The following is a 57,671-nucleotide window of genomic DNA, read 5'->3' as shown; positions in this document are numbered from 1 at the left end:
AATAAAATAAATAAGATGATACTGCTTGAACTATTAATACAGTACATAGTAAGTTTTCTGAAACACTGTCCAAACATAGGAATGAAATGGCCAATATAAAATTAGTCGAAAATCCAAAGAAAAAATCCGATTTCTTTTTATAATAAAAAGTCAGGAATAAATATCCTACACATAAAAAGATTAAAATCATTGTTCTAGTCTGATCTTCAAATGCACTAAAGATCCAACCGATTGTTAAAATAAAACTGGTGTGAAGAATTATTACTTGCTTTTTAATAGCAAAATTAGATTTTAACAATATAGCTAGCAAACTAATATGTTGAACGAGAATACTTAGTGCGAAATATTCAATTCCATTCGTATTAAAATTAACTAAAGCAACAATTAAATAAGATAAATGCAATAATATTACAGACGAAAGATAGATGAATTTATAGTTCTTAAACGTTGCATAAAACATAAAGCATAAATAAATCACTGTTTCATAGATAGAGAAAAATAAATAGTTTGGCGAATCACTTTTAACTAGGAATGGTACAAAAACGGCTCCTATTATACTTATTAATCCAATTACTTCTGATTTGTATCTATTCATAGAATAAAAACCAATACATACCCAAATAATTAAAAGGGCAAATGCAATCGTTGATCCAACCATGTGATATAAATGATGCATGGCAAATGTAGTTAAAAATAGTACTGGTAACACGCCACCAATTAATGATTGGCCAAGTGTTGAACGATTAGCTTTCATTTGACGATTTCCGTACCAGAATAAAGCAGTGGCTATAACAAATCCAATTCCTACTTTTGCATACTTGTTTAATACCCCATAATCTGATGCCGCTTTAAATCCCCACATTACTCCAAGTATGAAAATAAATATAAAAAATCTAGGTAACCACTTTTGGAAAATAAGCGCTTCATAGTCAACCTTTTCATTTTCAACTGTTACTTTAACCTGTCTACTAACTGTTTTTTGTGGTTTAGGATTATTTACTTTAGTTTGGCTTATTTGTTTAATCTCGTTTGAAGTTTCCTTCGTAATTAAGAGAAATTCAATTTGTTTCTTCATTTCTCTGACTTCTTCTTCAAGCTTTTCTACCTTTTTTTGAAGATCTTGATTCTGATTATCCAACTGCATCACCTCTTAACATAACTATGTATTTTATTAAAACTAAATAACAAAAAAGACATACTTCATATAAGTTCGATATTTTTGAGATTTATCCTATAAAAAGATTTTTTATGAAGTATGTTTTTGCAAATTTCGTCATATTTCCCAGAAAATAAAGACAATCAGTTTACTGGAAAACAATTATTTTTAATTATATCGGTCAAATAAAAAAATCCTCTATTATAAAAATAGAGGATTTTTAAAATTAAAATAGAACTTTTTCTAATTTTTGTTGTTTGACCATTTCTAAGAAGCTCTCGAATGGTTGAGTACCGATGTCACCTTCGCCACGTTTACGAATAGCTACAGTATTATTTTCAACCTCTTGATCACCAACTACTAACATAAAAGGTAATTTTTGAAGTTGTGCTTCACGGATTTTATAACCAATTTTTTCGCCACGTAAATCAGCTTCAACACGGATTCCTGCAGCTTTTAATTGATCAGCAAGTATTTGTGCATATTCATTGTGAACACTTGAAATTGGTAATACTGCTACTTGAACTGGTGCTAACCATAATGGGAATGCTCCAGCAAAATGTTCAGTTAAGATTCCTAAGAAACGGTCAATTGAACCATATATTGCACGGTGGATAACAACTGGACGTTCTTTTTGGTTATCTTCATTAACATAAGTTAAATCAAATTTCTCAGGCATTTGGAAATCTAATTGAATTGTAGCACATTGCCAGCTACGTTTTAATGCATCTTGAATATGGAAATCGATTTTCGGACCATAGAATGCACCATCGCCTGGGTTTAATTTAAAGTCTAAGTTCTCAGATTTTAGAACATTTTCTAACGCCTGCTCTGCTGTGTTCCATAACTCTTCTGAACCCATTGAATCTTCTGGACGAGTTGATAATTCTACTTTGTAAGTGAATCCGAATACGCCGTAAATTTCTTTTATTAAGTTAATAACTTCAATAATTTCGCCTTCAATTTGGTCAGGACGACAGAAGATATGTGCATCATCTTGAGTAAAAGTACGAACACGCATCATACCATTTAAAGCACCAGAGTATTCATGACGGTGAACTTGACCATTTTCACACATACGAACCGGTAGATCACGATATGAATGCAATTTATTTTTATAAATTAACATATGACCTGGGCAGTTCATCGGTTTTAATGCGAATTTTGTTTCATCAACTTCAGTAAAGTACATGTTTTCATGGTAGTGATGCCAGTGACCTGATTGCTCCCATAATCTTTGATTCATAATGAATGGTGTACGAACTTCTTTATAATCTTTTGAAGTTTGTAATCCGCGCTCATATTGTTCTAATTCATTACGGATAATAGTACCTTTTGGTAAGAAGAATGGCATACCAGGTGCTTCTTCAGAGAACATGAATAATTCAAGCTCTTTACCTAATTTACGGTGATCACGTTTTTTAGCTTCTTCTAATAAGTGTAAATGCTCTTCTAATTCCTTTTTACTTGGGAAAGCAGTACCATAAACACGTTGAAGCATTTTATTATTCGCATCGCCTCTCCAATATGCACCAGCAACTGATAATAATTTAATCGCTTTTACACGGCCAGTTGTAGGAACATGTGGTCCACGGCAAAGGTCTACGAATTCACCTTGAGTATACATTGAAATAACTGCATCTTCTGGTAAATCACGGATTAATTCTAGTTTAAACTCATCGTCTAATTCAGTGAAGAATTTAATTGCGTCTTCACGACTAACCTCTGAACGAGTAATCGGTAAGTTTTCTTTAATAATTTTTTCCATTTCTTTTTCAATTTTCGGTAGGTCTTCTACTTTAATTGAAACTGGAAGATCAATATCATAATAGAATCCGTCTGCAGTTACTGGTCCAACTCCAAATGCAGCTTTTTCGCCTTTATATAGACGTTTTACTGCTTGAGCTAAAATATGCGCTGAACTATGACGCATCATTTCTAAGCCATCTTGATCATCTTGAGTAATTATTTGAACTTCACAATCTTCAGTAATAAGTGTATTTAAATCCACTAATTTCCCATTAATTTTTCCACCAAGCGCTTTTTTCTTTAAGCTAATGGAGATTGAACCCGCGAAATCTTCAACTGTTGTATTTTGTTCCACCTCGCGAATTGATCCATCTGGTAATTTAATTGAAATCATTTAAGTTCACTCCTTTTTCAAATTAATTTTGACAATAAAAAAAGAGCACACTCGTAGGGACGAATGTGCTCGTGGTTCCACCCTAATTTAATGTACACAAAAATAAGTATACAAAATCTCAACGTTTTAACGGTCTACACCGATAGTAGTTACTTGTAAAAAAATTACGTTCCCCACTATAGCTACAAGGTGGTAAGTCATTCAACGTATAGAGAATTCTCGCACCAAATGAATTCCTCTCTTACTATCGTCTTGAACGCTCGTGTCCTTGATCTTTGCTTTTCCTTATTCGTATAAAAGTATTATATAGAATGTCATTGAATTCTTCAAGTACTCATCTTAAGATAAATTTAATTGTTTGATCATTCTATTCGATCTTTATCCAGTATGTGACAATATTACTTGTTTTAAACACTAACTACTGTATTCTTTATTTCTTTTAATAATTTTTCTTTCCATTCACTTTTCCATTGTTCACTACGTCCTGTATGCCGATTTATATTTACTAAAGAATTTCGTCCGGTAAAGCAAATTTCACTTTGAGGATTAATCCCCATATAGTGTAAATCAATCGATGAATTTCCAACTTTAGCAATTTTTACGTACACATCAATTATTTCATTAAAAAATACTTGTCGTAGGTAATCACATTGTAAATCAGCGACAACTGGAATAAATTCACTATGATTTGCCGTCCATTCTTGCATAAGCCCTAAATATTTTAAATACTCAATACGTGCTTCTTCAAAATAAACGAATGGAACTGTATTATTCATATGTCCAAACATGTCTGTTTCATTAAATCGAACTTTAATTGTAATCTTAAATGAAAACTCAGATTGCCACTCCTGTAAATTAGATACATAATTCATTTTTCCCATCGAATTTGCCCCCTTACTATCTTTATTATATCATTAATCCCTTTAAAGAATGAATATTCATTCAGTTTTCAAGGAGGCAGGATGAAGGAAATAAGGGTCTTATAAGATAGTAAAAGCGTCATTAAGAGAATTGGTTAATATCTTCTCTACTAGTCTTTTCTATCTTCTGCTCTCCCTTTCTTTACCCTAACCCTGTTAAGTCATTAAAAACAATATTTAACATTCAATAATTTTGATGAATATAATTTCCATGTTTGAACGTGATTCTTTTGAAATGATTATTTCGCATCCAAGCATCTACACGTTTTTCAAAAAGCTCACCTCCATATAATGGGTATCTTTCTGATATAGGATTTTTTTCATTATATATTTTATTTTTAAAATCATTTGTCCTGATTAAATAACATTGATCTGAAAATCCATAACCAATATAAAAGTTTTCGTCTTCATCCAATGATTCTTGTTTTGCCTCAAAAACATTTCCATTCCATACTGGATTTGCTACTTTGATTCTTTCATCATCTTGAAGTTTTAATAATGATAATTCAATCCAATTAAAAGGCTTTTCTAAAATAGAATCGCTTGAAAAATGAAGTAAATACTCTGTATTGCAAAGATAAATACTAACAAGCTCTGAGATGGAATAGTAATAACCACCTTTGAAGCTTTCCTTTGTAACCTCAAAATAATTAAGGGCTTCTTTTGAATAATCATCAACTATTACATATGATGATAAAACATCTCTAGAGATAAGTTTGTCTGCATGACGACTGACTTCCCTTACATCTTGTACGTTATTAATATATAAAATTTTTTCTTTAAATTGAAATTGATTATATTCAATCATTTTTTCTAAACGATCTGTCTTTAAAAGTATTTCCCAATCTTTTTCATAGCATTTCGTCTCAAATGTTACTTCAAACTGTTGCATTCAAGTCAACCTCCGTTCAAAACAGTGAGTGTGGTAAGACACTTCACTTTGCTGCCTTTACTATTGATATGATTTGAAATGCGAGTTTATTAGAAGATATTTATTTAAAAATGCAAAATAAAAGCATGTCCCAAAGGAACATGCTTTTATTTTTATTAAATTTCGTCGCTTCCAAAGAAGTCTTTGAAAGATTGGATTGTAGTTGCACGGTTTAATGCTGCAATTGAAGTTGTTAAAGGAATACCTTTTGGACAAGATTGTACACAGTTTTGTGAGTTACCACAGTTTGATAGTCCACCGTCTCCCATAATTGCGTGTAGACGTTCTTCCTTATTCATTTCACCAGTAGGATGAGCATTAAATAAACGTACTTGTGAAAGTGGTGCTGGCCCAATAAAGTTAGATTTACTATTAACGTTTGGACAAGCTTCTAAACATACACCACAAGTCATACATTTTGATAATTCATAAGCCCATTGACGTTTTCTTTCAGGCATTCTTGGTCCAGGACCTAAGTCATGCGTTCCATCAATTGGAATCCATGCTTTAACGCGTTTTAAAGAATCGAACATACGGCTACGATCAACTTGTAAGTCACGTACTACAGGGAATGTGCTCATAGGCTCAAGACGGATTGGTTGTTCCAATTTGTCAATAAGCGCTGAACATGATTGTCTTGGTTTACCATTGATAACCATAGAACATGCTCCACAAACTTCTTCAAGACAGTTCATGTCCCAAGAAATTGCAGTCGTTTCTTTTCCATTTGAATTAACTGGATTTTTACGAATTTCCATTAACGCCGAGATTACGTTCATATTCGGACGATAAGGGACAGTAAATGTTTCTTCATATGGCGCAGTATTTGGTGAATCTTGACGTTTAACAATTACAGTAATTGTCTTTTCAGCAGTCATTGTTCCATTATGCATTTGCTTTGTCCTCCTTCTTCTTAGAATAGTCACGTTTTCTAGGTTGAATTAATGATGTATCAACATCTACGTAATGGAATAATGGTGAATTTGATTTCTCATCAAATTTAGCCATTGTAGTTTTTAAGAATTCCTCGTCATTACGGTCTGGGAATTCAGGTTTATAGTGAGCTCCACGGCTTTCATTACGGTTATATGCACCTAATGTGATAACACGTGATAAGTGAAGCATGTTTTCAAGTTGACGAGTAAATGAAGCACCTTGGTTACTCCATTTAGCTGTATCATTAATATTAATGTTTTGATAGCGCTCATAAAGCTCTTGAATTTTTTCATCAGTTTTTAATAAGCGATCATTGAATCGAACTACAGTAACGTTGTCTGTCATCCACTCTCCAAGCTCTTTATGAAGAAGGTATGCATTTTCTTTACCGTCCATTTTATAAATACGATTCATTTTTTCTTTTTCTTCATTAGCATTTGATTCATACACAGTAGACGCTACATCATCAGAAGATTTAGCTAAACCACTTACGTATCTTACAGCATTTGGTCCAGCAACCATCCCACCATAAATAGCAGAAAGTAATGAGTTAGCTCCTAAACGGTTAGCTCCGTGCATTGAGTAATCACACTCACCAGCAGCAAATAAACCAGGAATTGTAGTCATTTGGTTATAGTCAACCCATAATCCACCCATTGAGTAGTGAACTGCTGGGAAGATCTTCATTGGAACTTTTTTCGGATCATCACCTGTGAATTTTTCATAAATCTCAATGATTCCACCAAGTTTTACATCAAGTTCATGTGGATCTTTATGTGAAAGATCTAAATAAACCATGTTTTCACCATTGATCCCAAGTTTGTGGTCAACACACACAGAGAAAATCTCACGTGTAGCAATATCCCTTGGTACAAGGTTTCCATATGCAGGATATTTCTCTTCTAAGAAATACCATGGTTTACCATCTTTATACGTCCAAACTCGTCCACCTTCACCACGAGCACTTTCACTCATTAAACGGTTTTTATCATCTCCAGGAATTGCAGTTGGATGGATTTGAATAAATTCACCATTTGAATAAACAGCACCTTGACGATATACAGCTGCAGCAGCTGAACCAGTATTGATAATTGAATTTGTAGTTTTACCAAAGATAATACCAGGGCCACCAGATGCCATAATTACAGCATCCGCAGGGAAGCTTACGATTTCCATTGATGTTAAGTTTTGTCCAACAATACCACGACATACACCTTCATCATCAGTAACAACTCTTAAAAATTCCCAACCTTCATACTTTTGAACAAGACCTTCAGATTCGTAACGACGAACTTGCTCATCTAATGCATATAATAATTGTTGTCCAGTCGTAGCACCAGCAAATGCTGTACGGTGATGTTGTGTTCCACCGAAACGACGGAAGTCTAATAATCCTTCAGGCGTACGGTTGAACATTACACCCATACGATCCATCATATGAATGATGCCAGGTGCTGCTTCTGCCATTGCCTTTACTGGTGGTTGGTTTGCTAAGAAATCTCCACCATAAATTGTATCATCAAAGTGCTCCCAAGGAGAGTCACCTTCACCTTTTGTATTAACCGCACCATTAATTCCACCTTGAGCACATACTGAATGTGATCGTTTTACGGGAACTAATGAAAATAAATCTACTTTTGTGCCAGCTTCAGCGGCTTTAATTGTTGCCATAAGACCAGCTAATCCGCCACCGACGATAATTATTTTCCCACTCATGACTCTCTCTCCTTACAAATTCGCTAGTTGTGGATCAATGAATGCAAAGATAGCAGTTAATCCAACGAATGATAATACAACGAAAATACCTAATGTAACATATGTTGAAATGCGTTGTGATCTAGGTGTGACAGTAATTCCCCAAGATACGAAGAATGACCATAATCCATTAGCAAAGTGGAATATTGTTGAAATAACACCTACTATATAGAAAACTAACATAAATTTTGAATGAAAAATATCAGCCATCATATTATAATCAACCGTTGCTCCTAGTTGAGCAGCGATACGTGTTTGCCATACGTGCCAAGTAATAAAAATTAAAGTAACTACACCAGAAATACGTTGGAATAAATATAACCAGTTACGTAAGTATCCATAATTTTTAACATTGCTAGTTCCTGTGAACGCAATGTATAGTCCGTAAATTGCATGGTATAAAATTGGTAAGAAAATAACAAAAATTTCTAAAAAATAGCGGAATGGTAAATTCGCCATAAATTCAGCAGCTTTGTTGAACGATGTTGCTCCATTTGTCGCAAAATGATTGACAACTAAGTGCTGTGTTAAAAAGATCCCAACCGGAATAACTCCTAGCAATGAATGAAGTTTTCTAAAGAAAAACTCCCTTCCATTCTTGTTGCTCATGTAAACCCCTGCCCCCTTTAGTTTGTGCACATGAAAATTTAATTCCTCTATTATTCTAAAAAAATAGAATAAATAAGCAATACGCATAAAAAGTCGAAATTTTTATGACATTTATCTACAATCCATTCTACTCCTGATAATATAGCAGGTCAAGAAAACGCGTACATTTTTCTTTACTGAAAAAACTTCTCATTTAAATTGGTAAACCTTGTAATCTACAAGTGTCGAATTATTGTTTTTACTATTAAATATTGTATATAATAAAAACATGTTTTTTAGGAAAGGGAGAGTTATCCGACCATGACGAACGGCATTGAAAATTTAAATATTCCGGGAAATATTTCTGGTTTTGGCTATGAGCTAATACGTAACGATCTATTGAATGATTTATTAGGAAAAGAGCAAAATGATATTTTATATTGGGCGGGTAAAATGATTGCCAGAAAATATCCTTTAGCAACCTTTGAAGAAATTATAGAATTTTTTGATCAAGCTGGTTGGGGTACTCTTACTGTTGAAGAAGAAAAGAAGCAAGAAGTTCATTTAACACTTTCTTCTGAATTAATTACATACAGAAATCAACAAAAAAAGAACGTATCTTACCAATTAGAAGCTGGATTTCTAGCGATGCAAATTCAACAACAAATAGATGTTATAGCTGAAACGTATGAAGAGCAAAGCAAAAGAGGCGACAAAGTAAAGTTCCAAGTAAAATGGGATTTAAAGGATCCTATTACAAGAAGATAAAATGAAAAACACCACAAGGTTTAAGTCCCTTGTGGTGTTTTCATTTGAATAATTTTTTCTTGAAATATTAAAATATAAGTTCAAATACAGATACAACTAGTTTTTGTACTGAGTATTTACAAATAAAACATCAAGTGCGATTTTTGCTTTAATTTAAGAAAAAGATCAGTAAAGGAGATTATATTATTTTTAATTTCCTACCCCTTCTCTTTCCTTTCCTTACTTTGATCCTGCCTTCTAATTCCATCAAAATTCTTGTTTCTTTTAACCCCTTTAATAATAGAATTTAACAAGAATAAACAAATAGAAACAAAAAACAAAATGGCGAGTATTAATAGAACGAACTGTAGCACAATTTCTCCATATCCGTACACAAGTAAACTATGCCTCATTATTAATACCTCCTTCTTTGAATTACCATTTAGCCGTTCGCCTTACTCATTTTAAATTTACAGAATCTTTATATAATTTATTCGCTTAACGAATAAAAAACCCTTTTAAGCTCCATCTCTATACTATACGGCTCAGCAACTCTGAACGTGATGAATATTGATAAAATCAATATTTCAAAGCCTATATATATATATAAGAATTTGTACGCCTAAAAGGGTTTATTTACTATTTAGTTTTCTACTACTACTTCTTCATTAATACGATCTAATTCATATCCTTTATGAAGAGCATGAACTGCTTCTTGTAATTTTGATTTTGGTACCACTGTTGATACTTTAATTTCAGAAGTGCTTACCATTTTTACAGGAATTTCACTTTCAGCTAAAAATTTAAACATTTTTGCTGCAACTCCTGGATTTGAAACCATTCCACTACCTACAATTGAAACTTTAGCAAGTTCACTTTCAAAATCAAATGAGCGGTAACCTAAAAATTCTTTCTTCGATTCTAGAACCGTAATTGCTTCCATCATATTTTCAGATTTGATCGAGAATGAAAGATTTACTAAATTATCTGATGTTACACTTTGAATAATAATATCAACATCAATACCTTCACTTGCTAGTAAAGTAAAGATTTTAGGTAATAAATCAACATGGTTATTTAAACCATTTAAAGTCATCCTTGTTACATTAGATTCGAATGCGATTCCTCTTACGACTGATTGTTGTTCCATTTGTGTTTCCTCCCCAATAAATGTACCGATTTCATCATGTTGACTTGAACGAACTTGAATAATTAAATTATAATTTTTTGCGAATTCTACTGCTCTTGGATGCAAAACTGCTGCTCCTAAAGCTGCAAGCTCTAGCATTTCATCATAAGAGATATGGCTTAATTTAGATGCACTTGGTTCAACTCTTGGATCCGTAGTATATACCCCTAATACGTCCGTATAAATATCACATCGTTCTGCATGTAAGCTCGCAGCTAATGCTACTGCTGTTGTATCTGAACCACCACGACCTAATGTCGTAATTTCATTGTTGTCACTTAAACCTTGGAAACCAGCAACAATTACGATATATCCTTCATCAAGTAATTGTTGAATTCGATCCGTACGAATTGTTTCTATACGCGCATTTCCATGAACAGATTCAGTTTGAATTCCAGCTTGCCAGCCAGTTAGTGAAATAGCTTTAAAACCTTTTGCTTGGATTGCCATTGCTAGTAAGGAAATCGAAACTTGTTCCCCTGTAGTAAGTAACATATCTAATTCACGTTTACTGTTTTGTGGACTAATTTGAGCTGCTAAACTAACTAGTTCGTCTGTATGATGTCCCATCGCAGATACAACTGTAACTACTTGGTTTCCTTCTTTATATGATTTGGTTACTGTTTCAGCAACATGCTGAATTCGTTCAATTGAGCCTACTGAAGTACCACCGAATTTCTGAACAATAATTCCCATTTTTCTCATCCTCACTTTTTACTTAAAAAAGAATACAAAAAAGCGCGTGAAGCAATGTTCACGCGCCTAATTTACAAGTAAATAAAATAGACAAATCATCAACATCTCTTCAATAGCTCCCCGCATAATTATTATGCGACAGTACTACATTTCTTAAATGCAGTCCCAACAAAATGAATTGTGGATTCATTTTGTTTCGGCAAAACTTCCTTTCAACTGTCCATCACAACGCCACACGTCTATGACAGCATACTCTTAAGTTTTGCACCTCTATTACGAGAGAAAATCATTTAATTTTAACTAAAATATAAATTATTTTGAAAATAGTGTCAAGATAAAAATTTTGGTAACTTTGTCACTCTTTATGGAAATGCTGAAAAATTTCTTCTGCAATATTTTTTGGCATTTTAGCTGCTATTAACTCATCGATTGATGCCTCTTTTATTTTTTTGACTGATCCAAAATGTTTAAGAAGGGCTTTCTTTCTTGTTCCACCAACACCTGCTATGCCATCTAAAGCAGATTGAACCATTGATTTACTATGAAGCTGACGATAAAATTCAATTGCAAATCTGTGTACCTCGTCTTGAATTCTTTGTAATAAAAAGAATTCTTGGCTTTGTCTACCAAGTTGGACAATTTGAGGTGGTTGTCCTATTAATAACTCTGAAGTGCGGTGTTTCTCATCTTTAACAAGTCCAGCTGTTGGGATGAATAAACCTAACTCATTTTGAAGTACATCTTCAACTGCAGCTAGATGTCCTTTCCCACCATCCACAATTATTAAGTTTGGTAAAGGTAAATTCTCTTTTAATGCTCTTGAATATCTTCTACGTACTACCTCACGCATTGAATCATAATCATCGGGTCCTACAACAGTTTTGATTTTATATTTGCGGTAATCTTTTTTTGAAGGTTTTCCGTCTATCAAAACAACCATAGCTGAAACAGGATTTGTTCCTTGAATATTTGAATTATCAAATGCTTCAATTCGATACGGAGTTTCAATATTTAAAATATCCCCTAGTTTTTCTATAGCTTTAACTGTTCTTTCTTCATCTCGCTCGATTAATTTAAATTTCTCTCCGAGTCCAATTTTGGCATTTTTATTTGCTAATACAACAAGTTCCTTTTTTTGACCTCTTTTTGGTTGGAATACAGGGATTTTTAGTAAAGCTTTTAAAATTTCAGTATCAACTTTATCTGGTACAAAAATTTCTTTTGGTTTTATATTATGTGGTTTTTCATAAAATTGTCCAATAAATGATAGGAACTCTTCCTCTGGTTCATCGTAAATTGGAAAATATGATACATCTCGCTCAATTAATTTTCCTCTTCGAACAAAGAATACTTGAACACACATCCATCCCTTGTCAACCGCATATCCAAATACATCACGATCAACTAAATCACTACTCATCATTTTCTGCTTTTCCATAGTCGCTTCAATTGAAACAATTTGGTCTCGATACTCTTTCGCACGCTCGAAATCTAATTGTTCAGATGCAGCAAGCATTTTTGCCTCTAACTCTTTTCGTATTTGGTCTTCCCCACCGTTTAGAAAACGGGCAATTTCATTAACTATTTCTTGATTTTGATGATCAGTTACTTCTTTAACACAAGGCGCAAGACACTGACCAATATGATAATATAAACAAACTTTATCTGGTAATGATGAACATTTTCGTAATGGATATAGACGATCTAATAATTTTTTTGTTTCATTAGCGGCAGTAGCATTAGGGAATGGTCCAAAATATTTTCCTTTATCTTTTTTTACATTTCGCGTAATCAATAAGCGAGGATGTTTTTCAGCTGTTATTTTAATAAAGGGGTATGATTTATCATCCTTCAACATGATGTTATATTTCGGATCATATTTCTTAATTAAATTCATCTCAAGAATTAAAGCTTCCATATTTGATGAAGTAACAATATATTCAAAATCAGTTATCTCTTGTACTAATCGATAGGTCTTACCATCATGGGATCCCGTGAAATAAGATCTAACTCTATTTTTTAATACTTTAGCTTTTCCTACGTAAATGATCGTCCCTTGAATATCTTTCATTAAATAGCAACCAGGCTGATCCGGTAGAAGCGCTAATTTTTCTTTTAAGTGATTGTCCATTTCCTCTCACCTCTTTCGTGCAATTGTACACTAATATTATAATCTCCACATTTAAAAACTGAAAATACTTTAATGATATTAAGTAAAAATTAAGTTTTCTATTGTAATTTTAATTTCATCAAAAGATGAAAAGGAGAAATGTCAAAATGAAAAAAGTAAGAGTAGTTCATTTTTGGATTGGTGTGATTGTTTCGGTTTTCCTACTAATCGAATCTACAACAGGAATTATCCTGTATTTTAATAAAAGTGGCGAAGAAAAAGGAAGATTTTCAATGCAAGGTCAGTTCCCATCGGGTGGACAGTTTAATGGAAACCAAGAATCTCAAAATAGCGATCAAAACACTACCTTACAAAATGGACAAGGTGGAGATAATACTCAAACGCCATTTCAAAATTTTGGAAAAAGACCTGAGCAATCTGCATTTTCAGTGAAAAGCTTACATACCGGCATAATTGGACTAATAAGTGGTATTGGTCTTTTTATCCTTACCGGGACAGGATTAGCTTTATCTTGGATTTTGTGGAGTAATAAAAGAAAATTGAAAAAAAGAAAAGAAAAAGTATCCATGGCTATTTAAAATGAGGGGTGTCCCTAAAAGTTAAACTTTTTACGGGACCTCTCTTTTTTTTTTATACACTGCAAATAGGTCTCATAAACACTACACTTAATAGTTCACTTTCTCAAAATGTATGTACATTTTAGTTAGCCTACCAATCGGGCAGTCCCTTTATTTTGTTGGCATTTGTAATTTAAAATAAAAACCATCCAAATAATTCTGGATGGTTTTTACTTTTATTATTATAGCTTGAGAAATTAAGAAGTCGCAGTTTCCACTTCAACTTGTTCTTGCTCCTTACCTTCTTTATCTCCGGCTTTTCTATTCGTTAATTTAATTGCTGGTAGGAATAATGTTACGACTGCACCAATTATGATGAATCCTAAACCAACAAAGAATACTTGGTGTAATGAATCCATTAAAGATGTTTTAATGATCGGTAACATTCCTTCTAAAATTGGCTTAGGAATTAGCTTCTTAGCATCGGCATTAAATAACATTGTAAATACAGATTGAGGAGTTGTATTAATCATGTCTTTAAATTTGTCTACTAATGGTGCAGCTTGAGCTGGTAATTTATTTAAAAATGGAACTAAATCATGGCTTAGAAGTGTTCCTGATTTACTATTCATTACAGCACCTAAAACAGTTGCCCCAAATGTACCACCGATTGAACGGAAGAATTGGCTAGAAGATGTTACAATCCCTAATTCCTTCTTATCAAATACTTCTTGAAGAGCTAGTGTAATTGTTGGCATTACTAAACCAATACCTAGACCCATAACTCCCATAAAGATTGTTGCAATTGTTTTACTTGAATCCATATCTAAAGTTGTTAATAAATATAAACCTAATGCTATTACGATCATTCCCGTAATAATCTGTGGTTTAATACCAACTTTAAATACAACTTGCCCACCAATTATACTTGCAATAATCATTGTGATCATCATTGGCGTCATAATTGTCCCCGATTGTGTTGCACTTACTCCAACAATACCTTGCATGAAGAATGGTACGAACATAATTGCACCAAACATCGCTATTGTCATAAAGAAACCAATTAAGTTTAATGTTACGAACGTTCTATTTTTGAATAAATGCATTGGTAGAATGGGCTCTTTAGCTTTATTTTCTGCGATAACGAAGCTAATGATTCCAACTACTGCTAATACAAATAAACCAATGATTTGCCAAGAATTCCAATCATATTTAACTCCACCTAAACTTAAAGCAAGGAGTAAACTTACAACACCAACAATCATAGTTACCATACCAGCGATATCGAAATTGATTGGACCAGTATTTTTTCTTCCTTTTAAACCTAATGCAATAAAAATTGTTGCGATAATACCTACTGGAAGGTTAATGTAAAATACCCATTTCCAGTTTAATGAGTCAACAATCCAACCGCCGATTTGTGGACCGATTACTGAAGCTAAACCGTAAATACCACCGAAAACCCCTTGGAATTTCGCACGCTCTTTACCTGTAAATAAATCCCCGATTACAATCATCGCCATCGGCATCATTACACCGCCACCGATACCTTGAATACCACGGTAAATAATTAATTCAGTCATGTTATGAGCAATACCACATAATGCTGAAGCAGCCATAAATATAACTAAACCAGCAATATAAACACTTCTACGACCTAAAAGGTCAGCTAATTTACCTGCGATCGGCACTACAGTAGTTGAAGTTAATAAGTATGCTGTTGTAAGCCAAGTCATCATACTTAAACCGCCAAGGTCCCCAACTATTTTAGGCATTGCAGTACCTACAATCGTGCCATCTAATGCAGAGAAAAACATTGCAATAATTAGACCAATAAGCAATAGTTTACGATTGCCTTCTTTTTGAACAACTGTATTTGTAGTCAAAATATATTTCTCCCTTCTCTTCCTTATCTTTTTTCTTTTTATAATTACTAATACAAAAAAGTATCTTGTAATAATTTCTATAAATCAGCTGCAGCATTTGCAAGTTTTTCAGTAATCCTTGCAAATTGTAATAACTCATCGTCAGAAAGGTTAAACAAGAAACTTTCAAAAATTTCTTTTCGATCTTTTATGACTGATTCTAATTTCTTATTACCTTCCTCAGTTAACATAATATTTACAACTCTTCGGTCCTTTTTATCATGTTCTCTATAAACAAAGTCATTATGTTCAAGTCGATCAATCATAAATGATACCGCACTTGGTTTTACACCCATCATTTCTGCGATTTCAGATATTTTACAGCTTTCTTTTTTTCGTAAGTACATTAACACAAAAAATTGAGTAGCCGTTACACCATGACTATTCATGCTTTCTGTCACTTTTGGTTGCATTTTATGAATAGTACTTTGAAGTGCAATCTGAATCCGCTCAATGTACTCATTTTTGTTCCCCAAGAAAGTTAACCTCCTTTAAAATTTAAACCTAATAAATATTTAATGCCTGTTAAATATTAATGCTTATTAAATATAAAACGTGACAGAAAAATAGTCAATCTTATTTACATTAGAAATTTTTAACATTACATTAATTAGGAAAAAAGCTATTTTTTATGAAAACCTTACATTAGCTTTAGGTATTGGTTTTATATATATTGTTTCAAAGACTCTTTTAATAGATAAAAAAACAAAAAAAAATACACTCATATTATGAGTGCATTTCTTCCAAATTATAATTAACCAATATGTGGAGTAATTAATTCTTCTAAAGCTTCTTTAGGTTTGAAACCTAAAGTTTTTTCAACTACTTCGCCATCTTTAAGAACGAATAATGATGGAATGCTCATAACTTCAAATTTAGCTGCTGTTTCTTGGTTTTCATCAACATCAACTTTAACAATTTTAACTTTTTCTCCATATTCAGAAGCTAATTCTTCTAATACAGGAGCAATCATTTTACAAGGGCCACACCAAGTTGCCCAAAAATCAACTAATACTACACCTTCTTTTGTTTCTTCTGCAAACGTTGCGTTTGTTGCATTAACAATTGCCATTTATTTTTCCTCCTATCGCCTAACTACATAAGTAAAATATGTAGATTGACATAATTTGTTATAATTTTAAAGAAAGTATACCATATGAGAATTAGCATTTTCTATTTATTTGCTCAAACTTACTATTTCCAAACAAATAGTTGATATACCAATGAAAGGACTAAAAAAATGATAACATTTGAAAGAATTACAACGGACTTAATTGAAGTAATTGAAGAAATTACAAATTCGAATCAAGATTACAATTTAATGGAGAACGGTCGTTTAACTCGAACAAAGGAAGAACTAATGAAGGAATATTTTTCTTCTTCACACCAAACGGAAACTTATTTTATTAAATTAGATGATACCTATATAGGATTAATTGATTTTTTAGCGCTAAATCCTAAAGATGGTTTTCCATGGTTAGGTCTTTTAATGATCCATAATGATTACCATGGATATGGATTTGGAACAAACGCATTTATTTTATTTGAAGAGATACTTATAAAAAGAAATATTCATGGGTTAAGATTAGGGGTATTAATTAATAACCAACAAGCAAAATCTTTTTGGAAATCACAAGGATTTATATATGTAGAAAATAAAACGAATGCAGATGGAATTGAAGTAGAAGTTTATGAAAAAGTTTTTTCATCAGATTTTCATAATTAAATGTTAAATTAGTGATTGTTGCTCCATGAAAACATCAAGATTATAGATCAAGTTCATGAGTAATGACACATCCACCACTTTTGTCACAATTTTGTAAAATTTCAGCCGATTGTTGTATGTTTTTTATGTTAATATATTATTGAATATAATAATAATATTCAAAAAAATTTATCACGAATGGAGTGGCAGTTATGAGAAAACCTTTTCGAAAAACGTTTAATCAATTAGTTAATGAGAATAAACAATCTTTATTACGAAACAAAGAAGAAATAGAAAAGATTGAAAGAAAAATTGAAAAACGCCACGATTTATTATCCGAAAAAAACAAACTAGACAAAGCTATATCATAAATTTTAAGTAATCCTATAGAGGGATTACTTTTTTTGTGTATAGTACGTTTTGTACTCTGTTTAATTAAACGTAGAGATCTTTTTATTAACTTCTGACAGATTCACTTCATACCTTGACAGTAAAATAGATAATCCACTTCCAACAACTTAAGTTTAAACTCTAATCTTTATATTGGTGCCTTTAGCACTAATATCTTCCACTTATGTCCTCAAATTCTACCATTTTATTTTCATTTTCCCTATTAAGAAACTAATTAATGGTAATTATTGGCAATTATTTTCTAAGAATTTCTCATAAAAAATCAAATTATTATAGGAACAAACCAGTATTTTCATAATTATTAGTTTAATAGTCATGCTTTTTGTAATTTCAGGTAAAAAGCACTTTCAAAAATATTTTAAAATAATATAGCTTCGTTATTTTTGTAATATTCAAAATATTTAAAAGTATAAATATCATGTAGTCCCAAAAAAAGGAGGAATATAATGAAGAAAATATTAAATGGAGTTTTAGCGGCAGGATTAGTTACAGGTCTTTTATCTAGTATTGGTCCAAGTAAAATAACAGAAGCCTCTTCACCTCGTAAGTCACAAATATCTAGCATAGAAAATCTTTCTTTAAACCAGCAGGCTAAAGAATTAACAAAAACTGAAAAACGAAGTCGTATTATGAATAGCCTTAAACAGGCTTTACCACTTCCTTCCACTAGTGAGATCAATAAACTTAGTAAAGAAAAACAGAAATCATTGATGAAAGAGATCCAACAAAGTAAGATACCATACTATAGTCCTGACAGATTAATCATCAAACTAAAAAATGGTACTACTATGTCAATTATTCAAAAATCTAATCTGTTATCGGTTAAAAATGTATCTTCCCTATCAAAGGATACATATATTGTGAATTTAACACAAAAACAAGATATGAAAGCTTTAATTACAAAGCTAAACAGTCAAACTAATGTTGAATATGCGGAACCAGATTATGCTGCTACTACTTTAACAAACGATACAAATTTTACTAAATTATGGGGACTAAAAAATACAGGCCAATCTGTTTTTGGTTCAGTCGGTGTTCCTGGAATGGATATAGGTGCTGAAGGCGCTTGGGCTAAAACGAAAGGATCCTCCTCACTTGTGGTAGGCGTAGTTGATACTGGCTTAGATACGACTCAAGCAGATTTAGCTTCTAACATTTGGTCAAATTCTGGGGAAGTAGCAAATGATGGGATCGATAATGATAAAAATGGTTATATAGACGATAAAAACGGATGGGATTTTTATAACAATGATAAAACTGTTTATGATGGATATTTAAAAGACGATGTCCATGCCACTCATGTAGCAGGTACAATTGCAGCAAAGTCTGATAACAATCTAGGTGTAGTCGGAGTTGCTCCTAATGTAAAAATTATGCCACTTAAATTCCTTGGACTTAATGGTGGATTATATTCCGATGCTATACTTGCTTTTAATTATGCTAAAGCAAAAGGTGTTAAAATTTACAATAATTCTTGGGGCGGATACGGTTACTCCCAAGCATTATATGATGCAATGAAATCAAACGGTGGATTATTTGTTTGCGCCGCAGGAAATGATTCAGAAGATAATGATTCAGAAGACTTAGGATTCTACCCTGCTAGTTTTGATTTATCAAATATTATATCTGTAGCTTCAATTAATAATATGGGCGAGCTTTCATGGTTCTCGAACTATGGTAAAACAAGCGTGGACTTAGCCGCTCCGGGAGAAGATATACTAAGTACTTTTCCAAAAGATTGGAATGCTGAAGGCTATACGGAATACGAATATTTATCAGGAACATCTATGGCAACTCCACATGTAACTGGTGCTGCAGCACTTGTAGCAAGTCAAAATCCATCTTTTAGTGCCACTTCAATTAAATCAAAACTTTTGAGTACTGTAAAAAAATTAAGTTCACTCACTAATATCACTGTAACTGGTGGTCTATTAAATGCCAAAAATGCTGTAATTGGTGATGATGATATTCCAGGTGTACCCTTATCTTCAACCATATCTGGAACTTTAAACAACTCTAGTGATAAAGATGATGTATTTAGAGTGACGCTGAGAAAAGGTGAAAAAATCACTCTAAATTTAACTGGTGCAACAGGAACAGATTTTGATTTATACCTATATGGAACTAAAGCAAAAACTGTAAAAATTAATGAAGATATGGTGGCCCACTCTGAAAAGGCCGGTTCTTCCACTGAAAGTATTGTGTATACTGCTCCAAGTAGTGGTACTTATTATGTAGATGTTTATTCTTATAGTGGTTCAGGCTCTTACACATTAACGAGTAAACAAGGAGTAACTGCCGGTACTTATGAGAATACTAGCTCAAATATTGAATATGTAGGTAGCTGGTCTACTTCTAAAAATAGTAGTGCTTCAGGTGGATCATTTAATATCGGTAATAATTCCGGAACGATGGCAAATTTAGTGTTTAATGGTACATCTATTAAACTAGTAACAACCAAAAACAGTTCACAAGGAATCGTAAGTATTAAAATCGACGGTGGAACAGCATCTGAAGTTAATCTTTACTCTGCTTCATCTGTATATAAATCTGTTGTTTACACTAAAACAGGCCTAACCAGCGGTAGACACACAATCACTGTTTCCTATACCGGAAAAGCTGCTCCAGGCTCTCGTAAATCATCTACACAAGTAAATATTGATAGCTTTATCGTAAATTAAATAAACATTATTTAAATAAGTAAAAAAATTAAAAAGCCAGTGTGAATCGATTTCATTCGAAGCACACTGGCTTCTAAATATTTGCAATTAGAATGAGAATTACACTAATTAGAAGAACCGTTTTTATCCATTATAAAATATTCTTAAATAAGCACCTTCTCAGATATTAAATCACATTTTCAATTTAAAATAGGCGAACTCTTACAATAATATAGACGTACTATATAGTACATTGGTCTAGAAATTGGAGGAAAAAAGTATGCATCCATTTTGGAATTCACATCCGCATCATCCACATCATCCTATGAGAAACGGTGTTCAAGGTCATGTGCAAACTGATCATCAATCAATCATGCAAATGTTCATGAATCTTGAAAATCAAATTACAAACCTTGTAAAAGCAATCGAAGCAAATAATGAATTACTTAGACAACTTGAACAAAAGCAAAATCAAGTTGTAACAAGTGGCGGTGGATCAGTCATTGTAAGGATGTAATGACAATGGCTTGTAAACGAATAGAAGAACTATAAAGGAGGTGTAACAAAAGTTAAAGTACTTTTGGACCCCTCTTTTTTATATGACGCACACTTGGAAAAACACAAAAAACCCACAAGATACTAATGCTCTCGTGGGCTATCATTTATAGCTTCTATATTAAGAGTTAACTAATACAGCTTTAAATTCTTCCGTTAATAAAGGTAATACTTCGAATAAGTCACCAACGATTCCATAGTCAGCTACTTTGAAGATATTAGCTTCTGGATCTTTGTTAATTGCAACGATTACTTTAGAGTTTGACATACCAGCTAAATGTTGAATAGCTCCTGAAATACCGCATGCAATATATAAGTCAGGTGTTACAACTTTACCAGTTTGACCAATTTGTAAAGAGTAGTCACAATAGTTAGCATCACATGCACCGCGAGATGCACCTACAGCAGCACCTAATACTGAAGCTAATTCTTTTAATGGATTAAAGCCTTCTTCACTCTTAACTCCACGGCCACCAGCAATGACCACTTTCGCTTCTGAAAGGTCAACACCTTCACTCGCTTTACGCACAACATCTTTAACGATTGAACGTAAGTCTTTAATTTCAACTGAAACAGTTACTACATCACCAGTGCGAGTAGCATCTTTTTCTAATGCTGCAATGTTATTTGGACGGATTGTCGCAAAAATAAATGGATCTACCATAACTTTTTTCTCGAATGCTTTACCTGAGTAAATCGGACGAGTGAAAACGATATTTCCACCAGCTACTTCGATTGCTGTAACATCTGAAATAAGACCACTTTGCATACGAGCAGCAAGTTTTGGAGATAAATCCTTACCTAAAGCTGTATGACCGAATACTAGACCTTCTGGTTTTTCTTGGTCAATAACTGCTAAAAGTGCTTGAGAATATCCATCAGAAGTATATGATGCTAATTTTTCATCTTCAACAACGATTGCACGGTCTGCACCATATTGAATCATTTCAGTAGCTAATGCACTAACTGATTTACCTACTAAAACAGCAACTACTTCTCCGCCCTCAGCAACTGTTTTAGCCGTACTTACTGCCTCAAATGAAACATTTCGTAGTGATCCTTCACGAACTTCGCCTAATACTAATACTTTACGTGACATGTTATTTCCCTCCAAAATTTTCTATTACGATACTAATCTATTATTTAAGTTCTACTATTCAATAAAATTAGATTACTTTTGCTTCAGAACGTAGTAGCGAAACTAATTCTTTTACTTGATCTTTTAATTCACCAGATAAAACTTTTCCTGCTTCTTTCTTCGCAGGTAGGTAAATTTCAATTGTTTTCGTTTTTGCTTGAACTTCATCTTCTTCTAAATCTAGGTCATCTAATTCTAATTCATCTAAAGGCTTTTTCTTAGCTTTCATAATCCCTGGTAAAGATGGATATCTTGGTTCGTTTAAGCCTTGTTGAGCAGTGATTAGTAATGGTAAAGATGTTTCGATGATTTCTGTGTCACCCTCTACATCACGTTCGATTGTAGCTGTCGTACCATTAATATCAATTTTAGTAATTGTTGTCACGTAAGGTATATTTAATAATTCAGCAACGCGTGGACCTACTTGACCAGTACCTCCATCAATTGCAACATTACCTGCTAAAATAATTGAAGGATCTTTATCTTCTAAGTATTTAGCAATCAGTTTAGAAGTTGTATATTGGTCAGCATTTGTAACGTCATCTTCAACGTTAATTAATACAGCTTTATCAGCACCCATAGCTAGTGCTGTACGAAGTTCTTTTTCACTATCTTCGTTCCCAATTGTTATGACAGTTACTTCGCCACCATGAGCGTCACGAATTTGAATCGCTTCTTCAACTGCATACTCATCGTATGGATTTATAATAAATTCAGCGCCATCCTCTTGGATTGCACCATTTGAAATTGTAATTTTCTCTTCAGTGTCAAATGTTCTTTTTAATAGTACATAAATGTTCATTGTTATACCCTCCCAGGAAATGTAACTACATCTATTTTTTTAAAATATTAAACTACTTATTTATTAAACACTGGTTTTCTTTTTTCTAAAAATGCCGAAATACCCTCTTTTGCATTTTCAGTTGTAAAAATTTCTCCAAATAATTTAGACTCTTCTTCCACCGCTTCATGATATGAAGTAGTTCTAGTAGAAGATAGTAGTTGTAGAATATATTGAATTGATTGCATACTTTTATTAGCAATTTTAGCTGCTAATGCATTTGCTTCATCTAATAAAGTTTCTTCTGGCACTACAATTGTAGCTAATCCAATTTTCCCACCTTCAACACCAGAAATTGGTTCAGAAGTCGCAAGCATAACTAATGCCTTATCTCTACCTACATAACGTGGTAATCGTTGTGTTCCAGCAAAACCAGGAATAATTCCTAAGTTTAATTCAGGTAAACCAAGTTTTGCGTTTTCTGCAACAACTCGAATATGACAGCTCATCGCAAATTCTAGTCCGCCACCTAATGCAGCTCCGTGGATTGCTGCGATAATCGGCTTAGAATAATTTTCAACACGATCAAATACTAGTTGGCCTCTTCTTGCAACAGCTGCTGCATCTTCAGCATTTTTGAAAGAAATAAATTCTTTAATATCTGCACCTGCAGAGAAAAATCTACCTTCTCCATGAACAACTAAAACGCTTACATCATCGTTACTTTCTAATTCATCTAAACGCTTAACTAAATCAGCAAATACAACCGAAGACATTGCATTTGCTGGTGGATTTTGAATTGTTAATAATGCAATACCATCGGATATTTTACATTGAATTAAACTCACAACTATTCCTCCCTATTTTTCAAAAAGTACTAGGACGTTAATTTTGGTACCCGCATCCTCTTATTAATAGTTGGTGAACTTTATCGGCTTTTGACTCTAAATCTTGTTTTTGACCTGTCATTACCCAATGGGTCATCACTTCATCAATCGTGCCGAAGATCATTTGTCTAGCTGTACGAATATCCAATTGTTTGTCGAACAAACCACTATTGATCCCTTCATTTAAAATTGAATCAATGATATGTAGATACTCTTTCAGTACCTCATTTATTCTTAATCTAAGGTCAATATTTGTTTGTCTTACTTCCAATTGCATAACAATTGCTAAATGCGAATCTTTAGACATTTCATAAAAGTGAGTTTTCACCAACATTAATAATTTCGATATCGCGTCCGGTTTACCTTCAATTTTTTCACGAATTTTTTCAGTAAAATTTCCCATCTTCTCTTCAAACAGTGAAATTAAGATGGATTCTTTATTTTTAAAATACAAATAGATTGTTCCGTCAGCTACACCAGCCTGTTTTGCAATTTTAGAAACCTGCGCCTGATGGTAACCATTTTCAGCAATTACAACAACTGCAGCATCAATTATTTGTTTATATTTTGGTTTATCTCTTTTCATTGTTATTTACCCCTTCTTACAGTGAATGAATAATCATTCATATTCTCATAATACAAATTTATCAGAAAATTGTCAATTGTCCTGTAATATTTTTATGTATAAAGTTTCTTTACAAAAACTTTTAAATTTCTTTTTACTCTTTGTACTTTCATAAAATTTTATCAGACTTCTTTTCTAATCAATCTTTAAATTTATTTTAACATAGTATTTTTATATCAGTTCGTAAAATAAAGAGGGATGCCTATGTTATCATCCCCCATATATTATTATATTAAATTTTCATCAGAATCCTCAGGTTTCGTATTCTTTTGTTGTTCTTCTTCAAGTAATGTTCTTCTTAATATTTTACCGATCATTGTTTTTGGTAATTCATTCCTAAACTCATAAAATCTCGGAACTTTATAAGCTGCTAAATATTTCCGGCAAAAATCATCAAGTTCGGCCTCAGTAACCGATTTGCCTTCTTTTAATACAATGTAAGCTTTAACAGTTTCTCCTCGATAAGCATCAGGAATACCAACTATAACTGCTTCTTTAATAGCCTCGTGTTCGTATAATACTTCCTCAATATCTCTAGGGTAAACGTTAAATCCTCCTGCATTGATCATATCTTTCTTACGGTCAACGATATAAAAGAAGCCTTCTTCATCCATATAGCCTAAATCACCTGTATATAACCAGCCATCTTTTAACGTCGTTGCGGTTTCCTCTGGCCGATTCCAATACCCCTTCATTACTTGTGGTCCTGAAACGATTAATTCACCAATTTCACGATAAGGTAACTCTTCGTCAGTTTCTAGAGATACTATTTTAGCATCTGTACTTGGCCAAGGAACACCAATGCTGCCCGTTACTCGCTTATCCCATAAGAAATTACTATGTGTAACTGGAGAAGCTTCTGATAAACCATAGCCTTCTACTAATTTTCCACCTGTAACCTTTTCAAATTGATCTTGAACTTCAACAGGTAATGCTGCAGAACCACTTAAGCAAGCATGAATACATGAGATATCGTTATTCTTTAAATTAGGATGATTTAATAATGCAATATACATTGTTGGTGCACCTGGAAACAATGTAGGGCGATATTTATTGATCGCCTCAAGCATTTGAGTTGGATCAAATCTCGGTACAATAATCATTTCATACGCACACATGATTGATAAATTCATACATGTCGTCATTCCATATACATGAAAAAATGGTAAGACAGTCAAAATCTTTTCTTGGCCCTTCTTACTTTTATATAACCATTTCTCTGCCATTAACGTATTTGATGCTAAATTTTTATGTGTAAGCATTACACCTTTAGGAAAACCGGTAGTTCCTCCAGTATATTGAAGTATTGCTACATCTTCTACACTGCTACTTGAGAGATCCTGTTCGATTGGTGCAGATATTTGCATAATAAAACTAAATTGATGAATCGAATGATCTTCAGGAATCTCAGGTGCCTTTGGCTGTTTTGAATAAGGATATAACAGCCTTTTAAAAAATGGTAAATAGTCCTTAATCGCAGTAACAAAAATATGTTTTAGATTAGTAGATTTTTTTACTTTGTACACTCTATTAATCAATAAATCTAAACAAATAATAGCTGTTGCACCACTATCATTCATTTGATATTCAAGCTCACGTTCAGTATATAGCGGATTTGTTTGGACGATAATTGCTTCTGCAAAAAGAATCCCATAATAAGCAATCACTGCTTGAGGGCAATTAGGAAGCATAATTGCAACTCGGTCTCCTTTTTTAATTCCCAAATTCCTTAAAAAATTGGCAAATCTTAAAGACTGAATATAAATCTCATTAAAGGTCATCGATTTTCCAAGGAAATTAAGCGCTTTCTTAGCTGGATATTTTGAAGCTGTTTGCTTTAAATATGTTGGTAATAAATCAAAATGTTCGTCTAATGTAGCTGGTATTTGCTCTGGATACTGACTCACCCAAGGCTTTACTCTCGGTTCCTCCATACCATTCACCACCAGTATTTTAAAAGTATGTTCATACTAAAATTAGTATATGTTACAAATTTCAGCTATACAATCAAAATATTAAGAATATTTAATCACCAGTGGATTTCAAATTTGTTTTGCAATTTAATGAACTAATTGATCAATTACTTCATCACTATCATAGTAAAAATTAGAAGGCAAATCGCTGCGATTAGTCAATAATCCAAAATTGTATTCATCAAAGTTTTCTAAAGTGTGCGATTTGACTCTCCCCTCATTTGATAATCTTTTTATAAGTTTAAAAATAAATGAGTATTGCGAGTCAATATTAGTTGTTGCAAGATGAAATAATCCTTTTAAATCATTTTCAACAATTTTTCTTACTTGCTTAGCAATACCTGTATCAATTGCATGATTTAAAAAAATATTATCATATGCGTCAATTTCTTGACCCTTTTCTATTTTATCTTTTATTTCATTTAGTCTTGGTGAATGTTTTCCCCAAACCATTGGCAATCTTAATACGATCCCATTATCGCCCATCTCATTCTTAATTAATTCTTCACATTTTATTTTAAATTGTCCATAATCTGATTCGGCAACAGGAAGATCGTTTTCAGCGTGATGCTTTGAAACTTCTCCATCAAAAACATTTGTTGTAGAACAAAATAAAAATTTCGTTGAAGTTGATTTTATTTTTTCTACTATTCTAGAATGCGCCTTAAATTGAACATTAAAATCACCACGTAAACAAGAAACAATTACATCTGGGCAAATACGATCAATCCAGGTCAAAATTCCCTCTGAATCATTAATATCCCATTGTAATTGATGATCATTTTTCAAATCTAATTTTGTTTTATTAAACGTTCCATAAACGTCATAATCATGAGAAAATTCTTTTATTAAAGCCTTCCCAACTAGTCCGCTAGCACCTAAAATTAATAATTTCATTGTCTCTCTCCTTTTTACAAAATATTTAATAAACTTGTGATATATTGAATGTATCATAATTAACAGTGATTACAAAGGTCATAAATTTAAAGTCCAGACTATTTGAAAGCTTATGTCAATCAGACTTAAATGATAACAGGGAGTGGGGATCATATGAAAACAAAGGTTCTTTTAAACAACCGTATTGTCGATTTAAAATCTGCAAATGTAAATATTTTAGATCGAGGTTATCAATTTGGAGATGGCGTTTATGAGGTTATTCGTTTTTTCAATAAGTCGTACTTCGAACTCGATGCACATTTAATTCGTTTGAAGGAAAGCTGTGAAAAAATATTAATACCTTTTAAAATGCATCTCAAAAAACTTGAAAGTGATTTAGTTTATTTAATGAATACTTGCGATTACGATAATGGATATGTTTATATCCAAATTAGTAGAGGTGTAATGAATCGCAATCATATTTACCAAGAAGAATCCAATTTAAAGCCTCAACTGATTGCTTACACGGTAAGAGAAGATCATAGACCATTACAGCAAATGGAAAAAGGAATAACTGCTTATGTAACGAATGATATTCGATGGCTCCGTTGTGATATAAAAAGTTTAAACTTATTAGGAAGTGTTTTAGTAAAAAATGAGGCTTACGCTAAAGGAGCAAAAGAAGCAATTTTACATAGAGATGGGATCATTACAGAAGGCTCAGCAACAAATGTCTTTATCGTAAAAAACTCTACTCTATTCACTCATCCTGCTAATCACTTAATTCTAAATGGCATTACCCGAAAAGTGGTACTTGAAATTTCAAAAAAAGAAAGACTCGAAGTAAAAGAGACTCCATTCTCAATTGATGAGCTTTTAAATGCAGATGAAGCTTTTACAACAGCATCAGTTTCTGACATTCTACCTGTTACTTCAGTTTTAATTGATGAAAAGTCCTATACTATTGGTTTAGGAAAGCGTGGAGAAATAACAAAAAGAATTCAAGATTCATACACTAATTTAATTGATAAAATTCCGCAGGATCAGTCCACTAACTAGACTACACTATCTAGCACTATAAAACTGCATCAAAATATGCTGCTTTACCTTAGTGAGGAGTGACTTGATTTGGCAATTTTTATAGCAATTTCAATCGCCTTTTTTGGCGCAACTCTTGCTCTCGTTTTTACTATAAGGCAATCTAGAAAACGAAAGTATATCATATGGGGTATCGCGAATTTGGTAGTCATTGGTCCATTTTTGTCATTTGCCATTGGAATTACGTATGCTATTGTCAAAGGAGATGGCTGGGCAGGGATGTTGATGTGGGTATTGTATCCAATCATATTTCTTATTGGTCTCATTCAGTTAATTATAGGGATCTTTATGAAAAAAAGCTCCGATAAAAATATTTATAAGCACAATTAGTTACCGAAAAGTATAGCCTGTATCTTAGACTTGAATTATAAGATACAGGCTTTTTTGTTGTTTTACTAACTATCGAAGTGCAACTTTCTTTTAATAAACAGTTTTAACAATTGATTTAAAGTTTTGTTAAGTTGATTTTATTTGAATAAATGTAATATAGAATAATTTTTATATATAAAATGTTACATGCTAAAAAATCCTGTACTGTCACTGTAATTTTATTTTTAGTAAATAGGCTTTACATGTTTATGAAGTAAATATGTAAAAAGGGTGATTGCTATGGCTAGATTAACATCTTATGTAAAACGCATTTTTAATTCATTGTTAACAAATATATCTGAGGCAAAAGGAAAAAAAATATCCGGTTACAAATCAAAAAAATGGGTTAGTTACGGCGATAGTATCACTTCGTCTAACGGATGGCAGCCGGCTGTAGCAGAAAGGTTAGGCTTGACTCATGTGAATAGAGGGATTGGCGGAACAACTATAGCTGAAAATGGTTCGATTGCCTGGATTGATAAGAATGGAAATTACAAAGGTCAACCACCTCAACCACAGCCAAATGGAACGACAGAAATTTTATCAAGTATGTGTAACAGCCAAAGGATCAATGCTACGATTCCACTTAATACTCAAATTTTAACAATAATGGGTGGAACAAATGACTTTGGTAGAGGTATTCCTTTAGGAAAAGGGTTCCCAACAAATGAAGGACCTAATTTAGACGACTCAACGTTTATCGGTGCTTTGTGTTCAATGATTGAAAAAATACAAACAAGGTTACCAAATTGTAGGATTATTCTTATGACGCCTGTGCCTAGATATCACAACGGAAAATATGAAGATAAAAATAAAGCCGGTTATTTAACATCTGATTATGCTAGAGCTGTAAAAGATGTAGCTACATTTTACGCATTGCCATGCATCGACCTATACTCTAATGTTGGATGGAATAGAATGAACGGTGAATATTATTTAATTGATAGTATGCATCCAAATAAAACAAGAGGATATAAACGTGTTTCGGAGATAGTAATTGGAGAGTTAGAGCTTCTACAGCAGGATGTTAAATGTAGTATAGAACAAGAGGACAATGATCATAAAACTGAAACTTAGACAATAAAAACAGCTAAAAAATAGATCTCAAAAGTCAGCAATTTGACCTATGAGATCTATATTTTTATTGTCTTTTTAATAATCTAGCTACATCTTTCCACTTTACCTTTTCGCTGTAATACATTACCCCATTAACATAAATACGGCTAGCAACACGAGTTAAAATCAAAATTGAAACGATTAAAATTAATATACTAGCACTTATTTCTATAAAATTCATTTCTCCACTTACAAATCTAGAAAATGCTACAAGCGGAGCAAAAAATGGAATATATGAGCTAATTTGGACAAATGTACCACCTGGATTTACTAATGCATTAATACTAATAAAGAATGCCGCTACGACTAAAATAGTAATTGGCATCAGAACCATTTGAAGCTCTTCTGTTCTTGAAACTACTGATCCAATTGCAGCGTAAAGTAATCCATAAAGTAAATAACCTAGTAAGAAATAAACTACAAATGCAATGATCGTTGTAGTATCTAATGCCTCTAAATCTATTTTCATTCCAAAAAAAGATATCGCATTAGTATTAACCCAGCCTAATAAATTGGCAAAAAGAAATCCTAATCCTAATACAATTAATTGTGCACAAGCTACAAAAAATACCGCAATGACTCTTCCATATAGAGTCACGATAGGACTTACTTTTGGTAGTAATACTTCCATTACCCTAGAAGACTTTTCAGCAACAATTCCTGTTGCGATTGAGTTTCCATAAATTAATAGAAACATATACAGTAAGAATCCAAAAAAGTAAGCAATTCCAAATGTCGCCATAGGATTTTTTAGAACATTTTCATTTACTTCTACTTTTTGCAATAACTTTGTTGCAGATTCAGGCGATAGCTTTAAATCTTGGGCAGTTTTATTTAAGTAATTTTGCTGCAATGTCATATTTACGACTGAAAGCACTTCACTGTTTGAAAACTTTTTATACGTATATTGAATAGACGGGACATTGTTCTTTTCGGAAAGAATAATCAGTCCATCTTTTGATCCATCTTCAACTTGATTTTTTAAATCTTTTTCTTTGGATGCATCGCTCTGCTCGATCTTTGCGGATTTAATCGTTTTGTTTAAACTAGCAATATCTACCGAATAATTTTTCGAATTATTTATCAAAACAATTTTATCTTTATCCTTATTGCTCTTTTCTGTACCAGCAAAATATTTTTGTACTCCAAATATTCCAACGACTAATACAAATAAAATAACACTCATAATCATCGTTGCTCTCGCCAAAAGACCTTCACGTAAATGAAATAAAAAGACAGTACTAAACTTCTTCATTTATTTCGCCCTCTCTATAAAGATATCATTTAGTGTAGGCTCTAATAATTGGAACTTCCTTATAGAACCCAAGTCTGACTTAATACGATTTAAAATCATAAAAGCTTCCTCATCACTTTTTACCTTTACGTAAATTCCTAATTGCTTTTGCTCATAACTTAGATTATTAGAATCTAGTATTTGTTTAATCGATGTTATATCTTCTAAAATTAAATTTCTATACCCATAGTCTTCTTTTAATCCACTTAAACTACCTTCCGCTACTACATTACCGTTCTTAAGTATACAAACATGCTCGCAAAAAGCCTCTACTTGATCCATACGGTGGCTTGATAAAATAACCGTTTTCCCTTTCTGAATTTGTTCGGTAATAATTGAAGCCATTAACTCCGCATTAACTGGATCTAGCCCACTAAATGGCTCATCTAAAATAATCAACTCTGGGTTATGTAATAAAGTGACAATTAATTGAATTTTTTGTTGGTTACCTTTTGAAAGCTCCCCTGCCTTTTTATTTCGATAATATGGTATTTCTAGACGGTCTAGCCAATATGTTATTGCTACATCAACCTCTTTATTAGACATACCTTCTAATTTTCCGAAATATTTAAGTTGATCAACAACCTTGCTTTTGGTAAATAATCCTCTTTCTTCTGGTAAATAACCTACCTTAACTTGATCAGATTTAAATGGTCTCCCTTTCCAAGTTATTTCTCCTTTTGTAGGTGTAAGAAGACCTAATAACATTTTAATGGTGGTCGTTTTTCCTGCTCCATTTCTTCCTAATAAACCTAATACTCTTCCTGTAGGCAAAGTCAATGACAATTCGTTAACGGCAATAGTATCTCCAAATTTTTTAGAAAGCTGTTTTATTTCTAAAGTCAACGCTCTTCCCCCTTTTTGAAGTTTAAGTAAAAGTATACTTAAATGTAATTCCTATACATTAAGCATACATTTAAAAGAATTTTAATAAAAGGTAAAAATAGTAAATAGTTATACTAAAGACAGAAATGAAAAAATGAGAATGCCACTCTAGCATTCTCATTTTTATATTAATATGAAATACTACCTGAAATTAATAACCCTACTGTTACACTTAAAGTAAACAATAAAGCAGCGACAGCAATATTTCCTTCTTCAACCTTTTTAGCAAACGATATTTTCGGAAATATTACAAATTCTGCAATCCAATAAGTAACCATTTGAGCTATAATACCAACTAAGCTCCAAATAATGAAATCACCATAGTTAACTGAATACTTTGCTGCTGACATAATAACAATTGCTAACCCTACTAATTTTCCCGCTAATTTCAGTGCTACGGCAATATTACCATCCTCTAAAATTAATTTTTGTTCACTCATCTTAGTGGTAAAAGTAAAAGCTAAAAATCCAATAAATAAAAGAATAAGTCCCGATCCTAAATACATCAATGTACTAACAATACTATCCATTTATCTTCTCATCCCCTCACTAATTAATTTTTTTCTTCAACAATCCCTACTGGTAAAAAACAACTTTCGTTTCCAGTAATAATATTCCCGGCACGTACACCAATTGCGCCGTATTCTTCTTTAATCAAAAAACTACCTATTAATACATGTAAATCTAACATTCCATCGGGAGTCATAACCTTTCTCATCGGTAAAGGTGAATATTGTTGAAACACCATAACTTGATCATGATAGTTATTTTGTTTGCTTTGTTGACGATTTTCACCGTTAATAATCTTAATTGAATCTCCTTCACGGCCAAAAGCAGGTTTCTCAACATACGGAAGTTTGTTCTCTATAAAAAAATCTGGCTCTAAAAATGTTGGTAGAAAATGTTTTCTAATTACATCATGTTCTTCGACAGAATAAACATCTGATTGCTCTATATGTAAATTCCAAATTAATGCTTGAACAGCTTTAGACTGTAGTAAGAATGAAGATAATGGATTGAAAATAATCAATTTACCGTCTTTTACAAGTTCTAATAGTGCTAGGCCAATTTTTGTTCCATCTGAAGATTGATCAAGCTCTAGGTGTTCAATTGGATAGGTTTGTCGGTAAAGAATGTGTATTCTTTCACCTTTAGGTGTATAAAGTCCATCGTTTTCAATAATCTGTAAATCTTCTAGCGATATTAATTGACTCTTACCTTCGTAAAGAGATTGGATATACTTACCTGTCTTCCAATCTTCTTCATGATCACCATGAGCTGTAAAAACAATAATTGGTTCATCTAACCCTTTTATGCTTTTATTGACAACATGATTTATGACGTTAGAAAGTTTCATTTCACTATCAGCATTAGGATTCTTCAAATTAAAATAGTCCGTAATGTAGTTATTGACATGATGGGTCTCCATAATAAAAGTTGGGGTGTCACTATTGCATTCATAATGTTTCCAACCATCTACTGTACGAACGAGGTCAATTCTCCTGATGATTCCTTCACTTTCAATCGTTTTATGACGTAAATATGGAACGATTTCATTTGAATAACCGAGCATATAAAAAATATCATCTGGTAATTGTCTCATTAACCGAGCAGTCTTATCATAGATTTTTCCAATTTGTTCCGTAATTGAATGAATTTCACCAACTTCACTTTCAGTCAAAGGATAATAGTCTAATAAAGCATAATATGAATCTTGTAAATCCGCCCAAAAATCTGGAAGTTTTTGATATACTTCTTTACGTTTTCGTCTATGATTCTGTAAATTCACATTATCCATTATTAACCACCAAATCCTCCAGATGAACCTTTCCCAAAACCACTTTTACTTGAAGACGAAGTATGCCCTGCATATTTACTAGAAGATTTATAGCTCTTATAAGAACTACTTCCATGAAGTGCCTTTCTTGTTGGATAAAATATTCCGCCATGATAATAACTATGGTAGTAATGACTAGTGCTATCATCACAAACCCAAACACCTTCGTCATCATCAAACTCCCAATCACGACAATCGTCATTTTTCGGTTTATCTGGTCGGTCAGCATTTTGAGAACCACAGCCAGCTAAGGCACTGACTGCTAACCCACTCGTTAATGCGATACTAACTTTTTTCATTAATATTGATGTTTTTGACATTGGGATCTCCTTTCGAGTATTGAATTATTCTATTCTAAACTAATCCTTTTCTTAAAGTATATAGAAATTAACTTTAGCTATCCCTCTTACTCTCGTTATCTTTTAGATTAACCTCCAAATCCCCCAGAAACTCCACTACCAAAACCACTTTTTTTAACCGAAGAATTTGTTCCTTTAATAATGCCTGAGGATTTATATTGATTAAAATCATTGTTGCTATATAACATATTTTTTGTTGCAAAGAATGAGCCTAAAAAAAAGAAATTTCGGTAAAATGAGCTTGAACTATCATCACAAATCCAAATATTATCTTCATAGTCAAATTCCCAATCACTACAATTTTCGTCATCAGGCATTTCAGTATCTGTATACGCAAACTCTGTTTCGTCACTATCAGTTTGCTCGTAAGTGGTATCAGTAGAATTAGTCTCATCTAAACTATCTTCAGTCGTCGTCCCCTCATCAACCTCATTTACTTGCTTTGTATTTTCATAGACCGGTTGACTTGATTCATAATAATCTTGAGAATTATCAGTTGTCTCAATAGACTCTGATTCAGATCCACACCCGGTTAATGAACTTATTACAATACCACTTGTTAAGGCAATACTCACTTTTTTCATTAATTTTGATGTTTTTGACATTGTATTCTCCTAATTCAATATATAAATACATACATTTCTATCCTAAACTGTGTTATATACTAATGTATATACAATTATTAAAGGAGTTTGAACAATGTTTAATACAGACAACATCTTTGTTCTTGAATATCGATTACTTGATGGAGAATCTACACGACCTATTTACCATTTTCCATTTTTATCAAAGGTCCAAATCTTTACAAGAAGATATTGCGATTACTTTATTTTAAATGGTTTCGTATACGAGAATAGAGGCTCATATATCGAAGAAGATCGATATGTAATTGAAGTAATTGAATCAGATATGGAAAATACTCCTTTTTATCATTTAAACAGACCGTTAGGCATTGAAATTAGAGATGTGGATTCTTTTGATGAAATTCATTTCTATGAGAGCGGAGATGAATTGGATCTACTTTCCTGGCTTCAATCAACTTATCTAACAATAGATCATCAAATCTATGAGCAAACTTCAAATGAAGTTGATCAAGACCGCAATACTTATGTGATGTATGTCAACCTTATATTGAATAAAAATTAAGCTACCTAAGTTTTCTTAGGTAGCTTCTAGTGTCTACTATAGATTTTGTTCTAGCTTGATTAAATCTTTACACTGTATGCCATTTTCCCAAATTTCTTCATCATAATTATCAATAAAGAAATTGTAGAAAACAGTACTGATTTGAAATCCGCAATTTTTATATAATGCTAATTGGTGTGTACTTGAGTTACCGGTACAGATTGAAATTTTGGAATAACCAAGTTTTTTGGATTCATTCATTCCATAGTGGATTAAATTTTTTCCAAATCCTTGTCCTTGAAAGGTCGGATCAATTGCAATATTTTTAATTTCAACCTCTTCACTTGAATTCTCCATTAAGACTAATACACCGACGAGTAAATTTTGGTCTAGTACTTCATAAATATTACTCTTTTGAATATATTTATCTATCATTTCTTTTGATGGATCAGCTAGTAATAATAGATTCCAATGCTCTTTTGTTAGAAATTGAATTTTATTAATATGTTTCATTGATACTCCTTACTTTTTTAATCTTGCCTTTAAATAATTTATCGTATCATTGGTGGATTTTTGTATCGAAAGATTTGTAAATCCATGGTTTCCATTTTTAAGTGCAATCAAAGTAACCATTTTTGGATTTTTTTTAGCAAATCTCTTGGATTGACTGAATGGAACAAGCTTATCTCCTGTGCCATGTACTATAAAAATTGGGACTTTTGTCTTTTCTACATATTGAATAGGACTCATTCGATTATACTCATCTGTCATTTGATCTACAGTACTATTCATATATTTATCTACAATTTCTGAACTTCTTGAAGAAGGAGATTGATTCATGGTCGTTAAGTCTGATATTGGATACCAAGCAATAATATATTTTATTTTGTCTTGAATATCAGGCTGAAGACCAGTTAATAAAGCTAAGTGTCCACCGGCAGAAGCACCAGCAATCCCGATTTGATTTCGATCAATTCCTAATTCAGTTGAATTATTGTAAATAAAGTCGATTGCTGTTTTCACGTCACGAACTGGAAAGTTATATGAATAATTTTCTTTTGAATAAAGTGTATAGTCTATACTAATTGCTGTATATCCATCTTTTACTATTTCATTAAAAACCGTACTCCAACGTTTATTCAACGCTTTACTTCCATATATCCAAGAACCGCCATGAACAAATATCAACGTTGGTGATGGACCATGTGAATTTTTAGATCGGTATACATCAAAGGTTTGTGGAACTTGGGCAGGATTTGTGTAACGTACATCTTTTTGCACAATAATATCTTTACTTACATCATTTATCTTCTTATGGTGTTTATGTTGAAAACCATTAAAACCAACAAAGACGATAACAAAGATGACTAATGCTAAAATGATTTTCTTCAAGCCAATTCACCTTTCTAATAAAAAAGAGACTAACACAAGTTATGTCTTCTAGGTTCATTGTTATGTAAGATTTTAACGTCTACATAAATTAATAGAAATACATTAATGATGCTAGCCTCAATTACTTTATTTAATAACTGTTACATACAAAATTCCCCAAATTAAAAATACTGCACAAACCGCAAATAATATTTTTGCCAACTTTTCCATCTTAGAACCCCTAATACCTTATTTTAAATCGACAACAGTAACGCCTATTCCGCCCTCAGAGGCTGCTCCATATCGATAGGATTTAACTGCTCTGTGTTTTTTTAAGTATTCCTGTACCCCTTGTCTCAGTGCGCCAGTTCCTTTTCCATGAATGATATTAATTCGAGGATAACCGGCTAATAATGCATCATCGATATATTTTTCAACACGAATTAGCGCATCTTCATATCTTTCACCTCTAAGATCCAGCTCAAGATTAACATGAAAATCCTTACCTTTTACAGCTGTAACAGTACGTTCTTTTACTTCTTTAGGTGAACTAATATATTCGATATCTTTTTCTTTAACTTTCATCTTAATAATACCGAGCTGAACTTGCCATTCACCTTCACTAATTTTATCAAGAAGTGTTCCTTTTTGGTTAAAGCTAATCACTTTTACTTCGTCACCTTCACGAAGCTTTCTTTGTTTCTTTGGTGCAGCTTGAGGAATTGTTTTCTTAGGAGCATAAGGAATTACCCCTTCCAAACGAGTTCTTGCCTCAATTAATTCATGGTCTTTAATTGAAGCTAATTGGCCAGCTTTTAGCTCTCTCAACTCTTTAATAATTTCCTCGGCCTCTTGTTGAGCTACCTTGACACGCTTTTTCGCTTCTTCCTGTGCCCCACGATATAATTCATCACGGTGCTCATAAAATTCCATCATTTGCTTTTGTAAGTCTTTGAAAACTCGCTCTGATTCTTTACGGAAATCTTCTGCTTCTTTCCATTCTGTTTCTGCACCTTTTCTACTCGTTTCTAAAGATGCAATCATATTTTCTACTTCATTACTTTCTTCACTTACATGATTTCTTGCTTTTTCAATTACGCGATTTGAAAGTCCAAGTCTTCTAGAAATCTCAAATGCATTACTTCTACCTGGAACACCAATTAATAATCGGTAAGTTGGACTTAATGTTTCTACATCAAATTCAACACTAGCATTCATAACGTGCTCTCGATTGTAACTATATGCTTTTAATTCAGGATAATGCGTTGTCGCTACTACTCTTGCACCGTATTCACTTACCTCATCTAAAATTGAGATTGCTAAAGCCGCACCTTCCTGAGGATCAGTTCCAGCTCCTAATTCATCAAATAATACAAGACTACTATGATTAACATGTTTTAAAATATCTACAATGTTCACCATATGAGAAGAGAATGTACTTAAGCTCTGTTCGATTGATTGCTCATCACCAATATCGGCGAAAATTTGCTCAAACACACAGATTTCTGAACCGTCTAGTGCAGGAATTTGTAGACCAGATTGTGCCATTAAAACACAAATACCAATCGTTTTTAAAGTAACCGTCTTACCACCCGTATTTGGACCAGTAATGACAATCGTAGTAAAATCCTTACCTAATTCAATATCATTAGCTACTACTACATCCCTTGAAATTAGAGGATGACGTGCTTTTTTTAATTTAAAATATCGATCGTTATTTAAAATTGGTTTACTCGCCTTAATTGAATGCGAATAGTTAGCTTTTGCAAATAAGAAATCCATTTCAGCTAAAATTTCAACATTTTGCAATAAATCCGCTGAAGCCTCCGCTACTTGGTCTGTTAATGCCATTAAAATTTTCTCAATTTCTTGCTCTTCTTTAACTTTAGCTTCTTGTAAACTATTGTTTAATGTAACGACAGCTTGTGGCTCAATAAATAATGTTTGACCAGAAGAAGATTGATCATGAACAATACCACCATAAACATGTCGATATTCTTGTTTTACTGGAATAACGAAACGATCATTACGAATCGTTACGATTGAATCTGATAACATTTTTTGTGCATTTGTACCTCTAGTTAGACTCTCTAATTTTTCACGAATTCGAGCTTCAGCTGTTCGAACTTGTCCACGAATTGTTCGAAGTGTCACACTAGCGTCGTCTAAAACTTCTCCATTATCACCAATAGCAGCCTTTATATTTTTATCTAATTCTAATAAAGGAATGATTTGCTCACTTAATGATTCTAAGTATGGAATTTCTACTTCACTCTCAATTAAGCCTTCAATAAATCGAATCATTTGACGCCCGGCATATGTAACACCCGAAATTGCAATTAGTTCAGAAGGAGATAGCATTCCACCAATATCTGCTCTTTTTACTTGCATTCTTATATCTGATAATCCACCAAGAGGTACATTTCCTCGTAGTCGAATAACTTTCACAGCTTCGTCGGTTGATTCATGTAGCTCTACAACTTCATCATAACTAGTACTTGGTAAAAGGTTTTTTATACGTTCCTTACCTAGTGAAGATGAAGCGTGTTTAAGTAATTGTTCTTTTATTTTATCGTACTCTAAAACTCTTAACGTACGTTGCATATCCCTCGCAACCGTTGCCTAAAACTTATAAAAATCAATAAACTTTTATAGCCTTTGTTTATTTCCCTGTTCTACGTGTCCGATTTCGCCATATTGTTAGTTACTTTCGTTTGATGTAACACTCCGAGGGCGTAAATTCGGATACAACGAATCCTACATATTAACAATGACGATTATGTGTCAAACTGCTAATTCATAACGTGACAAGTTAATAGCTGCATTTAAATCTCTATCCATCCTATGACCGCATTTACATTTGTATTGACGGTCTGACAGTTTTAAGTCGTTTTTAATATTTCCGCAACTTGAACACATTTTTGAAGAAGGATACCATTTATCAGCTTCTAAAAATTCGATTCCATATTTTTTGCATTTATATTGAATCTGTCGTTTGAATTCATATAATCCCTGTTTAGCAATCACCTTAGATAATTTCTTACATTTCATCATACCTTTGATATTTAAATTTCCCATGACAATGCGGTATGGTTTGGTTTTCACTATATCGCTCGTGGATTGATGAAGATGATTTACTCTGATATTTAATAATCTTCTATGTAGGTGTCGTATCTTTTCTTCGATTTTTATAATGTTGCTCGTTTTGACGAAACGGCTTCCCTCCTTATTCATTTCATATTTCCGAGAAACTTTACGTTGCAACCTACGTAGTCGCTTCTCCGTCTTTCTAACAAAGCTAGATTTATTAATATTTTTCTTTTTGTTACCGTCTGAACAGATAGCTAATTCTTTTATTCCAATATCGATTCCCAGTGAGATATTATTCAATTCTTCTAATTGTAGTGATTCCTCAATTACAACAGAAAGATACCAGTATTTACCGTCGAAACTAATTCTAGGATTTAAGTATCTTGTGTCAGGAATTTGTTCAGAAGTTACAATCCATCCAACTTTCTCGACTAAGACTTTATTTCTTTTAACTTTCAATTTCACATTATCATTATAAAAAGATGGTTTTGACTTTCCCTTGCACTTAAATCGCGGCTTGTCTGCCAACCCTTTAAAAAATTTTATATAAGCTTCACAAAGATCCTTAATTGCTTGTTTCGTTATATTATTAGACACTTCATACAACCAAGAAAATTCTTCGCTTTGTTTTAATAAAGTCAATTCTTTTCTCAATATATTATCCGAAATAAATTTCCTATCAATTTTATAGTATTCTTCTTGTTTAGCTAAAGCCCAACTATAAGCCCATCTCGCTGTACCTACTGATTTCCACAATTGTAGTTCTTGTTGTTTAGTTGGTTTTAATCTCACTTTTCTTGCAAGCATTATTTTCAAGTTTATCACCTCATGTTTATTAAAACATGCTAGGTAATTTGTATTTATATTCAAATGTGACATTTATATAAATTTTAACTAACTTTAATTAACCTCCTTACACTCGATTACGTTTCCTTTCAATCAAACTTAAAAGTTCGTGTAATTCAAATGTATTTACAATATTTTCTCTTTTTAACCAAGCCTTTTTGGCCGCACTAACCCCGACAGTCATATGCTCTAACATATCAATGTTATGTGCATCAGTATTAATTGATAGCATCACACCAGCTTCCGCGGCCATCATTAACATTTCTTTATTTAAATCTAATCGATTTGGATTTGCATTTAATTCTAAAATTGTACCTGTTTCTTTTGCTACAGAAATTAATTCTTCAGCATTAACTTTGTACCCAGCTCTTCTGCCAATTTTGCGCCCTGTTGGATGCCCAATCATGCTAACATAAGGATTTCTCATTGCATTTTTTAAACGCATCATAATTGTCTCTTCATCTTGACTAAAGCTAGAATGAATTGATGCAATCACAAAATCAAGTGAGCGTAAAACATCATCTTCATAATCTAATGAACCATCAGGTAAAATATCCATTTCTACCCCATGTAGAATTGTAAAATCAGTATATTTTTCATTTACACGCTGAATCTCTTCTTTTTGTTTCCATAGACGCTCAGGAGTTAAACCGTTCGCAACCTTTAAATATTGAGAATGATCTGTAATGACAATATACTTATATCCCTTAGCACGACATGCATCTGCCATTTCTTCGATTGAATAGCCACCATCACTCCAAGTAGAGTGCATGTGTAAATCAGATTTCATATCTTCTAAACGAATTAATGGATAATCGTTTGTAAAAGTTGAAACTTCCTTTCCATCCTCTCGAATTTCAGGCGGAAAACAAGGTAAATTAAAGTGAGCATAAAAATCTTCTTCATTTTCAAATGTTAAAACCTCACCAGTATTAACGTTCTCAACACCGTACTCACTAATTTTTTCATCACGCTCTTTAGCCAATTGACGCATAGCTACATTATGATCCTTAGAACCAGTAAAATGATGCAGCGTTGTAGCAAACTCCTTTGGTTGAATAATTCGGAAGTCAACTGAAATCTCATATTCAACACCTTTTAAAACAAGAGAAACTTTTGTATCCCCTTGTGCAATTATTCGAACGATTTCCGGCATTGAAAGTAATTGTTCTTTAATGCTTTCGGGTTTAATTGATGCAACAATGAAGTCTAAATCTTTAACAGTTTCACGTACTCTTCGTAAGCTTCCTGCTCTTGAATACTTTTCAACATCTTTCATTTCTGCTAAATAAGCTTCAATTTTATCAGCAATCGGTAATACATCTGCAAGCGGCAAGCGCTCGGGCTGCTTACCAAACTCCTCGATTGATTCTAAAATATTTTCCTCTGTCTTTTTACCGAATCCAGCTAACCCTTGTAACTTACCATTTAAGCATGCTTCTTTTAACTGCTCCATGCTCTCAATTTGTAATGCTTGATAAAGCTTAGCTACTTTTTTTCCACCTAAACCAGGTAGCCTAAGTAATGGAAGTAAAGTTTTTGGCAATGATTCTTGTAGTTCTTCCAATACCGTACTTTTACCAGTCTCAATATATTCTAAAATAACTGCAGAAGTCCCTTTTCCGATTCCTTTTATAGCAGTAAAGTCGTCGATTTGTTCAAGACTTCTTTCATCAGTTTCTAATGCATTTGCCGCTTTACGAAATGCTGATATTTTAAAAGCATTCTCACCTTTTAGTTCTAAATAAGTAGCAATTTGTTCTAATAGTTTAATTAACTCTTTTTTGTGCATATAAAGTCACCTACTTAACATAGAAATTTTTTTCACTTTAAGTCGATTAAAGTATTTCAGAACCAGAAGATCCGTTCAAGTTCCATAAATCCGTTAAATGATTTGATATAAATGGTGTATGTTGAACCATAAAATTCGCGATATTTGATTTAAGTAATAAATCATGAAGTGTATCAATTGGTAAAATTAAAGCTATAAAAAGCGCCAAAACCGCAAATAAATAAACCTCAATAAAACCAAAAATACCACCTAAGAAGGAGTTCATCTGCTTTAAAACAGGTAATTGGAAAACTCCATTCAATAACGAACCAATAAATGAAATAACTAACCTTGTCCCAATAAACAGCAAAGCAAAAGCTATAATTTCATATACAAACTGCTCTGCATTTACGACCTGGCTTCCGCTTATATGTATTGGAAAAATTTTCTTAAGCGAAGTAGCGGTTTGTTCATAATAATGATAAGCTAGATATAAGGAAAGTAAAAAACCTATTAATCGTACTAGGCTGCTAATAAATCCTCTTTTCCAACCTGTCAAAATTCCTAAAATAAAAATAATAAGTATAATTAAATCAATCATTTTTTGTCTGCTCACTTTTCGTTTGTTTTTCTAATAATTTTTCGAGCATTTCAGCTCTTTCTTTTAATTTTACATAATCACTTACAATATTTATTGCTGTCAATACAGCTAATTTATTAGTATCTAATAATGGATTTTTTTTATTTATTTCTTTCATTTTATCATCTACAATTGAGGCAACATGGCGAATATGATCTGTTGACTCGTCACCAGTAATTGCATAATGTTGCCCATAAATAGTTACATTTAGTTTTTGTTTCGATGAAGAATTGGACAACTTCATACCTCCATTCAGCTATAAACATTCTAACCTTAACTATAACACGAAATTCAATACAAACAAAAGTATTGGAAAATATCCATTTATAAAGGAGAAATTTATGTCAAACACTGTATTAACAGTTTCTGAGGATACTCTCTTAAAGATGAAAGCACACTACCAAAGTAGCCTTCAAGCAAAAGTACCACAAGGTGGAGTATTTATGGCTAAACCAAGTGGCTGTACAATCACTGCATATAAATCTGGTAAAGTAATGTTTCAAGGCTCAAATTGTGATGCTGAAGTAAGTAAATGGCAAGGTAAATCGGCTAGCCAAACTTCTAAAAAGGTGAACCCAACAAATACGAATTCAACTTTACCAAAAAACTTTTCAAGTCTTGCCGTTATAGGTAGTGATGAAGTTGGTACAGGTGACTATTTTGGGCCGATGACAGTAGTAGCTTCCTTTGTAGAACCAAGTCAATTCGAATTACTAAAAGAATTAGGCGTAAAAGATTCCAAAGAGCTAACTGACGATGCCATATGCAGCATAGCAAAAAAAATAGTTCATGTTGCAACCTACAGCCTCTTAGTACTGCACAATGAGAAATACAATGCTATGCAAGAAAAAGGATATAACATGAATAAACTAAAGGCGCTATTACATAATCAAGCAATTCGAAATACTATTTCAAAATTAGAAGATAAAAAATATGATGCAATCTTAATTGATCAATTTACTCCTCCTAATCTGTACTACGGTTATTTAAAAGGAACAAAAGAAGTTATTCGTGATAAAGTTCAATTCGCTACAAAAGCAGAAGGTTTGCATCTCTCAGTTGCAGTTTCTTCTATATTAGCCCGATATGCTTTCCTGCAACAAATGGATCAACTAAGTGAAAAAGCTGGCATGACTTTACCAAAAGGTGCTGGAGCAAAAGTTGATCAAGCCGCTGCAAAACTAATTAAATCAAAAGGTATTGAAGCTTTACGAAGTTTAACGAAATTACATTTTGCTAATACCGAAAAGGCATTAAAGATTTCAAAGAAATAAATTAAAAAAGCTTTATTCTAAATGAAAAATTCATTTAGAATAAAGCATCTACTATAAATACAATGAAACCTAATAGGCTAGCAACTTGTTTTTGTTTTTTATATCGAAGCATCGGTTTAGATAATAAAAATAAACAAATCAAAAATCCAAAAGGGATCGGTAACCAAAATAACCTAAATGGTAAAGAAGCTAGTACATAATAACCGATCATTTGAAACCCAAGATTACTAACATCCCGCTTAATGGCATCTTTATAAACAGCTAACACTCCAACCAGCAATCCGACATAAAGTAAAAAGATTAACATGAAGACACCTCCAAGATTGTCCTACTAATAACCTATTCACCTATGGCTTGTCTAAAGACTCATAAAGAAAAATGTTTAAACATATTCATAACATGTAGAAACGAAGGAGGAATATTTAGATGAATAATTTAATAAACGAATTTAATAGTCTAATCCAATCCGTCCCAAAAATCATCAGAGCCTTATCGAATACAGATTATAAACCAAGTCCTACAAAATGGTCTAAAAAAGAAATCCTTGGACATCTTTGCGATTCTGCGACTATGAATCATAAAAGATTTATAGATAGATTGTCCTCTAATGATGAACTAGTCTTGGAGCTTTATAAACAAAATTCATGGGTTGAATTAAATGATTATCAAAATTGCTATACAATTGAAGAAATACTTACTTTATGGACTGCTCTAAATTCTCGTTTCATGAATGTGCTCTCAAACATTTCAGAAGACCAATGGAAACTACAATATATTAGTCAAAATGAAGAATCTGTTACACTAAGTTGGTTATTTACAGATTACATTGACCATATGAAGCACCATTTAAATCAAATTTTAGGATAGGATCAAGGTGTCGCCATGAAATTTAAAGTGAAGAAAAATCCTCTTTTAGTCGTCCTAATTCTGAGCTTAATTCCCATCATTATTTCAGTTCCCATCATCAGCTTTATTGAAACTGATAGTACGGGAATCATCATAAGTTTAGTAGTCTTTGTCTTTTTATTGCCTGTATTAATTGTTCTAGTTTGGGCATTATTCAACACATACCATGAATTAACCGAAACTGAGTTCAAATCAAAATTTGGATTTATAACAATTATCATTCCATATAGTGAAATCAGAACAGTTAATTTCTCGAATAATCCAGTTTCATCACCTGCATGGACCTTCAAACGTTTAAAAATCGAATATAAAAAGTACGGATTTGCCTTACTTTCACTTCCTAAAGATGAAAAAAGTTTTTTACAAGAAATAAAAAAACGATGTCCAGATGCTACTATTTTAAATCGTCAAAGAGCAGAAGTTTTTATTAATTAGGGCTTTTCCCACAAAAACTCGCAGAGTATTATGTTCCTTGCGAGTTTTCACTCTGTTGAAAAACAACCAAATTTTCGTAAAAGGAGTAGAGTGATGTTGATTTCCACTACATGATGCTCGCTTTCCATGGGGCGAGATTCTTTAGCCTTCCCGCTTATCCCATAGGAGTCGAGCACCCCCCTCCGCTCCAATCAACTTATTCATCAAAAAAAGTCTACAATATATCCTAATCAAATAGCATTTACTTAGAGTAAACAAACAGTTGTTAATTAATCAGTCTGTAGGTCAATTAAGTCGAACATTAATTAATAAACTAATCAATTGAATTTGTTTTTCTAAAAATTAACTCATAATATTTTCAACTCCTAAAAAACCATTTCTAGTGTTATTGGAATCATAAACGTGCTCAAACATATTAACATTTAAAATCAATAATAGATCATCAAAAAATGATAATTTCAACATTAATAAATGTCCATTTAACGCAAGGTATTATGTTCCTTGCATGATTTTGTTTATGAGTTACTTTATCCCATCTTTTACTCACTCATAAACCCTTTATGAGTTAATAGATTCCATCTTCCTACTTTTTCACTTACTCATGAATCCTTATAATCGCATTTCTCTAATCTAAGGCACAAAAAAAAGTCTCATAAGTGCTTAGACTCACGAGACTTCCCTTTACATTATTAATTATTAATATACTTCTCAAATACTGATCCGAAATCTTTAACTTTATATTGCTCTCTAGACTTCATTAACCATTCAAAAGCAGCTTCATTAATTTCTTTAAAACTGTTTACTAAATTATTTTCATTTGAAGTTACGCGGCCTAATGTTGTAGAAGCAATTTCAATGCTTTCTTTCGCATAGACAAGTGCATTTTCATTTTCATGACTAATTTCAGCAATCATTAGTAATGCTTTGTATAGATCCTTTACTTGTTCAATATGTTTTTTATGAACATCAATCGAAAACTCTCTACCACCAATGTTGAACTTAATTTCAACATCTAAATCAATTGTACCAGCTGTTTCAAGTAAAACATGTGTGATTTTATGAGTGTGATAATTATAACGATGAAGTGTACGCTTCTTACTGATTGCACTTGTACCGTCCAAATGAATTAAAGCCTTATTCGTAAAGCAATACTCATCTGATTTTGATTTAATTAAAAAATAAATTTTTTCATTATCTTCATGCATTACATAATCGTCAGAATCAACTTTGTCATAATTTTTCGGTTCAATAACACTACCTACATCACTTAAACCAAGCATATCTGCAGCAACTTTACCAAACATAAAACATCCTCCTCCGAATAAGTGGGAATGGCTATTTCTGTACTTACCCGCCTTCAAAACCCACTTTTTTGACTATGTCACTTCTGAATTATACATTAAATACAAAAATATGGGGATAGGAATAGTAGGAGTATATGGTTTTTTTTTCCTTTTTTTTTAAAATCCCCTATTTATTTTCGGTCCTAACCCGCCCCCCTGCGTTATAACTTAATTTACAGTTGAACACATACCCAGTTGCAGACTATAATTAGATGGTGACTGTTTAAATTACGTTCTTACATTAAGAACATTACTATATGAAAAATAAAGAAAAGGTGTCGATCAATGAGTATTTTAACTGTAAAAAACTTAAGTCATGGATTCGGTGATCGTGCAATTTTTAATGATGTATCGTTCCGTCTATTAAAAGGTGAGCATATCGGTCTTATTGGTGCAAATGGTGAAGGTAAATCAACTTTCATGAATATCGTTACTGGAAAATTACAGCCTGATGAAGGTAAGGTTGAATGGTCTAAAAAAGTACGTGTAGGTTACTTAGATCAGCATGCTGTATTACAGCCAGGTATGTCAATTCGTGACGTATTGAAAAGTGCATTCCAATATATGTTTGATATGGAAAATGAAATTAATGATTTATATGTAAAAATGGCTGATGCAACTCCAGAAGAAATGGAGAAAATGCTTGAGGATGTAGGTGTTCTTCAAGATACTTTAACTAATAATGATTTCTATATTATCGATGCTAAAGTTGAAGAAATTGGTCGTGGTTTAGGTTTAGAAGATATCGGACTTGATCGAGATGTAACAGAACTTTCTGGTGGTCAACGTTCAAAGGTTCTTCTATCAAAACTTCTTTTAGAAAAACCAGATATCTTATTACTCGATGAGCCTACTAACTATTTAGATGAGCAGCATATTGAATGGTTAAAGCGTTATTTACAAGAGTATGAAAATGCATTTATCTTAATTTCGCATGATATTCCGTTTTTAAATAGTGTAATTAACTTAATTTATCACATGGAAAACCAAGAATTAAATCGTTATGTTGGTGATTATGATAATTTCAAAGGAATTCATGAAATGAAAAAATCACAATTAGAATCAGCTTTTAAACGTCAACAACAAGAAATCTCTGAACTAAAAGATTTCGTTGCTCGTAATAAAGCTCGTGTTTCTACTCGTAATATGGCAATGTCTCGCCAAAAGAAACTTGATAAAATGGATGTAATTGAACTTGCAAGAGAAAAGCCAAAACCAGAATTCCAATTTAAACCAGCTCGCACTTCAGGTAAATTAATATTTGAAGCAAAAGATTTAGTGATTGGTTACGACGAACCACTATCTAAACCGTTGAATCTTCGTATGGAACGTGGACAAAAAATTGCTTTAGTTGGAGCGAACGGTATCGGTAAAACGACGTTAATGCGTAGTTTACTAGGCGATATTAAACCAATTTCTGGTGAAGTTGAGCGCGGAGAATTCCTTCATATCGGATACTTCGAACAAGAAGTAAAAGGTGATAATAATAAAACATGTATCGATGAAGTTTGGGATGAATTCCCATCTTTTACTCAATATGAAGTACGTGCTGCACTTGCAAAATGTGGACTAACGACTAAGCATATTGAAAGTAAAGTTGTTGTTTTAAGTGGTGGAGAAAAGGCGAAAGTTCGTTTATGTAAGTTAATTAATCAAGAAACAAACTTACTTGTTCTCGATGAGCCTACTAACCATTTAGATGTAGATGCTAAAGAAGAACTTAAACGAGCACTAAAAGAGTACAAAGGAAGCCTTTTAATTATCTGTCACGAGCCTGAGTTCTACCAAGGTTTAGTTACAGACGTTTGGAATGGCGAAAACTGGACTACTAAAGTATTTTAAAATGATATATAAAAGAGAGTGTCAAAAAGAAATCTTTTTTGAACACTCTCTTTTTTTACAATATCAATCTAAATTTAATGCTGCTTCACCAATTTCAGCTAACTTTTTTTGCCCTTCAATTGTAGGGTGAATATCATTCTGTCTAACATATGTACTTTGACGATTATAGAAAGTTGAAAAAGCGTCTGCTATTACTATGTTAGAGATTCCATTTACTTTGAGAGTATTCACTGAACTATTAATATTTTTGTTAATAATGTTACTCAATAAGAAATTACCTTGTCCATACATAGGATCTGTAGTTTGGAATGGATTATAAATGTTATATACTACAATCGGTGCATCCGTAAGCGATCTAATTTCTAAAATAGTATCAGATAAATTCTTTAATAACACTGGTAGCATCGCACCAACTGATTGCTGTAATTTAGTAGCATCGCCATTACTCGCTTTGAGAGCTTGTAGTAGGTCGTTGTTTCCAATATCTAAAGTTACATAATCAGCATGTCTAACTGCATCTCGATATGCATCATCATTCTTGATTGAGAACAACAATTGATCAGTTCTCCATCCTGGAACACCTAAGTCACGAACTCTTAGATTAGCATCTTGTCCAATAATATATGGAAAAGCAAGCTTAGAAGGTTGCTCATTATTTACTCCTAAATTGTAACCAAACGTAATCGAATCTCCTAAAGCCACAAGTGATTTCTTTGCATTTTCACTCTTTGCCAGAGCAGTGGTTGAAAACATAGTACCTACTAAAGTTAAAGCTGAAATTGTTGTTAATAATTTTTTCATTATTAAATTCCTCCCTTAAAATAATGTCTTTCAAGATGGATTATAATTAAAAAAAATTACAAAATGTGTCGAATCAACCTACTAAATTTTTGGTAATATTTAGGGAATAAAAAAGAGTAATGCATTTTTCATACATCACTCTACATGTCATTTATTCGTTTAAGAAAGTGTAATATTTTGACTTAACTTAGTAGTCCATTCACTTGGATGTTTTCTTTTCTTTGTTCCTTTTGGCATTGTATTAATATAACCGATATGAAGAGCTCCTAAAATTTTTCGATGTTCAGGAATGCCCATTTCTAAATAAAATTGTTTATCAAAAATATAAGGATTTGTTCGCCATACCATTCCAATATTTTTTTCCCAAGCTGCTAATTGTAAATTTTGAACAAATGCACAGGTTGCCCCAATCGCTTCTAAATTTTTCTTTTCATTTTCTGAGTGGTCTGTCGTTATGATTAAATGCATAGGTGTGTCGACGATATATGTTTTAAAGAATTCTGTAGATTTTTTAATTTTCTCAACTGTATATGTTTCCGTTAATTCCATTCTTTCGTAACTATCTACAACTTTTGAAGCGTAATATTCTTTTTCTTTTTCTTCGGAAACCATAATAAATTGCCAAGGCTCTTCTTTGCTGTGGAAAGGAGCATAGGATGCAGCTTCAAGTAGCTCCATTAAATCTTCCATTTTAATTGGATCTTTTTTTGTATCTCTTATTGTTCTTCTATTTTTTATAAAATCTAAAATCGACATTGAACGTTATCTCCTTAGTCTCTAACTATCCTTAAATTTATTATAAATGTAAATGATAATCATTTTCAATAAATCTTTTGGTTTTTTAATTATTTTCTTAGACTTCGTTAATCCTTTTACATTTGGATACACCGTTTCCTCTGATCGGTTCGAAATCATTACATAATTATGTATATGGAATAAATATTAGAAAGACTGTGTTTAGGTTCAACAATAAATTAAAAAGAAAACAGGTATTGAAGAATCAAATTTCTTCAATACCTGTTACTTTACATTTCTTTTGGAGCACGAATTCCTAATAATCTTAGTCCTTCTTCTAAAATAATGGAAACAACTTTAATCAAAGCCAATCTACTTTCTAATTGATCATCATTTGTTAGAATATGTGTATTTCCATAATATTTATTAAAACTTTGTGCCAAATCTATTGTATATTTAGCAATGACAGACGGTTCAAATTGTTCAAAACTACGCGCTACTTTATTAGGGAACTCAAGAATATGTTTTATGATGTCCCAACTATATGAATCATCCAGCCCATCTTGTTTAGTTAAATCCTTTGATGAAGCTTTATCTAAAATTGAATTTGTTCTCGCAACTGAGTACTGTACATATGGTCCTGTTTCACCTTCAAATTTTAGCATTTGCTCAAGTGAAAATTCGATGTTATTCATACGATCATTTTTTAAATCTTGGAAAATGATTGCGCCGACTCCAACCATTTTTGCAACTTCTTCTTTATTTTTTAATGTAGGATTTTTTTCTGCAATATTTTGACTAGCTAAACTTATCGCTTCCTCAATTACCTCTTCTAAAAGAACAATTTTTCCTTTTCGTGTAGACATTTTTTTACCATTTTGTAGGATTAAGCCGAATGGTACATGTACCATTTCATTCGCCCATTCGTAACCCATTTTCTTCAAAACTGTAAATACTTGCTCAAAATGCAATGCTTGTTCTCCACCTACAACATACACTGCTTTATCAAAATCGTATGTTTCTTTACGATAAAGTGCAGCTGCTAGATCTCTTGTAGCATACAGCGTAGCTCCATCAGATTTTCTAATTAAGCATGGTGGTAATTCCTTTTCAGTTAATTCAACAACATCTGCACCTTCAGATTCGACTAAAAGGTTTTTTTGCTCTAGAAGTTCAATAACTCGGTCCATTTTATCATTATAAAATGCTTCTCCGTTAAAGCTATCAAAGTTAACTCCTAATAAATCGTATACTAACATAAATTCTTTTAGAGACTCATCACGGAACCACTTCCATAAGTGTAAAGCTTCTTCATTTTTTTCCTCTAATTGCTTAAACCAGCTTCTAGCTTCTTCCTCAAGTTGAGGCTCTTTTTCAACTTCTTCATGAAATTTAACATATAATTTTAAAAGTTCTTTGATTGGATTTTCTTTTACGGCGTCTTGATTACCCCAAAGTTTATAAGCAACAATTAATTTCCCAAACTGTGTTCCCCAGTCACCAAGGTGATTAATTTTTATTGATTTATACCCATTTTTTTCAGCTATTTTAGCAATTGAATTTCCAATCATAGTTGAACGTAAGTGCCCCATCGAAAATGGCTTTGCAATATTTGGAGAGGAACAATCGATCGCAACCGTTTTGTCTTCTCTAATTACTTGGTTTCCATATTTCTTCCCTTGACTAAGAACTAATTCAATTACTTGCTTACTTACTAGCTTTTTATTCAAAAAGCAGTTTACGTATGGGCCGTTCGCTTCTACTTTTTCAATTAAATCATGGTTAATCTGTGGTGCAATTTCCTTTGCAATTAATACTGGAGATTTTTTTAATGCTTTAGCTAATTGGAAACAAGGAAATGCTAAATCACCTTGATCTGCATAATTCGGTTTTTCAATAAGTGAGTTAATTTCAGTTAAAGTTAGTGATCCATTTAAAGCTTTTTCAATTTGTTCACTATACATATTTACATAATTCATTATGATCAATCCTCTCCAAAATATAAAAAACCCGTCTCTATCATAAGAGACGGGTTTAACTAATCCGCGGTACCACTCTAATTGTTCAAATATATTGAACCAGCTTTAAATTTTGTTAACGAGGTCCTCCCCGGCAAAGTCCTACTATTAATTCAGACTGCTTCTCCGAAGTGCGCTTCATCTTATTCGCTCTGTTAGGCTTCCACCATCCCCAACTCTCTACAAGAATCAAAATAAGATTACTCTCTTCATCTAAAAATTTTCAATATTCATTTTTTCCATTTAATCATATCTAATGTAGAATTTCAACATTAATCTTTTTTTGAACTTTATGAATGACACCATTTGTTGACAACCTTAATAACATAGAAATTGAGGTGGAATTCATGAAAAAAAAACCAATAACTTTAAGCCTTTGTATGATTGTTAAAAACGAAGAAGCTGTACTTTCCAGATGTTTATCCTCTGTATCTAATATAGTAGACGAAATTGTCATTATTGATACTGGTTCAACAGACAAAACGAAGGAAATAGCTAAAAAGTTTACAAATTCAATATATGATTTTACTTGGATCAATGATTTCTCAGCGGCAAGAAATTTTGCGTTTTCTAAGGCAACGAAGGATTATATTATGTGGCTAGATGCTGATGATATTATCACTGATGAAAATGCGAAAAAATTACTTAAATTAAAAAAGTCATTAACTAAAAATGTCGACGCTATCGGAATGAAATATCATCTAGCTTTCGATGAAAATGGTAATCCTAGCTTCAGTTCTGTTCGAAATCGGATCGTTAAACGAGAAAGAAATTTTAAATGGATTGGATTCGTTCATGAATATCTGGAGGTTTACGGCGAAATTATTCAATCGGATGCCGCAATTATTCATCAAAAAGACAAAGAGTTTTCTGATCGCAATTTAAAGATTTATGAAAATGCGATTTCTTCAGGAAATGAATTAAGTCCTCGTGACAAATACTATTATGCAAATGAATGCGTAGATCATCAGCTATTTGAAAAGGCAATTGAATGGTATGAATTGTTTCTTAATGAAGGAAAAGGCTGGTACGAGGATAATATTCAAGCCTGTGGAAAAATGGCAGACTGCTATTTAAATATAAACGAATCGGAAAAAGCAATTAGCAGTTGTCTAAGATCATTTTCTTATGATGGACCACGTGGAGAAAACTGCTGTCGATTAGGATTTGTTTATCTTCATCAAGGTGATTACACACGAGCAATTTCGTGGTATAAACTCGCTACACTTGTTGACGTTCCTAAAAGTAGTCCTTTTATAAATCAGGCTTGTTACACTTGGTTACCTAATCTACAGTTATGTCTTTGCTATAGTCGATTAGGCGATCAGCTAACCGCTAGGAAATATAATGATATAACAGCAAGTTATGTTCCGAATAATCCTTCCGTTCTACACAACAAAGAGTATTTCAACTCATATTTTAAAGATCAATAACCCACCCATACTATCTTCTAACGTTTTATTTCCTGGATCCTATCTATTTAGTAGGCTCAATTTTGATTGACAAACTAACTAGTTTAAGAAGGACTCTGTATTGAGAAGAGCTGGAAAAACACTCCTATAATAGATGATCTGGAAACTACTATTTACGTAAATCAACATTAATATATCATCAATCATTTTATACAAAATCAAAATTAAAGAAAGGGTGATAGCTTGATCACAGTCAGTTTATGCATGGTTGTACAAAACAATGAAGCCACAATTGAAAGATGTCTTAGTTCTGTTAGTAGCATAGTTGATGAAATTATCATCGTTGATATGAATTCCCACGATCGAACGATTGAGCTAGCAAGACAGTTTACAGACCAAATACATGTCTTTGATGGTATAGATGAAATAGATGCATTGAATTTTTCAAAATCACTCGCAACAAAAGACTTTATACTTTTACTAAACCATAGTGAAGTTTTACTAGAAAATGATCGTTTAAAATTTTCTAAGCTAAAACAGTCAATAAACAATGAAGTTTACAATGTAGCAGTCGATTATCAGATTGGTTGGAATGTAAAAAGCAAACAAAAAATTAGTAGATTATTTAAAAGATTAAGTTCAAATAGTCATTCATCGAATATAAAAAATGAACAAACCTCTGAATCATTTTCTACTAATCTTGTTATTACAGATCTTCCTTTTACACAAAATACAAAAGAAAATATTCAAATATATGAACAAATGCTAAGTAATCACATTAACCTTTCTACGATGGATTTATTTTATTATGCAAAAGAGTTAAGTTCAGATCATCAACATGATCAATCAATAAAGTATTTTTTAAAATTTTTGAGATTAAATCAGCCATATGAGGAACATAATATCCTTGCCTGTCATTATATTGCTAATAGTTATCACGAGTTTAATCTAAGAGACTTAGAAACTACTTGGTTATTAAGGGCTCTTAAATATGGCAATACTCATCCAGAAACATGTTGTAGATTGGCTTATACATTTTTTGAAAAAAATAATTTCAATTCAGCTATTTATTGGTATAAAGAAGCAACCTTAAATAAGGTTAACAATCGTTTGATTCTTCATAACCCATCATGTACTACTTGGCTACCACATTTACAGCTAGCTGTTTGCTATGACAGAATAGGGGAATTTCGCCTTGCAAATGAGCACAATGAATTAGCCTATCATTTTTACCCAACACACCCAAGTATTCTTTCAAATAGAGAGTACTTTTCAAAAAGATTAAATAACGAAGGCAGCTGAGGATCCCTCAACTGCCTTTTAATCATTTTTTCCTTATTAACAAGAGCATATTATATATTTCAAGATTTGAAGTTAGCTGTTCAAGATTTATTCCAAAACTATGAGCTAAATGAACTACTTCTTCAAAAAACAACTTAATGTTTAAATCTACATTTATATTTTCATTCTTTTTCGTAGTCATTTCAAATTGGTCAGTTGGAAATAGCGTATTAATTGTTTGAGGCGTGAAAAATCTAATATTTTCTTTTTTCAATATCCCAGCGTGTATATAATTCCATTGGCCTTGTAGTAATTGAAAGAGAACTTCACCATGGGAAACATTTGGAACTCTACAAATAATTGAGCCAGATGGTTTTAAAAGTTTGTTGATTTCTTTTACAAAGCTCCAAGGATCTACAAGATGGTTTACAATATTATCAATTATGATTAAATCAAAAAACTCCTCAGAGTAACTGTGGGGCAATTCGTCAATACTGATTGTATCAACCCTCTTATAAAATTGTGATGCAATTGAGGATAACTCTGTATCACTTTCTGTTCCATATAATTCACATTTGTATAGATTCTTAATTTCTAGACCTGTTGCTCCTGCTAAGCAACCAATTTCTAATACATTATTTATGTTACCTGGTACCATTTCAATAACTTCCGTCTTCGGATAACCAATATCAATTAGATTGTTTCCCCACTTTTCGATATACTTCATTCTATTTTCAATATATAGGTGATTTATGTTAATATCACTATTTCCATTAAATGTCATGTGCCCATAATGATGAACAAATGAATCTAGTGCAATATGCAATTCAAATCCTTCTAGAATAGTTCTTAAACAAATATCATCATCTTCAAATGAACCTAGTTTAAACCTTTCATCAAATCCTACTAATCGATCAATTAATTCGCCTCTAACTAATAAACAAAATCCTACTAATCTTAATACTTGCTTAGACATTCCTTTTACACTGGCACAATATTTTAATGAAAAATCATTAATTTCTTGATCATTTTGATAATCAACATTAATTCGCTGCAATCCACTTACATAATTACTTACAGGCCCAACCATGCCAATTTTATCATTACTATATAAAAGAGTAAGCATTGCTTCTAACCAATTTTCTGTAACGATTGTATCATTATTTAAAAATAGCAAGTTATCACCTGTTGCGACTTTAATTCCTTGATTACACCCTTTAGCAAACCCCATATTTACTTCATTAAAGATTGTAATAAAAGAAGGATTATTTTTTAAATAATCTCGTGTGCCATCAGTCGAACCATTATCAATAACAATAATTTCTACTTCATCTTCCTTTGTATATTTCGCAAGACTTTCAAAGCATTTTTTCGATACTTCGAGCTGATTATAAGTCAAAATAATAATACTAGTTTTCATTCATTAAACACCTTCTTAGAATCTCACTGCATTAGCAAGTATGATTTCATTTAAATTCATTACCCTTCATTTATCTAAATAACACATACATTAATCAATATATTCAAGATGGAAATATTTGGTCAGTATTAATTATTTAATAAAAAAATCCTCATTAATTTATTCAAATAGATTACTATTGAATAATTAATGAGGATGGTCATCATCTTAGGATCGATTATTAATCTCTAAAAGTGATCGTTATACAATACGATGAACTGACCAGTTGATACCTGCTGAATTGTTTCCACCTAAAGTAAGAGGAATAGTTAATCCGTCAGCCTCATAGAAGAGACCAATCACATCTCCAGCAGTTAATTGTAAGTCACCAGTAATGGTGACAGTTCCATCTCCTAGAATAGCACGTAGATTTAGTACTAAAGCAACATTTACGTCTAAAATTGGTACTAATCCACTTAATAAATCTGCAGTCGTAGGTGTTATTCTACGGAATACAAATGAAGGATTTACTCCTGCTCCAATTGATACTGTTAATGTTGCAGTTGTAGAGTAACTAATTGTTGCTTCAAAAGTATAACGGCCTGTCGCTGGGACAGTGAAATTACCAGTCGTTGGATCAAAAGTTGTTCCATTAAAGAAAGGACTTACAACACTCCAGCCTGTTAATTGAGCTGTAGTTGCAGTATTAAATGCTGGTAAAAACGCCGAGAAACCTTCAGAAAGTACATTCGGACCTGTTGCTCCTGCTGGACCTGTTGCTCCCGCTGGACCTGTTGCTCCTGCTGGACCTGTTGCTCCCGCTGCTCCTGTCGCTCCGTCTGCTCCTGTTGCTCCTGCTGGGCCTGTTGCTCCCGCTGCTCCTGTCGCTCCGTCTGCTCCTGTTGCTCCTGCTGGGCCTGTCGCTCCGTCTGCTCCTGTTGCTCCTGCTGGACCTGTCGCTCCGTCTGCTCCTGTTACTCCTGCTGGACCTGTCGCTCCGTCTGCTCCTGTTACTCCCGCTGGGCCTGTCGCTCCGTCTGCTCCTGTTGCTCCCGCTGGGCCTGTCGCTCCGTCTGCTCCTGTTGCTCCTGCTGGACCTGTTGCTCCAGGTGGACCTGCTGCTCCGGTTGGACCAGTTG

54 protein-coding genes, 1 pseudogene, 1 riboswitch and 1 other annotated feature (1 of these 57 running past the window's edge) are annotated in these 57,671 nt (G+C 32.7%); of the genes and pseudogenes, 16 read left to right on the top strand and 39 right to left on the bottom strand.

Translation table 11 applies throughout. From position 1 onward, the window contains the following. The 7 genes from ACFVR2_RS00275 to ACFVR2_RS00245 all read right to left on the bottom strand — a co-directional run. On the bottom strand, window positions 1-1,138 hold the 5' portion of the coding sequence (locus tag ACFVR2_RS00275) for a DUF2339 domain-containing protein (protein WP_387357839.1). The gene continues 542 nt to the left of window position 1, outside the view; 1,138 of the gene's 1,680 nt are visible here — the first part of the coding sequence; its start codon is at window positions 1,136-1,138; its stop codon lies off the left edge, out of view. Between the two features lie 244 nt (window positions 1,139-1,382). Beyond that, window positions 1,383-3,299 (bottom strand): threonine--tRNA ligase, encoded by a 1,917-nt coding sequence (gene thrS / locus ACFVR2_RS00270; protein ID WP_387357837.1) that lies wholly within the window; start codon window positions 3,297-3,299, stop codon window positions 1,383-1,385. 407 nt (window positions 3,300-3,706) lie between these two features. Further along, the gene (locus ACFVR2_RS00265) at window positions 3,707-4,180 is read right to left on the bottom strand and encodes an acyl-CoA thioesterase (protein ID WP_387357835.1); all 474 of its coding nucleotides are present in this window, start codon (window positions 4,178-4,180) and stop codon (window positions 3,707-3,709) included. A gap of 223 nt (window positions 4,181-4,403) precedes the next feature. Beyond that, window positions 4,404-5,111, bottom strand: a complete 708-nt coding sequence (locus ACFVR2_RS00260; protein WP_387357833.1) for a hypothetical protein — start codon at window positions 5,109-5,111, stop codon at window positions 4,404-4,406. Between the two features lie 155 nt (window positions 5,112-5,266). After that, a complete protein-coding gene (gene sdhB / locus ACFVR2_RS00255; RefSeq protein WP_056473098.1) occupies window positions 5,267-6,028 on the bottom strand; it encodes a succinate dehydrogenase iron-sulfur subunit in 762 nt (253 codons plus the stop codon). Window positions 6,029-6,035: 7 nt separating this feature from the next. Next, window positions 6,036-7,802 carry a succinate dehydrogenase flavoprotein subunit gene (gene sdhA, locus ACFVR2_RS00250; RefSeq protein ID WP_387357831.1) on the bottom strand — a complete coding sequence of 589 codons (1,767 nt, stop codon included), beginning with the start codon at window positions 7,800-7,802 and terminating at the stop codon, window positions 6,036-6,038. A gap of 12 nt (window positions 7,803-7,814) precedes the next feature. Further along, on the bottom strand, window positions 7,815-8,450 hold the full coding sequence (locus tag ACFVR2_RS00245; protein ID WP_387357829.1) for a succinate dehydrogenase cytochrome b558 subunit: 636 nt from the start codon (window positions 8,448-8,450) through the stop codon (window positions 7,815-7,817). Between the two features lie 300 nt (window positions 8,451-8,750). On the opposite strand from ACFVR2_RS00245, the gene ACFVR2_RS00240 reads away from it, so the two are divergent. Beyond that, window positions 8,751-9,197 (top strand): YslB family protein, encoded by a 447-nt coding sequence (locus ACFVR2_RS00240; RefSeq protein WP_097978386.1) that lies wholly within the window; start codon window positions 8,751-8,753, stop codon window positions 9,195-9,197. A gap of 197 nt (window positions 9,198-9,394) precedes the next feature. Here ACFVR2_RS00240 and ACFVR2_RS00235 read toward each other — a convergent pair whose 3' ends face one another. The 3 genes from ACFVR2_RS00235 to uvrC form a co-directional block, all read right to left on the bottom strand. After that, the gene (locus ACFVR2_RS00235; RefSeq protein WP_387357827.1) at window positions 9,395-9,589 is read right to left on the bottom strand and encodes a G protein-coupled receptor family protein; all 195 of its coding nucleotides are present in this window, start codon (window positions 9,587-9,589) and stop codon (window positions 9,395-9,397) included. A gap of 230 nt (window positions 9,590-9,819) precedes the next feature. Next, entirely contained in the window at window positions 9,820-11,061 is a 1,242-nt protein-coding gene (locus ACFVR2_RS00230) for an aspartate kinase (RefSeq protein WP_387357825.1), read from the bottom strand. Window positions 11,062-11,166: 105 nt separating this feature from the next. After that, a riboswitch (Lysine riboswitch) is annotated at window positions 11,167-11,342 on the bottom strand. Window positions 11,343-11,416: 74 nt separating this feature from the next. After that, window positions 11,417-13,192: an excinuclease ABC subunit UvrC gene (gene uvrC, locus ACFVR2_RS00225; protein WP_387357823.1), complete on the bottom strand. Its 1,776-nt coding sequence runs from the start codon at window positions 13,190-13,192 to the stop codon at window positions 11,417-11,419. Between the two features lie 146 nt (window positions 13,193-13,338). Between uvrC and ACFVR2_RS00220 the strand changes: the two genes are divergently transcribed. Then, complete coding sequence (locus ACFVR2_RS00220) at window positions 13,339-13,770, top strand: hypothetical protein (RefSeq protein WP_387357821.1); 432 nt, start codon at window positions 13,339-13,341, stop codon at window positions 13,768-13,770. Between the two features lie 236 nt (window positions 13,771-14,006). Here ACFVR2_RS00220 and ACFVR2_RS00215 read toward each other — a convergent pair whose 3' ends face one another. The 3 genes from ACFVR2_RS00215 to trxA all read right to left on the bottom strand — a co-directional run bounded on the left by ACFVR2_RS00215 (window position 14,007) and on the right by trxA (window position 16,746). Next, window positions 14,007-15,635, bottom strand: a complete 1,629-nt coding sequence (locus ACFVR2_RS00215; protein ID WP_387357819.1) for an MDR family MFS transporter — start codon at window positions 15,633-15,635, stop codon at window positions 14,007-14,009. A 77-nt stretch (window positions 15,636-15,712) separates the two neighbouring features. Beyond that, window positions 15,713-16,150: a MarR family winged helix-turn-helix transcriptional regulator gene (locus ACFVR2_RS00210; protein WP_335410749.1), complete on the bottom strand. Its 438-nt coding sequence runs from the start codon at window positions 16,148-16,150 to the stop codon at window positions 15,713-15,715. Window positions 16,151-16,428: 278 nt separating this feature from the next. Continuing rightward, window positions 16,429-16,746, bottom strand: coding sequence for a thioredoxin (trxA, locus tag ACFVR2_RS00205; protein ID WP_056472391.1), 318 nt, complete (start codon window positions 16,744-16,746; stop codon window positions 16,429-16,431). 168 nt (window positions 16,747-16,914) lie between these two features. Here trxA and ACFVR2_RS00200 point away from each other — a divergent pair, with 168 nt between their 5' ends. The 4 genes from ACFVR2_RS00200 (at window position 16,915) to ACFVR2_RS00185 (ending at window position 20,967) form a co-directional block, all read left to right on the top strand. After that, window positions 16,915-17,400, top strand: a complete 486-nt coding sequence (locus ACFVR2_RS00200; protein WP_387357816.1) for a GNAT family N-acetyltransferase — start codon at window positions 16,915-16,917, stop codon at window positions 17,398-17,400. Between the two features lie 191 nt (window positions 17,401-17,591). Continuing rightward, window positions 17,592-17,750 (top strand): FbpB family small basic protein, encoded by a 159-nt coding sequence (locus tag ACFVR2_RS00195; RefSeq protein ID WP_387357814.1) that lies wholly within the window; start codon window positions 17,592-17,594, stop codon window positions 17,748-17,750. Between the two features lie 486 nt (window positions 17,751-18,236). Further along, window positions 18,237-20,471 (top strand): S8 family serine peptidase, encoded by a 2,235-nt coding sequence (locus ACFVR2_RS00190; RefSeq protein WP_387357812.1) that lies wholly within the window; start codon window positions 18,237-18,239, stop codon window positions 20,469-20,471. A gap of 259 nt (window positions 20,472-20,730) precedes the next feature. Then, the gene (locus tag ACFVR2_RS00185; protein WP_387357810.1) at window positions 20,731-20,967 is read left to right on the top strand and encodes a hypothetical protein; all 237 of its coding nucleotides are present in this window, start codon (window positions 20,731-20,733) and stop codon (window positions 20,965-20,967) included. Window positions 20,968-21,126: 159 nt separating this feature from the next. On the opposite strand, the gene ACFVR2_RS00180 is transcribed toward ACFVR2_RS00185, so the two are convergent. From ACFVR2_RS00180 to ACFVR2_RS00155, 6 genes are all read right to left on the bottom strand, one after another. Further along, the gene (locus tag ACFVR2_RS00180) at window positions 21,127-22,104 is read right to left on the bottom strand and encodes an electron transfer flavoprotein subunit alpha/FixB family protein (RefSeq protein WP_387357808.1); all 978 of its coding nucleotides are present in this window, start codon (window positions 22,102-22,104) and stop codon (window positions 21,127-21,129) included. A 67-nt stretch (window positions 22,105-22,171) separates the two neighbouring features. Then, a complete protein-coding gene (locus ACFVR2_RS00175) occupies window positions 22,172-22,945 on the bottom strand; it encodes an electron transfer flavoprotein subunit beta/FixA family protein (RefSeq protein ID WP_387357806.1) in 774 nt (257 codons plus the stop codon). A 56-nt stretch (window positions 22,946-23,001) separates the two neighbouring features. Beyond that, window positions 23,002-23,772, bottom strand: a complete 771-nt coding sequence (locus ACFVR2_RS00170; RefSeq protein WP_387357804.1) for an enoyl-CoA hydratase — start codon at window positions 23,770-23,772, stop codon at window positions 23,002-23,004. A gap of 37 nt (window positions 23,773-23,809) precedes the next feature. Next, a complete protein-coding gene (locus tag ACFVR2_RS00165; RefSeq protein ID WP_056472373.1) occupies window positions 23,810-24,397 on the bottom strand; it encodes a fatty acid metabolism transcriptional regulator FadR in 588 nt (195 codons plus the stop codon). A 266-nt stretch (window positions 24,398-24,663) separates the two neighbouring features. Further along, the gene (locus ACFVR2_RS00160; RefSeq protein ID WP_387357802.1) at window positions 24,664-26,370 is read right to left on the bottom strand and encodes an AMP-binding protein; all 1,707 of its coding nucleotides are present in this window, start codon (window positions 26,368-26,370) and stop codon (window positions 24,664-24,666) included. 126 nt (window positions 26,371-26,496) lie between these two features. Continuing rightward, window positions 26,497-27,306: a sugar nucleotide-binding protein gene (locus tag ACFVR2_RS00155; protein ID WP_387357800.1), complete on the bottom strand. Its 810-nt coding sequence runs from the start codon at window positions 27,304-27,306 to the stop codon at window positions 26,497-26,499. Window positions 27,307-27,459: 153 nt separating this feature from the next. Here ACFVR2_RS00155 and dat point away from each other — a divergent pair, with 153 nt between their 5' ends. From dat to ACFVR2_RS00140, 3 genes are all read left to right on the top strand, one after another. After that, window positions 27,460-28,344, top strand: a complete 885-nt coding sequence (dat, locus tag ACFVR2_RS00150) for a D-amino-acid transaminase (RefSeq protein ID WP_387357798.1) — start codon at window positions 27,460-27,462, stop codon at window positions 28,342-28,344. A 69-nt stretch (window positions 28,345-28,413) separates the two neighbouring features. Then, complete coding sequence (locus ACFVR2_RS00145) at window positions 28,414-28,713, top strand: hypothetical protein (RefSeq protein ID WP_387357796.1); 300 nt, start codon at window positions 28,414-28,416, stop codon at window positions 28,711-28,713. Between the two features lie 279 nt (window positions 28,714-28,992). Beyond that, window positions 28,993-29,829 carry an SGNH/GDSL hydrolase family protein gene (locus tag ACFVR2_RS00140; RefSeq protein WP_387357794.1) on the top strand — a complete coding sequence of 279 codons (837 nt, stop codon included), beginning with the start codon at window positions 28,993-28,995 and terminating at the stop codon, window positions 29,827-29,829. 64 nt (window positions 29,830-29,893) lie between these two features. Here ACFVR2_RS00140 and ACFVR2_RS00135 read toward each other — a convergent pair whose 3' ends face one another. The 6 genes from ACFVR2_RS00135 to ACFVR2_RS00110 all read right to left on the bottom strand — a co-directional run bounded on the left by ACFVR2_RS00135 (window position 29,894) and on the right by ACFVR2_RS00110 (window position 34,848). Further along, a complete protein-coding gene (locus tag ACFVR2_RS00135; protein WP_387357792.1) occupies window positions 29,894-31,123 on the bottom strand; it encodes an ABC transporter permease in 1,230 nt (409 codons plus the stop codon). Beyond that, entirely contained in the window at window positions 31,124-32,008 is an 885-nt protein-coding gene (locus tag ACFVR2_RS00130) for an ABC transporter ATP-binding protein (protein ID WP_387357790.1), read from the bottom strand. A 167-nt stretch (window positions 32,009-32,175) separates the two neighbouring features. After that, window positions 32,176-32,577, bottom strand: coding sequence for a DUF350 domain-containing protein (locus ACFVR2_RS00125; protein ID WP_387357788.1), 402 nt, complete (start codon window positions 32,575-32,577; stop codon window positions 32,176-32,178). A gap of 23 nt (window positions 32,578-32,600) precedes the next feature. After that, the gene (locus ACFVR2_RS00120) at window positions 32,601-33,845 is read right to left on the bottom strand and encodes a glutathionylspermidine synthase family protein (protein WP_387357786.1); all 1,245 of its coding nucleotides are present in this window, start codon (window positions 33,843-33,845) and stop codon (window positions 32,601-32,603) included. A gap of 2 nt (window positions 33,846-33,847) precedes the next feature. Next, a complete protein-coding gene (locus ACFVR2_RS00115) occupies window positions 33,848-34,204 on the bottom strand; it encodes a hypothetical protein (protein WP_387357784.1) in 357 nt (118 codons plus the stop codon). A 107-nt stretch (window positions 34,205-34,311) separates the two neighbouring features. Continuing rightward, complete coding sequence (locus ACFVR2_RS00110; RefSeq protein ID WP_387357782.1) at window positions 34,312-34,848, bottom strand: hypothetical protein; 537 nt, start codon at window positions 34,846-34,848, stop codon at window positions 34,312-34,314. Between the two features lie 94 nt (window positions 34,849-34,942). On the opposite strand from ACFVR2_RS00110, the gene ACFVR2_RS00105 reads away from it, so the two are divergent. After that, the gene (locus ACFVR2_RS00105) at window positions 34,943-35,389 is read left to right on the top strand and encodes a hypothetical protein (protein WP_387357780.1); all 447 of its coding nucleotides are present in this window, start codon (window positions 34,943-34,945) and stop codon (window positions 35,387-35,389) included. Window positions 35,390-35,425: 36 nt separating this feature from the next. Here ACFVR2_RS00105 and ACFVR2_RS00100 read toward each other — a convergent pair whose 3' ends face one another. The 7 genes from ACFVR2_RS00100 to zapA form a co-directional block, all read right to left on the bottom strand. Beyond that, window positions 35,426-35,881: a GNAT family N-acetyltransferase gene (locus ACFVR2_RS00100; RefSeq protein WP_387357778.1), complete on the bottom strand. Its 456-nt coding sequence runs from the start codon at window positions 35,879-35,881 to the stop codon at window positions 35,426-35,428. A gap of 9 nt (window positions 35,882-35,890) precedes the next feature. Then, the gene (locus ACFVR2_RS00095) at window positions 35,891-36,760 is read right to left on the bottom strand and encodes an alpha/beta hydrolase fold domain-containing protein (protein WP_387357776.1); all 870 of its coding nucleotides are present in this window, start codon (window positions 36,758-36,760) and stop codon (window positions 35,891-35,893) included. A 228-nt stretch (window positions 36,761-36,988) separates the two neighbouring features. Then, window positions 36,989-39,343: an endonuclease MutS2 gene (locus ACFVR2_RS00090; protein WP_387357774.1), complete on the bottom strand. Its 2,355-nt coding sequence runs from the start codon at window positions 39,341-39,343 to the stop codon at window positions 36,989-36,991. A gap of 180 nt (window positions 39,344-39,523) precedes the next feature. Beyond that, complete coding sequence (locus tag ACFVR2_RS00085; protein WP_387360408.1) at window positions 39,524-40,639, bottom strand: RNA-guided endonuclease InsQ/TnpB family protein; 1,116 nt, start codon at window positions 40,637-40,639, stop codon at window positions 39,524-39,526. 103 nt (window positions 40,640-40,742) lie between these two features. Beyond that, on the bottom strand, window positions 40,743-42,467 hold the full coding sequence (gene polX, locus ACFVR2_RS00080) for a DNA polymerase/3'-5' exonuclease PolX (protein ID WP_387357772.1): 1,725 nt from the start codon (window positions 42,465-42,467) through the stop codon (window positions 40,743-40,745). A gap of 46 nt (window positions 42,468-42,513) precedes the next feature. After that, window positions 42,514-43,047 (bottom strand): CvpA family protein, encoded by a 534-nt coding sequence (locus ACFVR2_RS00075; RefSeq protein ID WP_387357770.1) that lies wholly within the window; start codon window positions 43,045-43,047, stop codon window positions 42,514-42,516. Continuing rightward, on the bottom strand, window positions 43,040-43,330 hold the full coding sequence (zapA, locus tag ACFVR2_RS00070; RefSeq protein ID WP_387357768.1) for a cell division protein ZapA: 291 nt from the start codon (window positions 43,328-43,330) through the stop codon (window positions 43,040-43,042). Before zapA ends, ACFVR2_RS00075 begins: the two co-directional genes overlap by 8 nt. Window positions 43,331-43,427: 97 nt before the next feature. On the opposite strand from zapA, the gene rnhC reads away from it, so the two are divergent. Then, window positions 43,428-44,360 carry a ribonuclease HIII gene (rnhC, locus tag ACFVR2_RS00065; RefSeq protein ID WP_387357766.1) on the top strand — a complete coding sequence of 311 codons (933 nt, stop codon included), beginning with the start codon at window positions 43,428-43,430 and terminating at the stop codon, window positions 44,358-44,360. Window positions 44,361-44,394: 34 nt separating this feature from the next. Here the strand turns inward: rnhC and ACFVR2_RS00060 are convergent, their stop codons facing one another. After that, window positions 44,395-44,667, bottom strand: coding sequence for a hypothetical protein (locus ACFVR2_RS00060; RefSeq protein WP_056472328.1), 273 nt, complete (start codon window positions 44,665-44,667; stop codon window positions 44,395-44,397). 119 nt (window positions 44,668-44,786) lie between these two features. On the opposite strand from ACFVR2_RS00060, the gene ACFVR2_RS00055 reads away from it, so the two are divergent. Continuing rightward, window positions 44,787-45,227: a DinB family protein gene (locus ACFVR2_RS00055; RefSeq protein WP_387357763.1), complete on the top strand. Its 441-nt coding sequence runs from the start codon at window positions 44,787-44,789 to the stop codon at window positions 45,225-45,227. Window positions 45,228-45,242: 15 nt separating this feature from the next. Continuing rightward, a complete protein-coding gene (locus ACFVR2_RS00050) occupies window positions 45,243-45,701 on the top strand; it encodes a PH domain-containing protein (protein WP_387357761.1) in 459 nt (152 codons plus the stop codon). A 689-nt stretch (window positions 45,702-46,390) separates the two neighbouring features. Here the strand turns inward: ACFVR2_RS00050 and ACFVR2_RS00045 are convergent. After that, window positions 46,391-47,005 carry a PH domain-containing protein gene (locus ACFVR2_RS00045; protein WP_387357759.1) on the bottom strand — a complete coding sequence of 205 codons (615 nt, stop codon included), beginning with the start codon at window positions 47,003-47,005 and terminating at the stop codon, window positions 46,391-46,393. Between the two features lie 324 nt (window positions 47,006-47,329). Here ACFVR2_RS00045 and ACFVR2_RS00040 point away from each other — a divergent pair, with 324 nt between their 5' ends. Then, window positions 47,330-48,886, top strand: a complete 1,557-nt coding sequence (locus ACFVR2_RS00040; protein ID WP_387357757.1) for an ABC-F family ATP-binding cassette domain-containing protein — start codon at window positions 47,330-47,332, stop codon at window positions 48,884-48,886. Window positions 48,887-48,949: 63 nt separating this feature from the next. On the opposite strand, the gene ACFVR2_RS00035 is transcribed toward ACFVR2_RS00040, so the two are convergent. From ACFVR2_RS00035 to argS, 3 genes are all read right to left on the bottom strand, one after another. Next, window positions 48,950-49,687, bottom strand: coding sequence for a GDSL-type esterase/lipase family protein (locus ACFVR2_RS00035; RefSeq protein ID WP_387357755.1), 738 nt, complete (start codon window positions 49,685-49,687; stop codon window positions 48,950-48,952). Window positions 49,688-49,846: 159 nt separating this feature from the next. After that, complete coding sequence (locus ACFVR2_RS00030) at window positions 49,847-50,443, bottom strand: nitroreductase family protein (protein ID WP_387357753.1); 597 nt, start codon at window positions 50,441-50,443, stop codon at window positions 49,847-49,849. A gap of 269 nt (window positions 50,444-50,712) precedes the next feature. Then, complete coding sequence (gene argS / locus ACFVR2_RS00025) at window positions 50,713-52,401, bottom strand: arginine--tRNA ligase (RefSeq protein ID WP_387357751.1); 1,689 nt, start codon at window positions 52,399-52,401, stop codon at window positions 50,713-50,715. 42 nt (window positions 52,402-52,443) lie between these two features. Beyond that, window positions 52,444-52,665 (bottom strand) — a binding site (T-box leader). A 122-nt stretch (window positions 52,666-52,787) separates the two neighbouring features. On the opposite strand from argS, the gene ACFVR2_RS00020 reads away from it, so the two are divergent. Beyond that, window positions 52,788-53,873 (top strand): tetratricopeptide repeat-containing glycosyltransferase family 2 protein, encoded by a 1,086-nt coding sequence (locus ACFVR2_RS00020; protein ID WP_387357749.1) that lies wholly within the window; start codon window positions 52,788-52,790, stop codon window positions 53,871-53,873. Between the two features lie 222 nt (window positions 53,874-54,095). Then, entirely contained in the window at window positions 54,096-55,154 is a 1,059-nt protein-coding gene (locus tag ACFVR2_RS00015; protein WP_387357747.1) for a tetratricopeptide repeat-containing glycosyltransferase, read from the top strand. Between the two features lie 22 nt (window positions 55,155-55,176). Here the strand turns inward: ACFVR2_RS00015 and ACFVR2_RS00010 are convergent, their stop codons facing one another. Next, a complete protein-coding gene (locus ACFVR2_RS00010; RefSeq protein WP_387357745.1) occupies window positions 55,177-56,553 on the bottom strand; it encodes a glycosyltransferase in 1,377 nt (458 codons plus the stop codon). A gap of 240 nt (window positions 56,554-56,793) precedes the next feature. Next, window positions 56,794-57,671, bottom strand: a pseudogene (locus ACFVR2_RS00005) (collagen-like protein); the annotation flags it as partial.

Source organism: Gottfriedia sp. NPDC057991, from assembly GCF_042886615.1.
GTDB lineage: Bacteria > Bacillota > Bacilli > Bacillales > Bacillaceae_G > Gottfriedia.
Note: the sequence above shows the minus strand (reverse complement) of the source record. Positions and strands in the feature narration are given on the sequence as shown.

Coding starts and splice junctions, on each gene's coding strand:
- ACFVR2_RS00265 (WP_387357835.1), bottom strand. CDS start 4,180: ATGGGAAAAATGAATTATGTATCTAATTTACAGGAGTGGCAATCTGAG.
- trxA (WP_056472391.1), bottom strand. CDS start 16,746: ATGGCAATTGTTAATGCAACAAACGCAACGTTTGCAGAAGAAACAAAA.
- ACFVR2_RS00240 (WP_097978386.1), top strand. CDS start 8,751: ATGACGAACGGCATTGAAAATTTAAATATTCCGGGAAATATTTCTGGT.
- argS (WP_387357751.1), bottom strand. CDS start 52,401: ATGAATTATGTAAATATGTATAGTGAACAAATTGAAAAAGCTTTAAAT.
- ACFVR2_RS00100 (WP_387357778.1), bottom strand. CDS start 35,881: ATGAAACATATTAATAAAATTCAATTTCTAACAAAAGAGCATTGGAAT.
- ACFVR2_RS00195 (WP_387357814.1), top strand. CDS start 17,592: ATGAGAAAACCTTTTCGAAAAACGTTTAATCAATTAGTTAATGAGAAT.
- ACFVR2_RS00165 (WP_056472373.1), bottom strand. CDS start 24,397: ATGAAAAGAGATAAACCAAAATATAAACAAATAATTGATGCTGCAGTT.
- dat (WP_387357798.1), top strand. CDS start 27,460: ATGAAAACAAAGGTTCTTTTAAACAACCGTATTGTCGATTTAAAATCT.
- ACFVR2_RS00030 (WP_387357753.1), bottom strand. CDS start 50,443: ATGTCGATTTTAGATTTTATAAAAAATAGAAGAACAATAAGAGATACA.
- ACFVR2_RS00180 (WP_387357808.1), bottom strand. CDS start 22,104: ATGTCACGTAAAGTATTAGTATTAGGCGAAGTTCGTGAAGGATCACTA.
- ACFVR2_RS00260 (WP_387357833.1), bottom strand. CDS start 5,111: ATGCAACAGTTTGAAGTAACATTTGAGACGAAATGCTATGAAAAAGAT.
- ACFVR2_RS00020 (WP_387357749.1), top strand. CDS start 52,788: ATGAAAAAAAAACCAATAACTTTAAGCCTTTGTATGATTGTTAAAAAC.
- zapA (WP_387357768.1), bottom strand. CDS start 43,330: ATGAAGTTGTCCAATTCTTCATCGAAACAAAAACTAAATGTAACTATT.
- ACFVR2_RS00135 (WP_387357792.1), bottom strand. CDS start 31,123: ATGAAGAAGTTTAGTACTGTCTTTTTATTTCATTTACGTGAAGGTCTT.
- polX (WP_387357772.1), bottom strand. CDS start 42,467: ATGCACAAAAAAGAGTTAATTAAACTATTAGAACAAATTGCTACTTAT.
- ACFVR2_RS00050 (WP_387357761.1), top strand. CDS start 45,243: ATGAAATTTAAAGTGAAGAAAAATCCTCTTTTAGTCGTCCTAATTCTG.
- ACFVR2_RS00140 (WP_387357794.1), top strand. CDS start 28,993: ATGGCTAGATTAACATCTTATGTAAAACGCATTTTTAATTCATTGTTA.
- ACFVR2_RS00075 (WP_387357770.1), bottom strand. CDS start 43,047: ATGATTGATTTAATTATACTTATTATTTTTATTTTAGGAATTTTGACA.
- ACFVR2_RS00055 (WP_387357763.1), top strand. CDS start 44,787: ATGAATAATTTAATAAACGAATTTAATAGTCTAATCCAATCCGTCCCA.
- ACFVR2_RS00220 (WP_387357821.1), top strand. CDS start 13,339: ATGAAAAAAGTAAGAGTAGTTCATTTTTGGATTGGTGTGATTGTTTCG.
- ACFVR2_RS00090 (WP_387357774.1), bottom strand. CDS start 39,343: ATGCAACGTACGTTAAGAGTTTTAGAGTACGATAAAATAAAAGAACAA.
- ACFVR2_RS00120 (WP_387357786.1), bottom strand. CDS start 33,845: ATGGATAATGTGAATTTACAGAATCATAGACGAAAACGTAAAGAAGTA.
- ACFVR2_RS00175 (WP_387357806.1), bottom strand. CDS start 22,945: ATGAACATTTATGTACTATTAAAAAGAACATTTGACACTGAAGAGAAA.
- sdhB (WP_056473098.1), bottom strand. CDS start 6,028: ATGACTGCTGAAAAGACAATTACTGTAATTGTTAAACGTCAAGATTCA.
- ACFVR2_RS00045 (WP_387357759.1), bottom strand. CDS start 47,005: ATGTTTGGTAAAGTTGCTGCAGATATGCTTGGTTTAAGTGATGTAGGT.
- uvrC (WP_387357823.1), bottom strand. CDS start 13,192: ATGGACAATCACTTAAAAGAAAAATTAGCGCTTCTACCGGATCAGCCT.
- ACFVR2_RS00040 (WP_387357757.1), top strand. CDS start 47,330: ATGAGTATTTTAACTGTAAAAAACTTAAGTCATGGATTCGGTGATCGT.
- ACFVR2_RS00245 (WP_387357829.1), bottom strand. CDS start 8,450: ATGAGCAACAAGAATGGAAGGGAGTTTTTCTTTAGAAAACTTCATTCA.
- rnhC (WP_387357766.1), top strand. CDS start 43,428: ATGTCAAACACTGTATTAACAGTTTCTGAGGATACTCTCTTAAAGATG.
- ACFVR2_RS00230 (WP_387357825.1), bottom strand. CDS start 11,061: ATGGGAATTATTGTTCAGAAATTCGGTGGTACTTCAGTAGGCTCAATT.
- sdhA (WP_387357831.1), bottom strand. CDS start 7,802: ATGAGTGGGAAAATAATTATCGTCGGTGGCGGATTAGCTGGTCTTATG.
- ACFVR2_RS00200 (WP_387357816.1), top strand. CDS start 16,915: ATGATAACATTTGAAAGAATTACAACGGACTTAATTGAAGTAATTGAA.
- ACFVR2_RS00125 (WP_387357788.1), bottom strand. CDS start 32,577: ATGGATAGTATTGTTAGTACATTGATGTATTTAGGATCGGGACTTATT.
- ACFVR2_RS00060 (WP_056472328.1), bottom strand. CDS start 44,667: ATGTTAATCTTTTTACTTTATGTCGGATTGCTGGTTGGAGTGTTAGCT.
- ACFVR2_RS00235 (WP_387357827.1), bottom strand. CDS start 9,589: ATGAGGCATAGTTTACTTGTGTACGGATATGGAGAAATTGTGCTACAG.
- ACFVR2_RS00190 (WP_387357812.1), top strand. CDS start 18,237: ATGAAGAAAATATTAAATGGAGTTTTAGCGGCAGGATTAGTTACAGGT.
- thrS (WP_387357837.1), bottom strand. CDS start 3,299: ATGATTTCAATTAAATTACCAGATGGATCAATTCGCGAGGTGGAACAA.
- ACFVR2_RS00115 (WP_387357784.1), bottom strand. CDS start 34,204: ATGTCAAAAACATCAATATTAATGAAAAAAGTTAGTATCGCATTAACG.
- ACFVR2_RS00010 (WP_387357745.1), bottom strand. CDS start 56,553: ATGAAAACTAGTATTATTATTTTGACTTATAATCAGCTCGAAGTATCG.
- ACFVR2_RS00035 (WP_387357755.1), bottom strand. CDS start 49,687: ATGAAAAAATTATTAACAACAATTTCAGCTTTAACTTTAGTAGGTACT.
- ACFVR2_RS00160 (WP_387357802.1), bottom strand. CDS start 26,370: ATGGAGGAACCGAGAGTAAAGCCTTGGGTGAGTCAGTATCCAGAGCAA.
- ACFVR2_RS00110 (WP_387357782.1), bottom strand. CDS start 34,848: ATGTCAAAAACATCAAAATTAATGAAAAAAGTGAGTATTGCCTTAACA.
- ACFVR2_RS00155 (WP_387357800.1), bottom strand. CDS start 27,306: ATGAAATTATTAATTTTAGGTGCTAGCGGACTAGTTGGGAAGGCTTTA.
- ACFVR2_RS00105 (WP_387357780.1), top strand. CDS start 34,943: ATGTTTAATACAGACAACATCTTTGTTCTTGAATATCGATTACTTGAT.
- ACFVR2_RS00185 (WP_387357810.1), top strand. CDS start 20,731: ATGCATCCATTTTGGAATTCACATCCGCATCATCCACATCATCCTATG.